A 55,197-nucleotide genomic window follows, 5' to 3' on the forward strand; every position below is an offset into this window, starting at 1 on the left:
GGCGCAGGATGTACTGGCGGCACTCCGGGTTGGTGATCAGGCGGTACACGGCCAGGGCCAGGTTGTTGGCCACCAGGGAGTCGGCGGTGGAGAAGAAGCCGAGGTTGCGCATGACGATGCGGCGCTCGTCTTCGGTCAGGCCGTCCATGCTCTTCCACAGGGCGATGTCGGCGGTCATGTTGACCTCTTGCGGCATCCAGTGGTTGGCGCAGCCGTCGAGGTACTTCTGCCAGGCCCAGTCGTACTTGAACGGGACCAGTTGGTTGAGGTCGGCGCGGCAGTTGATCATGCGCTTTTCGTCAACGGCGACGCGGGCCGAGGAGCCTTCCAGCTCGGCCAGGCCTTCGGCGATGTCGAGGTCGTTCAGCGAGGCTTTGGCACGCTTGACCGCTTCGGAGTCGGTGGCAACGACGGCACGGGCTTCCACGGCGGCGGCACCGCCGGCGCTGTCGAGCTTGTCGAGGGTGGCGGCGGCAGTGGCCTGCGCAGGGGTGTTGCCTTTGGCGGCGACTTCGCCGTCTTCTTTGTCGAATTCGTCCCAGCTCAGCATGGTTTGGCTCCTGCTTGAGGGTCGCCCTGGGGCAACCGGTTGGATTTTAAGAATGTGATGCCTGACGCAAGGCCGTTACGGCGAATGGACAGCTCGAGAGGCTGACTCTCGTTACATCTGGACTCGTGCCTGGCCAGGCCTCGAGGAGGGGCCAGGGACGTGAATGGGTGCCCTTTTCAGAGGGCGCGAAGTATACCGGAATTCGCTTTCGATCGGGGCGCGTGTCTTGCGGGCGAGGGTAAATTTTCGACCGGTTCCGTGCACGTCCGTTCAAGCGATCTCGTGTCGGCTTTTACGGGAAGGGAGTTTAGCGGCAAATAGTGGATGACACTACATGTTGTGTGATTTTATTTTTATCACACAAGATGCTGGGTTTCGAAAGCGTTGGAAAGCGGCCTTGCGCCGCGAAAGGGCCGCTCAGCGGCCCTCGCAACCAGCGGTCAACTGCACGGCTTGCGCAGCGTCTCGACCACGTGGGTCTTGGGGTGTTTGCGGGCCTCCTCCACCGAAGTGAAGCGGCCGTTTTCCGCGTTGCGGCCAATCTTGCGAGTGATCACTTTTTTCCGCGCCATGGGGTACATCCTTATAGAGAGGTCCGTTCTTTGTACCGGGCCGCGCGAGCGGTGGGCAAAGGGCAGGGCTTCTCTGGGGCGCGGATACAAAAATGCCGCAAAGGGGCACCCGTGGGCGCCCCGTTGCGGCATCAGGCCTTACTGGCAGGCTTCGCAGTCAGGCTCGTCGATCGCGCAGGCCTTCGGCACTGGGGCTGGGCCCGCTGCCTGGACCGGGGCGCTGTCGCCACCGCTGGAAACGGCGTTGAGCTTGCCGGTGTTGATGGTCGACTTCTCGGTGCTGGTCGCGGCCAGGGCACGGAGGTAGTAGGTGGTCTTCAGGCCACGGTACCAGGCCATGCGGTAGGTCACGTCGAGCTTCTTGCCCGAGGCGCCGGCGATGTACAGGTTCAGCGACTGGGCCTGGTCGATCCACTTCTGGCGACGCGAGGCGGCGTCGACGATCCACTTGGTCTCGACTTCGAACGCGGTGGCGTACAGGTCCTTCAGCTCTTGCGGGATACGCTCGATCTGCTGCACCGAACCGTCGTAGTACTTCAGGTCGTTGATCATCACCGAGTCCCACAGGCCGCGGGCCTTCAGGTCGCGGACCAGGTACGGGTTGATCACGGTGAACTCGCCCGACAGGTTCGATTTCACGTACAGGTTCTGGTAGGTCGGCTCGATCGACTGCGACACGCCGGTGATGTTGGCGATGGTCGCGGTTGGCGCGATGGCCATGATGTTCGAGTTACGGATACCTTTCTGCACGCGGGCACGCACCGGCGCCCAGTCCAGGCTTTCGTTCAGGTCGACGTCGATGTACTTCTGGCCACGGGCTTCGATCAGGATCTGTTGCGAGTCCAGCGGCAGGATGCCTTTGGACCACAGCGAACCCTGGAAGGTCTCGTAGGCGCCACGCTCGTCGGCCAGGTCGCAGGACGCCTGGATCGCGTAGTAGCTGACCGCTTCCATCGACTTGTCGGCGAACTCGACGGCAGCGTCCGAGCCGTACGGGATGTGCTGCAGGTACAGCGCGTCCTGGAAGCCCATGATGCCCAGGCCGACCGGGCGGTGCTTGAAGTTCGAGTTGCGCGCTTGCGGCACCGAGTAGTAGTTGATGTCGATCACGTTGTCGAGCATGCGCACGGCGGTGTTCACGGTGCGTTGCAGCTTGGCGGTGTCCAGCTTGCCGTCGACGATGTGGTTCGGCAGGTTGATCGAGCCCAGGTTGCAGACCGCGATCTCGTCCTTGTTGGTGTTCAGGGTGATCTCGGTGCACAGGTTCGAGCTGTGGACCACGCCCACGTGCTGCTGCGGCGAACGCAGGTTGCACGGGTCCTTGAAGGTCAGCCACGGGTGGCCGGTCTCGAACAGCATCGACAGCATCTTGCGCCACAGGTCTTTGGCCTGGATGGTCTTGAACACCTTGATCTTGTTGTACTCGGTCAGGGCTTCGTAGTACTCGTAGCGCTCTTCGAAGGCTTTGCCGGTCAGGTCGTGCAGGTCCGGCACTTCCGATGGCGAGAACAGGGTCCACTTGCCGTCGTCGAAGACGCGCTTCATGAACAGGTCAGGGATCCAGTTGGCGGTGTTCATGTCGTGGGTACGACGACGGTCGTCACCGGTGTTCTTGCGCAGCTCGATGAATTCTTCGATGTCCAGGTGCCAGGTTTCCAGGTAGGCACACACGGCGCCCTTGCGCTTGCCACCCTGGTTCACGGCGACGGCGGTGTCGTTGACCACTTTCAGGAACGGCACGACGCCCTGGGACTTGCCGTTGGTGCCCTTGATGTAGGAGCCCAGCGCACGCACAGGGGTCCAGTCGTTGCCCAGGCCACCGGCGAATTTCGACAGCATGGCGTTGTCGTGGATCGCGTGGTAGATGCCCGACAGGTCGTCCGGCACGGTGGTCAGGTAGCAGCTCGACAGCTGCGGGCGCAGGGTGCCGGCGTTGAACAGGGTCGGGGTCGAGGCCATGTAGTCGAAGGACGACAACAGGTTGTAGAACTCGATCGCACGGGCTTCCTTGTCTTTCTCTTCCAGCGCCAGGCCCATGGCCACGCGCATGAAGAACACCTGCGGCAGCTCGAAGCGCACACCATCCTTGTGGATGAAGTAGCGGTCGTACAGGGTCTGCAGGCCCAGGTAGGTGAACTGCTGGTCGCGCTCGTGGTTGATCGCCTTGCCCAGTTTTTCCAGGTCGAAGTCGGCCAGCGCCGGGTTCAGCAGCTCGAACTCGATACCCTTGGCGACGTAGGCCGGCAGGGCCTTGGCGTACAGGTCGGCCATCTCGTGGTGGGTGGCGCTGTCGGCCACTTCGAGGAAGCCCAGGCCTTCGGCACGCAGGGTGTCCATCAGCAGGCGGGCGGTGACGAACGAGTAGTTCGGCTCACGCTCGACCAGGGTACGGGCGGTCATCACCAGGGCGGTGTTGACGTCCTTGATGGCCACGCCGTCGTACAGGTTCTTCAGGGTTTCGCGCTGGATCAGGTCGCCATCGACTTCGGCCAGGCCTTCGCAGGCTTCGCTGATGATGGTGTTCAGGCGCGCCATGTCCAGCGGCGCCAGGCTGCCGTCGGCCAGGGTGATGCGGATGCTCGGGTGCGGCTCGACCACGGCGTCGGTGTGGGCGCGGGTGGCACGCTCCTTGGCGCGCTGGTCGCGGTAGATCACGTAGTCACGGGCGACTTTCTGCTCGCCGGCACGCATCAGGGCCAGTTCGACCTGGTCCTGGATTTCTTCGATGTGGATGGTGCCACCCGATGGCATGCGACGCTTGAACGTGGCGGTGACCTGCTCGGTCAGGCGCGCGACGGTGTCGTGGATGCGCGACGAGGCGGCGGCGGTGCCGCCTTCAACTGCGAGGAACGCCTTGGTGATGGCCACGGTGATCTTGTCGTCGGTGTAGGGGACGACAGTGCCGTTGCGCTTGATCACGCGCAGTTGGCCAGGTGCGGTGGCGGCCAGATCCTGGTTGGCATCGGCGGCCTGCGGCGCCTTGGCCTGCGGGTTCTCGCGAGTTGTGTCGGTTTGCATGGGTGGGTGTCTCCACAGTTTCTATAGTGTTCAGGCGCCTTTTGGGCGCCCACCGTTCCGTCCACTTGCTCGATGGCCCGGGCGAGGATGCGTCATGCACGCGCATCCACCCGCTCGGGCGTACCGACTTCGGGACAGATCAGGAAATGGGGGCAAGAACCTTGCCGCTCCCTGGCCGAAGTCAAATGCTCTGGGCAAGCCAAAGCAGGCTGTTCAGTATCCGCTAGGAGCGGTTCGATCGATGAAACCACAACGAGTTTTGCCAGAAAAATCGCTTGAATTTTTCTGCTGACTCATGCTTGGCGTTTGTGACTGAAACCCAACATCTAGTGGTTTGCTGCGCTGGGGATACAAGATAATGCGGTACAGGGGTCTTTGCAAGGCGATCGCCTGTGGATAACTTGTGTGTACTTTGTGAGTGAATAGCGGGCAATCGCTGTAGGCCTAGTGCCAAGAGGTTTGCACTATTTTTCTCCGGGTCACTGCCCCCAGGCAGAAATTTTCGGGGGCGCACCCTACCACAAAAAACGGTTCAGTCGAGGGGGAGTGGCGGGCGGGTTGGCAGTGCCCGGTGGCGGACGTAGTATCCGCGGCAGACGTTGCTCTTTGGTTAAAGGGATAGGGCTGCCTGTGCCGGCCTCTTCGCGGGCAAGCCCGCTCCCACAGGTATCGCACAGCTTTTGCATTTGGCGCGGTCACTGTGGGAGCGGGCTTGCCCGCGAAGAGGCCAATCCAGGAAACACAAAATAACAAATAGAAGGCAAAGGCCATGGACCACCCGACACACCGCATCCTCATCGTCGAAGACGACCAGCGCCTGGCCGAGCTCACCGCCGAGTACCTGCAAGCCAACGGCTTCGAGGTCGCGGTCGAGGGCGACGGTGCCCGCGCGGCCCGGCGTATCGTCGACAGTCAGCCGGACCTGGTGATCCTCGACCTGATGCTCCCTGGCGAGGACGGCCTGAGCATCTGCCGCCGGGTGCGCAGCCAGTACCCCGGCCCGATCCTCATGCTCACCGCCCGCAGCGACGAGCTGGACCAGGTCCAGGGCCTGGACCTGGGCGCCGACGACTACGTCTGCAAGCCCGTGCGCCCACGCCTGCTGCTGGCACGCATCCAGGCCCTGCTGCGGCGCAGCGAAAGCGCCGAGAGCAAGCGTCACGCCCTGGCCTTCGGCCCGCTGCGCATCGACCAGCGCCTGCGCGAGGCCTGGCTGGCCGATCAGCTGATCGACCTCACCGGCGCCGAGTTCGACCTGCTCTGGCTGCTGGCCAGCAACGCCGGGCGGGTGCTCTCGCGCGAACAGATCTTCACCGCGCTGCGCGGCGTCGGCTACGACGGCCAGGACCGCTCCATCGACGTGCGCATCTCGCGGATCCGCCCCAAGATCGGCGACGACCCGGAGCACCCGCGGCTGATCAAGACCCTGCGCAGCAAGGGCTACCTGTTCGTCAGCGAGGAGCCATGAACCTCAACCGCTCGATCTTCCTGCGCATCTACGGTGGCATGCTGGGCGTGCTGGTGCTGGTGGCGCTGCTCGGCGTGCTCAGCCTGCACCTGGTCAACCAGGTACGCGCCGCCCAGCACCGCGAGCGGCTGGCCCAGGGCACCTTCAGCCTGATGGCCGACAACCTGGCGCAGCAGAACGATACCGAACGCAAGCGCTCGCTGCTGATCTGGGAACGCCTGCTCGGCGTGCCGCTGGACCTGCAGCCGATGTCCGCGCGCACCCTCGATGGCGGCCAGCGCGCCCGCCTGTACCGTGGCCTGGTAGTGGTGGAGAAGACCGGGCCGCACGCGGCCCAGGTGCTGCGCAAGGTCGGCCAGCAAGACCTGCTGCTGGTGGCCCAGGTCAAGCAGGTCAGCGAGCAGTTGGCGCGCGCCACCCTTTACCTGCTGGCCGACGAGCTGGTGCGCTACCCGGTGACCGAACAGCCGCAGCGCCTGGAGGAGATCAAGCGCAGCAAAGGCTTCGGCTTTGGCGTGGCGTTGCAGCGCATCGAGCGTGCCGGCCTGGACGATGACCAGCGGCGCCGGGTGGAGGAGGGCGACACGGTCATGGCGCTGGGCCGCGATGGCGACTCGATCCGCGTGTTCGCCGGCCTGCCGGGCTCGCCGCTGGTGCTGGAGATCGGCCCGCTGTACCAGCTCAACCCCTACCCACCGCAATTGCTGGTCCTGATCACCTGCCTTGGCCTGTGCCTGATCGGCCTGGTGGTGTACCTGCTGGTGCGCCAGCTCGAGCGGCGCGTGTCGGGCATGGAGATCGCCGCCACGCGCATCGCCCAGGGCAGCCTCGACACCCGGGTGCCGGCCGGCGACGCCGACTCGGTGGGGCGCCTGGCGGCGGCGTTCAACGACATGGCCGAGCACCTGCAGCGTTCATTGAGCATGCAGCGCGAACTGGTGCGCGCAGTGTCCCACGAACTGCGCACCCCGGTGGCGCGCCTGCGTTTCGGCCTGGAGATGATCGAGAGCGCCAGCACCGAGCAGGCCCGCGCCAAGCACCTGGCCGGCATGGATGGCGACATCCAGGACCTGGACAGGCTGGTCGACGAAATGCTGACCTACGCCCGCCTGGAGCAAGGCGCCCCGGCGTTGAAGTTCCAGCGCGTCGACCTGGATGACTTGCTTGGCCGGGTGATCGAGGAGCTGGCACCGCTCAACAGTGCGGTGCGCTTGCTGCGTGGCGACTGCCAGGGCAGTGACGGTGCGTGGGTCGAAGCCGAGCCGCGCTACCTGCACCGCGCCCTGCAGAACCTGGTGAGCAATGCCCTGCGCCATGCCGGCAGCGAAGTGCGCCTGAGCTACCAGCTGGGGCAGCAGCGCTGCCGCATCGATGTGGAGGATGACGGCCCGGGTATTCCCGAGGGGGTCTGGGACCGCATCTTCACCCCCTTCACCCGCCTCGACGATAGCCGCACGCGGGCATCCGGCGGGCATGGCCTGGGCCTGTCGATCGTGCGGCGGATCATCTACTGGCACGCCGGGCGTGCCACCGTGGGGCGCAGCCAGGCCTTGGGCGGGGCCTGTTTCAGCCTCAGCTGGCCGCGCGAGCAGGCGCCGCAATAGGGGTCAGACGCTGATCAGGCTGAGCAGGTGACCGTCCTGCAGGCAGAACTGGCCCTCCAGTTCCACGCCATGGCGCCATTCAGGCGACAGGTCGGTGAGCAGGCGCAGGCGTGCCAGGCCATCGGCCGACCATTCCAGCAGCTCGGCATGCTCGAAGTAGAAGCGCTGGCCGGTCAGCGGGTAAAGGGCCTTGAACAGGCTTTCCTTGAGCGAGAAGGTCAGGGTGACGCTCAGGCCCAGCTGGCGGCGGTCCAGGCGCTCGAGCTCGGGCGGGGTGAGGATCTCGCCCATCAGCCGCTCGGCACGCTCGTCAGCCAGCAGGGCTTCCTGGTCCAGCCCGATGCCGCGGCAGGCGCCATCGGCTGCCACCACGGCGGCTGCCCAGCCTTTGCCGTGGGTGATCGAGCCGTGGATGCCTGTCGGCCAGATCGGCGAGCGGTCTTCGTGGGTGCCAGGCACATAGTCGCGACCATCCAACTGCTGGAGCGCGGCACGCGCGCAGACGCGGCCTGCCAGGTACTCGGCCTGGCGTTTGGGCACCGAGCGTTGCAGGCTGGCGCTGGGCACGATGCCGACGCGCTGGAAATCGTCGGCAGCCAGGTGGGCGGGGTCGAAGGCGCAACTGACCAGCACCGCGCCAGGCAATGGGCGCGGCAGGGGCCAGTGGTGCTGGAGCGGGGCGCAGCAGGCGGGGAGTCTGTTCATGGCGGGTATTGTGCCAGCCATGGGGGCGGTGTGGGAGATGGGGCTGCTTTGCAGCCCTTTCGCGACACAAGGCCGCTCCTACAGGGGAACGCTTGATTCGGTAGGAGCGGCCTTGTGTCGCGAAAGGGCCGCACAGCGGCCCCGGCGATCGTTACTTGAGATTCTTCTTGAAGAACGCCTGCATGTCCGCCCACGAGCTCTTGTCCGCCGCCTCGTTGTAACCGATGTCCGGCCCGCCATGTTCGCCATGGCTCAGGCGGTCGGCATCCGGGTTGGTGAACCCGTGCTTGGCCCCTGGAATGCTGACGAACTGGTAGTTGACCTTGGCCGTATCCATTTCCTGCTTGAAGGCCTCCACCTGCTGCGGGGTGACCATGCTGTCGTCCGCGCCATGCTCCACCAGGATGGCGGTGCGGACCACGCCAGGCTGGGTCACGGGTGTCTGCGTGGCCAGCGCGCCATGGAAGCTCACCACGCCGTCCAGCCGCGCTCCCCGGCGTGCGGCATCGAGCACCACCTTGCCGCCGAAGCAGTAACCGACCGCGCCGAGCTTGTGCTTGTCGGTATAAGGTTGCTGCTTCAGCAGGTCCAGCCCGGCGTCGAAGCGCTTGGCCGACGCGGCCGGGTCCTTCATCGCCTCGGCCATGAAAGCCTGGGCATCCTGCGGGTGTTCGGTGTGCTTGCCGCTGCCGTACATGTCGATGGCCAGCGCGCTGTAGCCCAGTGCGGCGAGGTCGCGGGCGCGGCGCTTGGCATAGTCGTTCAGTCCCCACCATTCATGCACCACCAGCACGCCCGGGCGCTCGCCCTTCACGGCGTCGTCGTAGGCGTAGTAGCCGATCAGCGCGGTGCCGTCGGCATCCTGGTAACGAATTTCACGGGTTTGCACTGCCGCATGGGCGAGGGCGGCGCTGCACATCAGAATCAGGGCCAGCAGGGCGCGCATGTTGACTACTCCTTGTTTGCAAACGAATCGTTCAGCCGCGGTTCAGTCGGGGTTCAGCCGCCGTTCAGGGCACCCTGCTTACTCTAGCTTCCAGACCGCAACAGCGCCTTCAACTGGAGCAAGAAGCCATGAAAACCTTCAACAACCTGCTCGCCGCCATGGCGGTGTGCGCCACCGGCATCGCCACTGCCCAGGCCGCCGACGACAACTTCGCCAGCCTGACCTACGGCCAGACCAGCGACAAGGTCGCCAAGTCCGGCCTGCTGCAGCGCAACACCGACAACCTGAATGCCGACGGCATCATCGGCAAGGACGACACCTGGGGTGTACGCCTGGGCAAGATCAACGACCAGGGTCGTTACTACATGACCTACGACAACGTGTCGGGTGACCACAGCGGCCTGAAGCTGCGCCAGGAAAACCTGCTCGGCAGCTATGACCTGTTCCTGCCGGTGGGGGATACCACCAAGCTGTTCGGCGGTGGCAGCCTGGGCATCACCAAGCTGACCCAGGATTCGCCAGGGGCCAGCCGCGACACCGACTACGGCTATGCCTACGGGCTGCAGGCCGGGGTGATCCAGGACATCACCGACAAGGCGTCGGTCGAACTGGGCTACCGTTATCTGCGCACCAATGCCGCGACCGAAGTGGGCGCCAGTGGCGGGCCGAAGGACGGGACCTTGCGCCTGACCAGCAGCGGGCAGACCTACCTGGCCGCGAGCTACAAGTTCTGACCGACGAGCCGAGTTATCCTGTACCGGCCTCTTCGCGGGTAAACCCGCTCCCACAAGGGACTGCACAGTCATCCAAAGCTGTGGGGTCCCTGTGGGAGCGGGTTTACCCGCGAAGAGGCCGGTACAGGCCATTACAGATCAAGGAGCCCTACATGAAACTGCTGGTGGTCGAGGACGAAGCCCTGTTGCGGCACCACCTCCACACACGCCTGGGCGAAAGCGGCCATGTGGCCGAGGCCGTGGCCAACGCCGAAGAGGCCCTGTACCAGGCCGAACACTTCCATTTCGACCTGGCCATCATCGATCTGGGCCTGCCCGGCATCAGCGGACTGGAACTGATCGGCCGCCTGCGCAGCCAGGGCAAGGCCTTCCCCATCCTCATCCTCACCGCCCGCGGCAACTGGCAGGACAAGGTCGAAGGCCTGGCCGCCGGTGCCGACGACTACCTGGTCAAGCCGTTCCAGTACGAAGAGCTCGAAGCGCGCCTGAACGCCTTGCTGCGCCGCTCCAGCGGTTTCACCCAGTCGACCATCGCCGCCGGGCCGCTGCTGCTCGACCTCAACCGCAAGCAGGCGACCCTGGATGAGCAACCGCTGGCGCTGACCGCCTACGAATACCGCATCCTCGAATACCTCATGCGCCATCACCAGCAGGTGGTGGCCAAGGACCGCCTGATGGAGCAGCTCTATCCCGGCGACGAGGAGCGTGACCCCAACGTCATCGAAGTGCTGGTCGGCCGCTTGCGCCGCAAGCTCGAGGGCGACAGCGGCTTCAAGCCGATCGACACGGTACGCGGCCTGGGCTACCTGTTCACCGAGCGCTGCCGATGATCCGTTCGCTGCGGCTGCGCCTGATGCTCGCGGCAGCGGTGCTGGCGCTGCTGTTCATGCTGGCGCTGCTGCCGGCCTTGCAGAAGGCCTTCAGCCTGGCCCTGCAGGAGTCGATCGAGCAGCGCCTGGCCTCGGACGTGACCACCTTGATCTCCGCGGCGCGTATCGAGCACGGCCAGCTGCAGATGCCCGAGCTGCTGCCGGACGAGCGTTACAACCTGCCGTACACCGGCCTGCTCGGCTATATCTTCGACCGCGATGGCAACCTGGTCTGGCGCTCGCGCGCCACCGCCGACAAGCACATCAACTATCGCCCGCGCTACGACGGGCGTGGCAACGAATTCGCCCGCATCCACCAGGATGACGGCGAAGAGTTCTTCGTCTATGACGTCGAGATCAAGCTGCTGGGCGGCCAGAGCGCGGCCTACAGCATCGTCGCGTTACAGCCGTTGAGCGAATACAAGGCGACCCTCAATGGCCTGCGCGAGAAGCTCTACCTGGGCTTCGGCGCGGCCTTGCTGGCGCTGATGACGCTGCTCTGGGCCGGCTTGACCTGGGGCCTGCGCTCGCTGCGCCGGCTCAGCCACGAACTGGACGAAGTGGAGTCGGGCGCGCGCGACGGGCTCAGTGGCGAACATCCCCGCGAACTGCTGCGCCTGACCCGCTCACTCAACCGCCTGCTGCGCAGCGAGCGCGAGCAGCGCACGCGCTACCGCGACTCGCTGGGGGACCTGGCGCACAGCCTGAAGACCCCGTTGGCGGTGTTGCAGGGGGTGGGCGAGAGCATGCTGCAACGGGACAGCGAGCGGGAGCAGGCGCGGGTGCTGCAAAGCCAGATCGAGCGCATGAGCCAGCAGATCGACTACCAGCTGCAGCGCGCCAGCATGCGCAAGAGCGGCCTGGTGCGCCACAGCGTGGCATTGCTGCCGGTGTTGCAGAGCCTGTGCAGCACCCTGGCCAAGGTCTACCGCGACAAGCAGGTCGAGGTCGACTTGCAGGTGCCGGCACAGGCGCGGGTGCCGATGGAGCGGGGGGCGTTGCTGGAGCTGTTGGGCAACCTGCTGGAGAACGCCTATCGCCTGAGCCTGGAGCAGGTGCGGGTTGGCCTGGAGCAAGCGCCCGGGTTGCTGGTGCTGCGCGTCGAGGATGACGGGCCGGGCGTGCCGGCCGACCAGCGCGAGCGGATTCTCGAACGTGGCGAGCGACTGGACCGCCAGCATCCGGGGCAGGGCATCGGGCTGGCGGTGGTCAAGGACATCGTCGACAGCTATGACGCCGAGCTGAGCCTGGAGGATTCGCCGCTGGGTGGGGCGGCATTCCGGATCACCTTCCATCTTGATTGATCGTTAGCCTGTGCCGGCCCTTTCGCGGGTAAACCCGCTCCCACAGGTACGGCATAAATGCTGAATCTTGTGCGGTCCCTGTGGGAGCGGGTTCACCCGCGAAGAGGCCGGTGCAGGAAACAGCTGATCGGGCGGATTCCCGCCATACCCCCTGTACATTTCCCGCCACCGGGCGGAAATCCGCCACCTTTGCTCAGCAAAATCGCCCCGTCGTTGGGCATCGATGCCCCGTAAACATGGCTTCTGCACCCAGGATGGGCATTTTGGCATCGCCCTTGCTATCTCCTTGGCAGAGGCCTGCCCAGGCAGCTCGAACACAACGACAAATCCCTCCAGGTGCAGGAGGGTTAGCGATTCAGGTGCCCAACCACCCTGGGAAGGGTGAAGCCGGCACACTTGAGGAAAATTGAGCCATGACGACACGTCAGCCGCTGTACAAATCCCTGTATGTCCAGGTGTTGGTCGCCATCACCATCGGCATCCTGCTCGGCCACTTCTACCCCGAAACCGGCGTCGCCCTCAAACCGTTGGGTGATGGTTTCGTCAAGCTGATCAAGATGGTCATCGCGCCCATCATCTTCTGTACCGTGGTCAGCGGCATCGCCGGCATGCAGAGCATGAAGTCGGTCGGCAAGACCGGCGGCTACGCGCTGCTGTACTTTGAAATCGTCTCCACCATCGCCCTGATCATCGGCCTGGTGGTGGTCAACGTGGTCCAGCCGGGCGCTGGCATGCACATCGACGTCAGCACCCTGAACGCCAGCAGCGTGGCCGCCTATGCCGCCGCCGGCGCGCAGCAGACCACCGTCGGCTTCCTGCTCAACATCATCCCCAACACCGTGGTGGGTGCCTTCGCCAACGGCGACATCCTGCAAGTGCTGATGTTCTCGGTGATCTTCGGCTTCGCCCTGCACCGCCTGGGCAGCTACGGCAAGCCGGTGCTGGACCTGATCGACCGCTTCGCCCACGTCATGTTCAACATCATCAACATGATCATGAAGCTGGCCCCGATCGGTGCCCTCGGCGCCATGGCCTTCACCATCGGCCAGTACGGCGTGGGTTCGCTGGTGCAACTGGGCTACCTGATGGCCTGCTTCTACATCACCTGCCTGCTGTTCGTGCTGGTGGTGCTGGGCGGCATCTGCCGCGCCCACGGTTTCAGCGTCCTCAAGCTGATCCGCTACATCCGTGAAGAGCTGATGATCGTGCTCGGCACCTCCTCTTCGGAATCGGCCCTGCCACGCATGCTGGCCAAGATGGAGCGCCTGGGTGCGAAGAAATCGGTGGTTGGCCTGGTGATCCCGACCGGCTACTCGTTCAACCTCGACGGCACCTCGATCTACCTGACCATGGCTGCGGTGTTCATCGCCCAGGCCACCGACACCCACATGGACATCACCCACCAGATCACCCTGCTGCTGGTGCTGCTGGTTGCGTCCAAAGGGGCTGCCGGCGTCACCGGTTCGGGCTTCATCGTCCTGGCTGCCACCCTGTCGGCCGTCGGCCACCTGCCGGTTGCCGGCCTGGCGCTGATCCTCGGCATCGACCGCTTCATGTCCGAAGCCCGCGCCCTGACCAACCTGGTGGGCAACGCCGTAGCCACCGTGGTCGTGGCCAAGTGGGTGAAAGAGATGGACGACGACAAGCTGGCGTCGGAGCTGGCTTCCGGTGGTGCTCCACTGGAGATGAGCGCGCCTACCGATGACCTGGGCGTTGCAGAAACCCCGGTGCGTTGATATCGGTGCAGTAAAAAAGAAGGCGACCCTCGGGTCGCCTTTCTTGTGCCTGTCAGATGTGCTCTGCCTGTGCTGGCCTCTTCGCGGGTGAACCCGCTCCCACAGGTACTGCATGGATTTCAGAGGCAATGTTACCTCTGTGGGAGCGGGTTCACCCGCGAAGAGGCCCTGTCATTCGACGCGGGTCTCACCGCTGTACACCAGGATCTCCCGGCAGCGCCGGCACAGGTACCGTCGCCCTTGCCTGACCAGCTTGTGCCGCTGCGCGGTAAACGGGAAATCACTTTCCGGGCACGGGCAGCGATAGATGTAGCGGGTCGCCACGCGCCGCTGCACTTCATAGTTGTGGCAGCGATTGGGCGGCAGCTCGTACACCCCGCGCATGATCAGCTGCCATTCCTCGCCATGGGCCTGGATGCGCTCGCCGAACAGTTGATGGGCTACCAGGTGCGCCACTTCGTGGGCCACGGTCTGGCGCAGGAAGTCGTCCTGGTTGTCGCGGTACAGCTGCAGGTTGAAGCGCAGCAGGTTCTCGTGCAGGTGGGCGACGCCGGCCTTCTGGCCGCGCAGCTTGAAGCTGACTTCCGGGCGCGGGAAGGGGCGTTTGAAGAAGGCTTCGGCTTGCTGGTAACAGGTTTCGACGCGTTGTTTGAGCAGCTCGGGCATGGCGGGGTGGTTCTCCTGACCGGGCATTATGCCGCAAGCGTGGCCGGGCTGCCGAGCCACCGGTCAGCGCAGCAGGCAGACAAAGGCCGCCTTGCGGCGGCCCCTGGCTTTGACGCCCTATGTTGGCACTTTCTAATCGTTCTATACGGCTAATTGGTATACATGGGCCCCACGCCCAGGCCCCAGATGATCACCGTGGCCGCCATGATCGCCACCAGCACCACCAGGCCCACCGCCAGCACCGAACTGGAGAACAGGAAGCCCTCGTCCGACGGTATGTTCATGAACGTCGGCAAGCCGACATACAGCAGGTACACGGTGTAGCAGATGGCCGCTGTCCCTATCAGCATGCCCAGCCACAGGTGCGGGTAGAGCGCCGCCAGGCCGCCGAGGAACAGTGGCGTGGCGGTGTAGGTGGCGAAGGCGATGCATTGCGCCATGGAGGGGTTGGCGTCGTAGGTGCGGGCCATCCAGTGAATGAAGGCGCCCATCACCGCCACCCCGGCGAGCATCGCCACGTAGGACATGATGCTCATCCACAGTGCGCTTTCCATGGTCAGCATCACCGCTGGCCGCCCGCCGATCACCCAGCCTACCTGGGTGGTGCCGATGAAGGCCGAAACGGCGGGGATCGCCGCCAGGATCAAGGTGTGTGTCAGGTACATGTGGCTGATGCTTTCTTCTTCGCCACGAATCTCCCGCCATTCCTGGTCGGGATGGGTAAACAGCCCCACAACGTGATGAATCATGCCGGTCACTCCTCTCAGTGTTGCCAATCGCCCCCCACCTGGAGCGCAAGCGGCCCGAGGCCAGGAAACCGAAGCAAAGCGGTAATGTGGCCTTAATTCGCAGTATAGGAAGCCAAACCCCGCGCCAAGCCGGCTTTTTAGAGCAAATTGCACTGTCAGGGCCTTTGCTGATTCCCTTGAAGTCTTTGTCGGAATCCCTACAGATGCGCGCGGTTTGTGCGTAAAATAGCCGGCTTTTGTCACACCTCGCGGATCCAAGCGCTATGGGCACCCTCTCGGTCAACCAGAACAAACTGCAAAAACGCCTGCGTCGCCTCGCCGGCGAAGCCATCACCGACTACAACATGATCGAGGATGGCGACAAGGTCATGGTCTGCCTGTCCGGCGGCAAGGACAGCTACACCATGCTCGACGTTCTGTTGCACCTGCAGAAGGTGGCACCGATCAAGTTCGACATCGTCGCCGTGAACATGGACCAGAAGCAGCCGGGCTTCCCCGAGCACGTGCTGCCGGCCTACCTCAAGGAGCTGGGCGTCGAGTACCACATCGTCGAGAAGGACACCTACTCGGTGGTCAAGGAGCTGGTACCGGAGGGCAAGACCACCTGCTCGCTGTGCTCGCGCCTGCGCCGTGGCACCCTGTACACCTTCGCCGACGAGATCGGCGCGACCAAGATGGCCCTGGGGCACCACCGCGACGACATCGTCGAGACCTTCTTCCTCAACATGTTCTTCAACGGCGCGCTCAAGGGCATGCCGCCGAAGCTGCGCGCCGACGACGGCCGCAACGTGGTGATCCGCCCGCTGGCCTACTGCAGCGAGAAGGACATCCAGGCCTACTCGGACATGAAGGAATTCCCGATCATCCCATGCAACCTGTGCGGCTCGCAGGAGAACCTGCAGCGCCAGGTGGTCAAGGACATGCTGGTGGAGTGGGAGCGCAAGCACCCGGGCCGTACCGAGAGCATCTTCCGCGCCATGCAGAACGTGGCACCGTCGCAGCTGGCCGACCGCAACCTGTTCGACTTTACCAGCCTGAAGATCGACGAGAACGCCACCCCGCGCTTCCTCGACGTGGTGAACCTCTGAGCCCATGCGCGACTATCAGTGGCTGCACGCCTATTGCCTGAACCGCTTCGGCTCGGCCCAGGCCCTGGAGGCCTTCCTGCCGCAGCCGCGCACGCCGGAGCAGCTGCGCGGCATCAGTGACGACCGCTACCTGTCGACCCTGGCCCTGCGTGTGTTCCGCGCCGGGCTCAAGCACAGCCTGGTGGATGCCAAGTGGCCGGCGTTCGAGCAGGTGTTCTTCGGCTTCGACCCGGAGAAGGTGGTGCTGATGGGCGCCGAGCACCTGGAGCGCTTGATGCACGACGAGCGCATCATCCGCCACCTGGGCAAGCTCAAGAGCGTGCCGCGCAATGCGCAGATGGTGCTGGATGTGGCGAAAGAGAAGGGTAGCTTCGGTGCCTTGATCGCCGACTGGCCGGTGACCGATATCGTCGGGCTGTGGAAGTACCTGACCAAGCACGGCAACCAGCTGGGCGGCTTGTCGGCGCCGCGGTTCCTGCGCATGGTCGGCAAGGATACCTTCATCCCGACCGAGGACATGGCGGCGGCACTGATTGCGCAGAAGGTGATCGACAAGCAGCCCACCAGCCAGCGTGATCTGGCGCTGGTGCAGCAGGCGTTCAATCAATGGCATCAAGAGAGCGGGCGGCCGCTGTGCCAGTTGTCGGTGATGCTGGCGCATACCGTCAACCATTGAGTCCTGTGTAGCCCTCTTCGCGGGTAAACCCGCTCCCACAGGGATCGCGCCGCACTTGAGGCCTGCGCTGTACCTGTGGGAGCGGGTTTACCCGCGAAGACCTCAACGCCCTTCGCCTGCCATGCGCCGCTCGAACTGAAACTTCCAGCGCACATACAAAAGCCCGGCGATGAACAACCCGAGGCTCACCAGCACCTCGAGCCAGCCAAACACCGCCCGCGCCGGGTCGAACGCCGCCAGCACGCCCTTGATGAAATAGATGTTCACCACGAAGCAGGTCCAGGCATGCGCCCGGGCGCTGCCCGTCAGCATCCCCGGCAGCAGCAACAGCAAGGGCACCAGCTCGATCGCCAGGATCACCTCGACGCGTGCCCCGTGCAGGTCGGCGAACCACAGGTTGTTCACCACCAGCAACGCGATCAGGCCGAAAAAGAACGCCAGGCTCAGCGCCCGCGTCAGGCGCAAGCGCGGCACCAGCCAATCCATCGGCGGCAACACCTTGGGCTGTTTAGCCACGCGCGGCCTCCAGGGCCTTGGCGGTGCTCGCCAGGCGTTGACCCAAGGCACGGCACAGGGCGATCTCGTGCTGGTCCAGTTCACGCTTGCCATCGGCACCGGCGTGGTGGCTGGCACCATACGGGGTGCCGCCGCCACGGGTTTCCAGCAGTGCCGACTCGCTGTAGGGCAGGCCCATCACCAGCATGCCGTGGTGCATGAGTGGCAGCATCATCGACAGCAGGGTGGTTTCCTGGCCGCCATGCAGGCTGGCGGTGGAGGTGAACACGCCGGCCGGCTTGCCGACCAGTTCGCCACCCAGCCACAGGCTGCTGGTGCCGTCGAGGAAGTACTTCAATGGTGCGGCCATGTTGCCGAAACGGGTCGGGCTGCCCAGCACCAGGCCGGCGCAGTGGCGCAGGTCGTCGAGGGTGGCGTACAGCGCGCCGCTGGCCGGGATGTCCGGAGCCACGGCTTCGCATTCGGTGGAAATCGCCGGCACCGTGCGCAGGCGTGCCTCCATGCCGGCCAGCTCGATGCCACGGGCGATGTGCCGGGCCATCTCGCTGGTCGAGCCGTGACGGCTGTAGTACAGCACCAGGATGTAGGGCGCGCTCACGGCAGGATCTCCAGCACCTTCTCGGGTGGCCGGCCGATCACGGCCTTGTCACCGGCGACCAGGATCGGCCGCTCGATCAGCTTGGGGTGCCGGGCCATGGCGTCGATCAGTTGCGCGTCGGTCAGTGCCGGGTTGGCCAGGTCCAGGGCCTTGTATTCATCCTCGCCGCTGCGCAGCAACTGGCGCGGGGCGATGCCCAGCTTGCCGAGCAGGGCCTCGAGGGTGGCGGCGTCGGGCGGGGTCTCCAGGTAACGCACGATGGTTGGCGCCAGGCCGCGTTGTTCGAGCAGTTCCAGCGCGCCGCGGGATTTCGAGCAGCGCGGGTTATGATAGAGCGTCAAGTCAGTCATGTCGGGTCGCATCCAGCTGGGTGTGGCGGCTATTCTAACCGCAGCGACTGACCTATTTGCTTGAAACTTCGAGAAGGATTGACCCATGGCAAAGCGTCTGGCAGCAGTACTGGCGATCACCGCAAGCTTGTTGCTCGGTGGTTGCGGTGCCGATTACGGCGTGGACCAAGATGGCAAGACGGTGAAGGCGGAACAGATCGACGGGCACTGGCTGGTACTCAACTACTGGGCCGAATGGTGCGGGCCGTGCCGTACCGAGGTGCCCGAACTGAACCAGGCGGCCAAGCAATGGGCGGCCGATGGGGTCAAGGTGCTGGGGGTGAACTTCGATGGCCTGCAAGGGCCGGAGCTGAAACAGGCGGCCGAGGCGCTGGGGATCGGCTTCACCGTGCTGGCCCAGGACCCTGCCGAGCGTTATGACCTGCCACGCAGCGAGGCGTTGCCGGTGACCTACATCATCGATGACAAGGGCAAGGTGCGCGAGCAGTTGCTGGGCGAGCAGACCCTGGAAGGGCTGCAGGCCAAGATCAAGGCCCTGAAAGGCGCCTGATGCCATGGGGCCGCTTTGCGGCCCTTTTGCGACACGAGGCCGCTCCTACAGGTAACCGCGATCACCTGTGGGAGCGGGCTTGCCCGCGAAGGGCTGCAAAGCAGCCCCGACCCTCTTCAGCCTTCCTCAGGCCAGAAGCGCAGCGGCTTGCCTTCAGCCGGCCAGAAGCGCATCTGCTCGGTCGCCGAAACATCCCAGCGCTGCACCGTCTCCAGCGCCTGCAGGAAGCGGGTTTCCTGCTCCATCAACGCCGGCGCGCACAGCTTGCGGGTCTTGCCGACCTTGCCGAAGCTCAGGTGCTCGCCTTCCAGCGTGTACGGCGCGAACCAGTGGTTGCAGCCGGCATTGCCATAGGCGCGGCCATCGCTGGCCAAGGTCAGGGTCAAGTGGCTGTAGTCGATCAACGGGCGTTCGCCGATCCACTCCAGCACATAGCTGCGCTCCTGCTCCAGTTTCGAGGGTTCGGCGGCGCAGCCGAGCAGGCCGGTGGCAATCAGCGCGCCGGTCAGCAGATTTTTCACTCGGCGCTCTCCTGGCAGCGTGGGCACAGGTGCTTGTCGCCACGGCTGGCCCAGCCCAGTTCGGCGATACGCGCGCTGGCAGCCGGCTGGCGGGCCTGCTTGCCGAGCTTGGCGTCGACCGCGAACTCGAAGTCCAGCACGGCGTCGCAGCTGTCGCACTCGGCCTTCCAGGTGAGGATTTCCAGCTCGTTGAACACCGGGCCGCTGGCCACGGCTACCCACTGGCCACGTGGGTTGATCAGGTGGCGCACGCTTTCCACGGTCAGGCGCATGGCCAGGTCCTTGCTGCCCTTGAGGGTCACCACCAGGACGTCGCCCTTGTGCATCGAGCCACCGTTGCCAGTCACCTGGTAACGGCCCGGCACCAGGGCGCGGCATTCGATCAGGGTGTGTTGCGGGTTGAAAAGGGTGTAGCGGAAATCGTGCTCGACCATGGGTCCTCCAGAAATGCCGCGTATCCTAGCATCAACCGCTGACCAGATTCTGCGGATTCCCCGCCGCCCAGCGGATGATGTTGTCCCGCGTGGTGGCGGCGATCCCGTCCAGTGCCTCGCGGGTCAGGAACGCCTGGTGGGCGGTGACGATCACGTTGGGGAAGGTCAGCAGGCGCGCCAGCACATCGTCCTGCAGCGGCAGGTCGGAACGGTCCTCGAAGAACAGCTGCGCTTCCTCTTCGTACACGTCCAGGCCCAGGTAGCCGAGCTGGCCGCTTTTCAGCGCGTCGATCAGCGCCGGGGTGTCGACCAGGGCGCCGCGGCCGGTGTTGATCAGCATGGCGCCGGGCTGCAGGCGGGCCAGGCTGCGTGCGTTGACCAGGTGCCTGGTGTGCTCGGTCAATGGGCAATGCAGGCTGATGATCCGTGCCTGTTGCAGCAGCTCGGGCAGTTCCAGGTAGCGCGCACCGAGGGCCAGCAGTTCCGGGTTGGGGCAGGGGTCGTAGGCCAGCAGCTGGCAGCCGAAACCGGCCATGATGCGGGCAAACGCCGCGCCAATCTGGCCGGTGCCGACCACCCCGACGGTCTTGCCATGCAGGTCGAAGCCGGTCAGCCCGTGCAGGGTGAAGTCGCCCTCGCGGGTGCGGTTGTAGGCCCGGTGCAGGCGCCGGTTGAGCGCCAGGATCAGCGCCACGGCGTGCTCGGCCACGGCGTGCGGCGAATAGGCCGGCACCCGCACCACCGCCAGGCCCAGGCGCTGCGCGGCGGCCAGGTCGACGTGGTTGTAGCCGGCCGAGCGCAGGGCGATCAGGCGCGTGCCGCCGGCGGCCAGGCGCTCCAGCACCTGGGCGTCGAGTTCGTCGTTGATGAAGGCACAGACCACCTCGCTGCCCTGGGCCAGGGCTGCGGTGTCGAGGGTCAGGCGGGCGGGCTGGAAGTGCAGGTCCAGGGGGCTGCCCAGGGCGGCCCGGTTGAAGCTTTCCTGGTCGTAGTGCTGGCTGCTGAACAACAGAGTGCGCATGCTGGGGGCCTCATGCTTGCTGAATGACAATGCTGGCCTGTAGGAGCGGCCTTGTGTCGCGAAAGGGCCGCAGAGCGGTCCCTGCAGTCTTTGTTGTAACGCTGAAATCCCCGGGGCCGCTCTGCGCCCCTTTCGCGACACAAGGCCGCTCCTACACGTCAGGCGCTCAGGCGTGCCTGGGCCGCCAGCCGGTTGATGGCGGCATCCAGTTCATCCAGCGCCTGCTGCGCCTGCGGGTTTTCCTGCTTGAGCAAGGTCTCGCTGCGCTGGCACGCCGCGCGCAACTGGGGCACGCCGCAATAGCGCGAGGCACCGTTCAACCGATGCACCTGCTCGATCAACGTGCCACGGTCCTCGGCCTCGCGTGCGGCCTGGATCGCCCTGCGGTCGCTCTCCAGCGACGCCAGCAACATGGCCAGCATGTCGGCGGCCAGGTCCGGCTTGCCAGCCGCCAGGCGCAACCCTTCGTCCGCGTCCAGCACAGGCAATTCGAGGCTTTCACCCAGGGTTTCGCTGAGCGGCTCCGACGCCGCCGCGCCCAGGCTCAGGCCGGTCCATTTCATCACCACCTGGGCCAGCTGGCGTTCACTGATCGGCTTGGTCAGGTAGTCGTCCATGCCGCTGTGCAGCAAGGCACGCTTCTCGTTGGCCATGGCATGGGCGGTGAGGGCGACGATCGGCAGCGGGCTGCCGCTCTGGGTGTTTTCCCACAGGCGGATCTGCTCGGTGCAGGCGCGCCCGTCCATGCCCGGCATCTGCACGTCCATCAGTACCAGGTCGAAGGGTTCGGCCTGCACCGCCTGCACGGCGGCGTAGCCGTTGTCGACCGCCAGCACGTCGGCGCCGAGGTCTTCCAGCAGGGTCTGCACCAGCAGCAGGTTGGCGGCATTGTCATCGACGCAGAGGATCTTCGCCCGGCGCTCGCCACTGTTGTGGTGCCCCGGCTCGCCGAGCTGACGACGCGGCTGCACCAGCTCCAGCAACAGGCGGCGCAGCTTGCGCGTGCAGGTCGGTTTGGACAGCAGTTGGCCATGGCCGTTGGGCAGGTAGGGGTGGTACAGCGCCTGTTCGGTGGTCGGGCACAGCACCACGCACTGGCAGTGGTAGCGCTCCAGCTGCTGGTGGTACTGGCCGAGCTGCTCGGGCGACAGGTTGCCCAGGTTGGCGCCGAGCACGGCGAACTCGAACGGCATGCCGGCCTGGAAGCCCGCCTGCACGCCTTGCAGCAACTGCTCGTAGGTGGTGAACAGGCTGACGCTCAGGCCGCAGTCCTGCAGTTGGTGCTCCAGTGCCTGGCGCGCCAGCTCGTGGCTGTCGACGATCGCCGCGCGGCGGCCGAGCAACGGTTGCAGCGGCTGTTCCTCGATGTCGTCGTGAGCCTTGGGCAGGCTTAGGCTGATCCAGAACTGCGAGCCTTCGCCGGGGGTGCTGTCGACGCCGATCTCGCCGCCCATCTGTTCGATCAGGCGCTTGGAAATCACCAGCCCCAGGCCGGTGCCGCCGGGCTGGCGGGCCAGCGAGTTGTCGGCCTGGCTGAAGGCCTGGAACAGTGTGCGCACGTCCTGCGGCGACAGGCCGATGCCGGTGTCCTGCACGCTGATGCGCAGCTGTGCGCTGTCTTCCTGTTCGTCGTCGAGCATGGCCCGCACGACGATGGTGCCCTCACGGGTGAACTTGATCGCGTTGCTCACCAGGTTGGTGAGGATCTGCTTGAGCCGCAGCGGGTCGCCGATCAGCGACGAGGGGGTATCGCGGTAGATCAGGCAGAGCAGTTCGAGCTGCTTGGCATGGGCGGCCGGGGCGAGGATGGTCAGGGTGTCCTGGATCAGGTCGCGCAGGTTGAACGGGATGCTGTCGAGCACCAGCTTGCCGGCTTCGATCTTGGAGAAGTCGAGGATCTCGTTGATGATCCCCAGCAGGTTGTCGGCGGACTTCTCGATGGTGCCCAGGTAGTCCAGCTGCCGCGGGGTCATCTCGCTTTTCTGCAACAGGTGGGTGAAGCCGAGGATGCCGTTGAGCGGGGTGCGGATCTCGTGGCTCATGTTGGCCAGGAATTCCGACTTGATGCGGCTGGCCTCCAGGGCCTCCTTGCGCGCCATGTCCAGCTCGATGTTCTGGATCTCGATGGTTTCCAGGTTCTGGCGCACGTCCTCGGTGGCCTGGTCGATGCTGTGCTGCAGCTCTTCGTGGGCGCTGTGCAGGGTTTCTGCCATGCGGTTGATGCCGCGGGCCAGTTCGTCCAGCTCGTGGCTGCCCATGGCCGGCAGGCGCTCTTCGAGATGGCCGTCCTTGAGCTGGTTGACCGCATGCTTGATGCGCGCGATCGGGTCGTTGATGGTGCGGCTCATGCGCATGGCCAGCAGGCCGCTGAGGACCAGGCAGCCGAGGATCAGCAGCACGCTGGTGAACAGGTTGCGGTAGCCGCGCAGCAGCATGCCGTCGTGGCTCAGTTCGATCTCGACCCAGCCCAGCAGGCGCTCGGCCTCGGCCGGCACGGCATCGGTGGCGAGGTCGCGGTGATGGCCGAACACCGGCATCAGGTAACGGGTGGCGTCGTTGCCGCTGCGTTGCAGCAACTGGGTGCCGGTGCCGCCGCTGGGCGCCTGGTTGATCATGCTCGGGCCGGCGTGGGCCACTCGGCTGCGGTCGGGGGCGAGGAAGGCTACCGCGCGCACGTCGGCCTGTTCCAGGGTCTGCGCGGCGATGCGCTCCAGCTGCGCCGGGGTCTGCCTGGCCAGGGCCGGGGCGGCCAGCGGCGCCAGTTGCTCGGCGAGCATCTTGCCGCGCTGCAGCAGCTGGGTGCGCAACTGGTCTTGCTGCAGCCAGGTGAAATAGCTGCCCAGCACCAGTGCCATCAGGCTGGCCGGCAGCAGTGCCAGCAACAGTACCCGGCTTCTGATTCCCAAACGATCGAGCACACTCGCCTCCTGTGATGTGCCTGGACGCCGTCGCCCGGGCGACGGATCAATGCGGGAAGTTACTCCGCTGGCCGCGCTAATGCACCTTTTGTCTGTGCCGATGTGAACGGGGCGTGGCATTGGTCGTGGGGCAGTTGCCTGGAAACCGGGCATGCACAATAATCGCGCAACTGAGAATGGGTGGCAGTTGCCAATGAATCCTGTAGCTAATTACACCTCCAGCATCCTGGCCATCGAGGACGATCCGGTCCTGGGTGCCTACCTGCACGAAGAGCTGCAGCGCGGTGGCTTCAACGTCACCTGGTGCCGCAATGGCCTGGAAGGCCTGGAGGCGGCGGGCCGGCAGGCCTTCGACCTGGTGCTGATGGACATCCTGCTGCCCGGCCTCAACGGCCTGGACGCCCTGGCCAGGCTGCGCCAGCGCAGTGCCACGCCGGTGATCCTGATGTCCGCGCTGGGCGCCGAGGCCGACCGTATCAGCGGTTTCCAGCGTGGTGCCGATGATTACCTGCCCAAACCCTTCAGCCTGGCCGAGCTCAAGGTCCGCATCGAGGCGATCCTGCGTCGCGTCGCCCTCGAGCGCCGCCACCTGCCCGTGGCACAGGGCCCGTCGACTGAACTGCAGTTCGACGAAGGCCTGTGCGATGTGTGCCTCGGCGGCCAGCAGGCCGGCCTGACGCCCAGCGAATACCGCCTGTTCGACATCCTCCATCGCAACCTCGACGAAGTGCTGAGCAAGCCGTTCCTTTATCAGCAGGTGCTGCAACGGGGCTATTCGCGGCACGACCGCAGCCTGGACATGCACGTCAGCCAGATCCGCCGCAAGCTCAAGGCCATCGGCTACCACGAGCGCCAGGTCCGCACCGTGTGGGGCAAGGGCTACGTGCTCAGCGTCGGCGAGGCGGAATAGGCCATGCTCGACCGCCACTCGCTGTTCTGGAAACTGGCCATCCTGCTGGTGGGCTTCTGCCTGCTGATGATCGGCCTGAGTTACACTTGGGGCCGGCATATGGAAACCCAGAACGCCTTTCTCGACGAGCCGGCGCGCCAGGTGCTGCGCGGTTATGCCAGCGAGGCCGAGCGGGCCTGGCGCAGCGGCGGCCGCGAGGGCCTGGACCGCTGGGTGGCGGCGATGCATGAGCGTGAACACGGCTGGGTCGGCGTGCTCGACACCAGCCTGCAGCCGCTGAACAGCGCCATCCTCGGCCCCGAGATCATGCAGCGGCTGACCCGCCTGCGTGGGGTCGACTGGCCGATGAGCCGGCGCAGTATCGACCAGCCCTGGCTGCGCCTGCCGTTCCCCGGGGCGCCGGAGCAGGGCATGCTGATCATCGAGTTGCCGCAACGGCTCAACCCCGGGCACTACCGGGTGCTCTGGCAGGTCGTCACCAACGGCCTGATCCCCGGGCTGTTCACCCTGCTGCTGTGCGTCGGCCTGTACCGCATGCTGATCGTGCCGCTCAACCAGCTGCGCGAGCAGGCCAATGCCTGGCGCGCCGACCAGCTTTCGGCGCGGCTGGACTCGCGCACCATCGCCCGCCATGACGAGCTGGGCGAACTGGCCCGCGCCTTCGACCAGATGGCCGAGCGCCTGCAGGGCACGGTCAACCTGCAGCAGCAGTTGCTGCGTGACCTGTCCCATGAAATGCGCACACCGCTGAGCCGCCTGCGCGTGGCCTGCGATGGCGAGACGGACCTCGAGCGCCTGCGTGAACGCCTGGGCCGCGAGGTCGACTGCATGCAGCAACTGGTGGAGGGCACCTTGCAACTGGCCTGGCAGGACGCCGAGCGAGCGCCGATGAACCTCGAACCTATCCAGGTGCAGGCGCTGTGGGAACTGCTGGTCGAGGATGCCCGCTACGAAAGCGGCTGGTCGCCCGAGCGTTTGCGCTGCGAGCTGCCGGGGCACTGCTGGGTGCAGGGCAACCTCAACTACTTGGCCCAGGCGCTGGAGAATCTGCTGCGCAATGCCATTCGGCATTCTCCGGAGAGTGGCCTGGTGCGCTTGGGCGGGCAGCGTGAAGGCGGATATTGGCGACTGTGGCTGGAAGACGAGGGCGGTGGCGTGGCCGAGGAAGACCTGGAGCGGATCTTTGCGCCGTTCTCCCGGCTCGATGGCTCACGGCCCGGCGACGGCGGGTTCGGCTTGGGGCTGAGCATTGCCCGCAGTGCTGTCCAGCGTCAGGCCGGCACCTTGTGGGCGGAGAATGGCAAGCGCGGGCTGCGGCTGTGCATGCGCTTGCCGATGCATGTGCCGGCCTCTTCGCGGGTGAACCCGCTCCCACAGGTCCCGCACTTGCCTCAAACGCTGTGATATCCCAGGGCTCCCACAGGTCCCGCACTTGCCTCAAGCGCTGTGATATCCCAGGGCTCCCACAGGTCCCGCACTTGCCTCAAGCGCTGTGATATCCCAGGGCTCCCACAGGTCCCGCACTTGCCTCAAGCGCTGTGATATCCCAGGGCTCCCAAAGGTCCCGCACTTGCCTCAAGCGCTGTGATATCCCAGGGCCCCCACAGGTACCACACTTGCCTCAGGCCCTGTGATATCCCTGTGGGAGCGGGTTTACCCGCGAATGCCTCAGCACTGCAGGACCAGGACTGCACGGCACCTTATAGCTTGTAGCTATAGCGACCGCAGATTGCGTGATATGGCCGCAGGTGGTTTGCCGGTATGATAGGCGCCCCTGCCGTCCGGATTGTGAAATACGCCATGACCTTGCAGTACCCAACCATCGCCGATTGCGTCGGCAATACGCCCCTGGTTCGCCTGCAGCGCATCGCTGGGCAAACCAGCAACACCCTCCTGCTCAAGCTCGAAGGCAACAATCCCGCCGGCTCCGTGAAAGACCGCCCGGCGCTGTCGATGATCACCCGCGCCGAGCTGCGCGGCCAGATCAAGCCCGGCGACACCCTGATCGAGGCCACCTCCGGCAACACCGGCATCGCCCTGGCCATGGCGGCGGCGATCAAGGGCTACAAGATGATCCTGATCATGCCCGACAACTCCACCGCCGAGCGCAAGGCGGCGATGACCGCCTATGGCGCCGAGCTGATCCTGGTGACCAAGGAAGAGGGCATGGAAGGCGCCCGCGACCTGGCCGAGAAGCTCCAGGCCGAAGGCCGCGGCCTGGTCCTCGACCAGTTCGCCAATGGCGACAACCCGATCGCCCACTACACCAGCACCGGGCCGGAGATCTGGCAGCAGACCCAGGGTACCATCACCCATTTCGTCAGCTCCATGGGTACCACCGGCACCATCATGGGCTGCTCGCAGTACCTCAAGGAACAGAACCCCAACGTGCAGATCGTCGGCCTGCAGCCGATGGAAGGCTCGGCCATCCCCGGCATCCGCCGCTGGCCCGAGGAATACCTGCCGAAGATTTTCGACGCCACCCGTGTCGACCGCGTGGTCGACATGTCCCAGCAGGAAGCCGAGGACACCACCCGCCGCCTTGCCCGTGAAGAGGGCATTTTCTGCGGCGTGTCTTCCGGTGGTGCGGTGGCCGCCATGCTGCGCCTGTCCCGCGAAGTGGAAAACGCCACGATGGTCGCGATCATCTGCGACCGCGGCGACCGTTACCTGTCCACCGGCCTGTTCGATCCGAGCTAAATGTCCAAGAAAAAACCCAATTCCGGCCTGCGCTTCCAGCCGGCCGGCGGCAACCGCACGCCCCAGGTCCCCGTGGGCAAGAAACAGCGCCTGGAGATCGAGCGCCTGGCCGGTGACGGCCGCGGCATCGCCTTTGTCGAAGGGCGCACCTGGTTCGTCAGCGGCGCCCTGGCCGGTGAAACAGTCGAGGCGCGCGTGCTCAATGCCCGCGGCAAGGTGGTCGAGGCGCGCCTGGAGCGTGTCCTGCAGGCCAGCCCCGAGCGTCGCCAGGCCCCGTGCCGGCACTACCAGCGCTGCGGCGGCTGCAACCTGCAGCACCTGCCCCACGAGGCCCAGCTGGCGCTCAAGCAGCGCACCCTGGCCGAGCAGCTGCAACGGGTGGCCGGCGTGCAACCCGAGGAGTGGGCCGCGCCCCTGAGCGGGCCGGAATTCGGTTACCGGCGTCGGGCGCGTGTGGCCGTGCGCTGGGATGTGAAGGCAAAGCACCTGGATGTCGGTTTCCGCGCCGAAGCCAGCCAGGAAATTGTCTCCATAGATGACTGCGCCGTGCTGGTACAGCCTTTGCAATCTATTCTTCGCCACTTGCCGACCGTGTTGCGCTCGCTGGGCAAGCCGCAGGCGATCGGCCATGTGGAGCTGTTCAGCGGTACTGCCGAAGCCGTGCTGGTGCGTCATGTGGCGCCGCTCGCGGCGGATGACCTGGCGCGTCTGCAGGCGTTCTGCGCTGAAGCCAAGGCCCAGCTGTGGCTGCAGGGCGAGGGCGAACCGGCGCCGGTGGATGCCGATGCCAGGCTCGGTTTTGCCCTGGCGCCGTGGCAGCTGGAACTGGCGTGGCGCCCGGGCGATTTCGTCCAGGTCAACGCCCAGGTCAATACGTTGATGATCGAGCAGGCCCTGGCCTGGCTCGCACCGCAGGCCGACGAGCGTGTGCTGGACCTGTTCTGCGGCCTGGGCAACTTCGCCCTGCCGCTGGCGCGCCAGGCCCGTGAAGTGGTGGCGGTGGAAGGGGTGCAGGCCATGGTCGATCGGGCCGCGGCCAATGCCCGGGAAAACAATGTGCATAATGCACGCTTTTTTCAGGCCGATTTATCGCAGCCTTTGGCAGGTGCCGGGTGGGCCGCCGAGGGCTTTTCTGCGGTACTCTTGGACCCACCGCGCGACGGTGCGTACGAGGTGGTGCAAGGCATCGCCCGGCTCAACGCCAGGCGGCTGGTGTACGTATCGTGCAACCCGGCCACGCTGGCGCGAGACGCCCAGGTGCTGGTCGGCCAGGGGTACCGGTTAAAAAGGGCCGGGATTCTCGACATGTTTCCTCAGACGGCGCATGTCGAAGCCATGGCGTTATTCGAAGCGGGCTAGCAATCTGGCCCCTTGGTGCGGCTTCCACGGAAGCGAAGCCGTACGGTGATAGCCAGTGCACCCGTGTGGTGCGCTGTATGGAAAGGTAAAACAAAGATGGTACAGGTGAGAGTGCACCAGCCGGTCAACACGGACGGCAGTATCAATCTCGAAGCATGGCTGGATCATGTGGTGAGCGTCGATTCGGCACTGGATCGCGTGGCGCTGAAAGAAGCCTGCGAGTTCACCCAGGAAATCGAAAAGAAGGGCAACCCGGCCAAGCATTCCTGGGCCGACGGTACGTCCAGTTACCAGGCTGGCCTGGAAATCGCCGAAATCCTCGCCGACCTCAAGCTCGACCAGGATTCGTTGGTCGCGGCGGTGATCTACCGCTCGGTGCGCGAAGGCAAGGTGACCCTGGCCGAGGTCGGCCAGCGTTTCGGCCCGGTGGTGTCCAAGCTGATCGACGGCGTGCTGCGCATGGCCGCCATCAGCGCCAGCCTCAGCCCGCGCCAGTCGCTGGTGCTGGGCTCGCAGGCGCAGGTCGAGAACCTGCGCAAGATGCTCGTGGCCATGGTCGACGACGTGCGCGTGGCGCTGATCAAGCTGGCCGAGCGCACCTGCGCGATCCGCGCGGTGAAGGCCGCCGACGACGAAAAACGCCTGCGCGTGGCACGCGAGGTGTTCGACATCTATGCGCCGCTGGCCCATCGCCTGGGTATCGGCCACATCAAGTGGGAGCTGGAGGACCTGTCCTTCCGCTACCTCGAACCCGACCAGTACAAGCAGATCGCCAAGCTCCTGCACGAGCGCCGGCTGGACCGCGAACGCTTCATCAGCGACGTGATGAACCAGTTGCAGAACGAACTGCTGGCCACCGGGGTCAACGCCGACATCAGCGGCCGGGCGAAACACATCTATTCGATCTGGCGCAAGATGCAGCGCAAGGGCCTGGAATTCAGCCAGATCTACGACGTGCGCGCCGTGCGCGTGCTGGTGCCGGAGGTGCGCGACTGCTACACCGCGCTGGGCATCGTGCATACCCTGTGGCGGCACATCCCCAAGGAATTCGACGACTACATCGCCAACCCCAAGGAAAACGGCTACCGCTCGCTGCACACCGCGGTGATCGGCCCCGAGGGCAAGGTGCTGGAAGTGCAGATCCGTACCCACGGCATGCACGAGGAGGCCGAACTCGGCGTCTGCGCCCACTGGCGCTACAAGGGCACCGACGTCAAGCCGAGTTCCAACCACTACGAAGAGAAGATTTCCTGGCTGCGCCAGGTGCTCGAGTGGCACGAGGAGCTGGGCGACATCGGTGGCCTGGCCGAGCAGCTGCGGGTCGATATCGAACCCGACCGGGTCTACGTGTTCACCCCTGACGGCCACGCCATCGACCTGCCCAAAGGCGCCACGCCGCTGGACTTCGCCTACCGCGTGCACACCGAGATCGGCCACAACTGCCGGGGCGCGAAGATCAACGGGCGCATCGTGCCGCTCAACTACAGCCTGCAGACCGGCGAGCAGGTGGAGATCATCACCAGCAAGCACGGCAACCCGAGCCGTGACTGGCTGAACTCCAACCTGGGCTATGTCACCACCTCGCGGGCGCGGGCGAAGATCGTCCACTGGTTCAAGCTGCAGGCACGCGACCAGAACGTCGCCGCCGGCAAGACCCTGCTCGAACGCGAACTCAGCCGCCTGGGCCTGCCGCAGGTGGACTTCGAGCGCCTGGCCGAGAAGACCAACGTCAAGACCGCCGAGGACATGTTCGCCTCGCTCGGTGCCGGTGACCTGCGCCTGGCGCACCTGGTCAACGCCGCCCAGCAACTGCTGGAGCCCGAGCGCATCGAGCAGATCGAACTGGTGCCGCGCAAGCCCAGCGGCTCTCGTACCGGCAAGCGGGGCGACATCCAGATCCAGGGTGTCGGCAACCTGCTCACGCAGATGGCCGGCTGCTGCCAGCCGCTGCCGGGCGATGCCATCGTCGGCTACATCACCCAGGGCCGTGGCGTGAGCATCCATCGCCAGGACTGCGCCTCGGTGCTGCAGCTGGCGGGCAAGGAGCCGGAGCGCATGATCCAGGTGAGCTGGGGGCCGATCCCGGTGCAGACCTACCCGGTCGACATCGTCATCCGTGCCTACGACCGCCCGGGCCTGCTGCGCGATGTGTCGCAGGTGCTGCTCAACGAGAAGATCAACGTGCTGGCGGTGAACACCCGCTCGAACAAGGAAGACAACACCGCGCTGATGTCGCTGACCATCGAAATTCCCGGTCTGGATGCCCTGGGGCGCCTGCTGGGGAGGATTTCGCAGTTGCCGAACATCATCGAGACGCGGCGTAATCGTACCCCTTGAGACCGCGGCGCGGTCTTCGCGGGCAAGCCCGCTCCCACAGCTACAGTGCACATCTTGCAACTTGCACGTAACCTTGTGGGAGCGGGTTTACCCGCGAACGCTTTGCCACCGAAGGACCTGCTTAAATGATCTACACCCTCGACGACCTGCTGCACCTCATGGCCCGGCTGCGTGACCCGCAGTACGGCTGCCCATGGGACCTCAAGCAGAACTACGCGAGCATCGTCCCACACACCCTGGAAGAGGCCTACGAAGTCGCCGACACCATCGAGCGCGGCGACTTCCAGCACCTGCAGGGCGAGCTCGGCGACCTGTTGTTCCAGGTGGTCTACTACAGCCAGCTGGCGCGGGAGGAGGGGCGCTTCGAGTTCGATGGCGTGGTCGACGGCATCACCCGCAAGCTGATCCGCCGCCACCCCCACGTATTCCCCACCGGTGAGCTCTACGCGCCGCTGGACACCCCCAGCCTGAGCGAGGCCCAGGTCAAGTCGCGCTGGGAAGAGATCAAGGCCGAGGAACGCGCCGAAAAAAGCACCCCCGAACAACTGTCGCTGCTCGATGACGTACCGGCGGCATTGCCGGCGTTGTCGCGTGCGGCCAAACTGCAGAAGCGTGCGGCCACCGTCGGTTTCGACTGGCCGGCGGCTCTGCCGGTGCTGGACAAGGTGCGCGAGGAGCTCGACGAAGTGTTGCAGGCCATGGCCGACAACGACGCCGACGCCCTGGAAGATGAAGTCGGCGACCTGCTGTTCGCCGCCGTGAACCTGGCCCGGCACCTCAAGCAAGACCCGGAAAACGCCCTGCGCCGCGCCAACCGCAAGTTCGAGCGGCGTTTCCGCTTCATCGAACAGGCATTGCGCGACAGCGGCCGGCCAATCGAAGATTGTAACCTTGACGAACTGGACGCCCTCTGGGGGGAAGCCAAACGTCAGGAAAAGAACCTGCCCAGCTGCGGCTGAGCTGATGCATAAGTGAGTGAACATTCATGAGCCTTTCCCTTCGCGACCAATTGCTCAAAGCTGGTCTGGTCAACCAGAAACAGGTCTCGCAGACCAACAAAGCCGAAAAGAAACAGAAGCGCATGGAGCACAAAGGCCAGGTCGAAGTCGACGACAGCCAGCAGCGCATGGCCAAGGAGGCGATGGCCGAGAAGGCCAGGCGCGACCAGGAGCTGAACCGCCAGCAGCAGGAAAAGGCCGAGCAGAAGGCGCGCGTTGCGCAGATCAAGCAGTTGATCGAGGCCACCCGCCTGCCCAAGCTGACCACCGAGGATTACTACAACTTCGTCGACGACAAGAAGGTCAAGCGCATTGCCGTCAATGCGCTGATGCGTACGCGCCTGAGCAATGGCGCGCTGGCCATCGTTTCCCACGCCGGGGGCTATGAAGTGATCCCGCGCGAGGCGGCGGTGAAGATCCAGGAGCGCGACCCTAACCGTATCCTGCTGCTCAACACCCATGTCGAGGAGGCGGATGAAGATGACCCGTACGCCGCCTACAAGATCCCTGACGATCTGATGTGGTAAACACGAAAAACCCCGCCGAGGCGGGGTTTTTTTGGAAGGCTGTGTCATTGCAGGATCATTGAGTGGCGCGCTGGTGTTCCAGGTCTTCAAGCTCAATGCGGTATTGGTGAGCTTCCTGTTCATTGTGGAACATACCGACCAATTGGCCTTGCTGGTGCACATCCCAGATCCGCACGCCAGCGGCCAGGCCTTCGTGGGACATTTTCGATTCGTCGCGTTCGGTTACTTGGACAGTCATCGTTAAACTCCACTGCTTTAGGTGTCTGCGACACTGTGTCGCACAACCCCTTTATAGAGTTTGTTAGCTGGCTAAGTAAATAAAACGGCAATGAAACAATCTTCATGAAACCCCGGACGCGGTCCTCGTAGGAGCGGCCTTGTGTCGCGAAAGGGGCGCGCAGCGGCCCCAGGATCTCGGCCTTACAGCACGATTGCCGGGGCCGCTGCGCAGCCCTTTCGCGACACAAGGCCGCTCCTACAAGCGCGCGATTGCAGGCATGAAAAAGCCCCGCACAGGGCGGGGCTCCGGATACTGCGGGCTGTAGCGGATCAGTTGCCCTTCACCGACTTGCCGTCGACCGTGCCATCCTGCAGCACGATGACGTATTCCTTGCCATCGGTTTCGACCTGGCGCAACTGCACCAGCAGGTAGTCCCAGTCCTTGGCGAACCACAGTTCGGTGATGCGCTTGCTCTGGCTCGGGTCGCGCACCCGCTCGACCTTCACCGCCTCGACCTGGCCGGTCTTGGTGGTGACCTTCTCGGTGCCGAGCACGCGGAAGTCATAGTTGTCGACCTCGTCACCGTCGACCACCTGGTAGGTCATGCTCTTCTTGCCGGCAGCCACGTCATGCTGCAGCGCCAGCTGGTAGGACGATTTGTCCAGCACGCCGCGGTTGAGCGGCAGGTTGACGGCGTCCTTGCGGTCGGTGCCGGTGATCTTCTTGGCGTTCCAGTCGAAGGTCAGGTCGACGGTCTTGGCCTTGCCCAGGCCGCCACGCTCGAAGTGGTACTTCTGCGGCAGCAGGGTGCCGTTGTCCATGCGCAGGGTGCTTTGCTCGGTCAGGCTGGCGATCATCATGGAAGCCTTGAAATCAAGGTTCCAGCTGCCGTCCTTGTTCTTTACCAGGCTGCGCTCGGCGGTGCCGCTCATGGGCAGTTGCTTCCAGTCGGCGGTGTAGCTGGCCGAGAACGGCTTGAGGTCAGCTGCCTGGAGGGGCAGGGCGAGCACGGCGAGAGCCATTAGCAGGGCGCGACGCATAAATTCTCCTAGGGTCGGATCAAGTGACCACTGGCCGGCAGCGGTTGGCCATCCAGCAAGGCGCTCTGTTCGCCCAGGCGCAAGCGCCCTTGGGCAAACCAGTGCACCGCCAGCGGGTAGATCTGGTGTTCCTGATGGTGGACCCGTTGCGCCAGGCTTTCCAGCGTGTCATCAGCCACCACCGGTATGACAGCCTGTACGACCAGAGGCCCGCCATCGAGTTCCTCGGTGACGAAGTGCACGCTGCAGCCATGCTCGGCATCGCCGGCTTCCAGCGCCCGGCGGTGGGTATGCAGGCCTTTGTACTTCGGCAGCAGCGACGGGTGGATATTCAGCAGGCGGCCCTGGTAGTGGCGCACGAAGCCGCCACTGAGGATGCGCATGAACCCGGCCAGCACCACCAGGTCCGGGGCGAAGCCGTCGATGCGCGCCATCAGCGCGGCATCGAAGGCTTCACGGCCGTCGAACTGGGTGTGGTCGAGCACGGCGGTGTCGATACCGGCCGCCTCGGCCCGTTGCAGGCCGTAGGCATCGGCGCGGTTGGACACCACCGCGGCGATGCGCACCGGGCTGTCAGCAGCACGGCAACTGTCGATCAGGGCTTGCAGGTTGCTGCCGGAACCCGACAGCAGTACCACGACATTGCAGGGCTTGCTCGGCATCAGTGTGCCTTGAGGTTCAGCAGCTCGACCTGGGCAGCGCCTTCGGCGGCCTCGGCGATGTGGCCGATGACCCATGGCTGCTCACCGGCGGCGCGCAGTTCGTTCAGGGCCGCTTCGACCTGGTCCTGGGCCACGCAGATGACCATGCCGACGCCGCAGTTCAGCACGCGGTGCATTTCGTGCTCGTCGACGTTGCCTTTTTCCTGGAGGAAGTCGAACACTGCCGGGCGCTGCCAGCTGGCCACGTCGACCACGGCCTGGGCGTTTTTCGGCAGCACGCGCGGGATGTTGTCCAGCAGGCCGCCACCGGTGATGTGGGCCATGGCCTTGACCGCGCCAGTGTTCTTGATCAGCTGCAGCAGCGGCTTGACGTAGATGCGGGTCGGGGCCATCAGCAGGTCGGTCAGCGGCTTGCCGTCGAGCTGGGTGTTCTCGATGTCGGTGGCCGACACTTCGAGGATCTTGCGGATCAGCGAGTAGCCGTTGGAGTGCGGGCCGGAGGACGGCAGGGCGATCAGCGCGTCGCCGGTGGCGACCTTGGAGCCGTCGATGATCTCGGCCTTTTCCACCACGCCGACGCAGAAGCCGGCCAGGTCGTAGTCCTCACCTTCGTACATGCCTGGCATCTCGGCGGTTTCGCCGCCGACCAGGGAGCAGCCAGCCAGCTCACAGCCGGCGCCGATGCCGGTGACCACGGTGGCAGCCACGTCGACGTTGAGCTTGCCGGTGGCGTAGTAGTCGAGGAAGAACAGCGGCTCGGCACCGCAGACCACCAGGTCGTTGACGCACATGGCGACCAGGTCCTGGCCGATGCTGTCGTGCTTGTTCAGGTTCAGCGCCAGGCGCAGCTTGGTGCCGACGCCGTCGGTGCCGGAGACCAGCACCGGCTGCTTGTAGCCGGCCGGGATCTCGCAGAGGGCGCCGAAGCCGCCCAGGCCACCCATGACTTCAGGGCGTGCGGTGCGTTTTGCCACGCCCTTGATGCGTTCGACCAGTGCTTCGCCGGCGTCGATGTCTACACCGGCGTCCTTGTAGCTCAGGGAGGGTTGCTTGCTCATTGATCCAGGCCTTTAAGAGGGAGGGATTCGTAAAAACGACCATGACGGCCAAGGCCGGCTTGGAAACGGCGGCTGCCTGAAACGTCAGTGGTCTGTGAAGGCGCGCGATTTTATCAGGGTTGCCGTGCAGCGGCCATCCTCAGGCCGACGGGCAGGGCCCTAAAGCGTTAAAAAACATCCTTTCACAGAGCGCGACTGGTTGCCGTGCGGGACGCTGTATAAGGTATAGGAAAGGCGGCCGGCTGAAATGCGCCGTGCGCGGGAGCATTTTCCCATGGCTGGCGGTCACAGCCAGCATTCAGCGCTTCGTCGCCACTCGTTTTCTGGACAGGAATCCTCCATGCGTCTTCTCGATTATCTGGCAGCCGGTTGCCTCGCCCTGGTCAGCATTGCCGCCCAGGCCGAAACCGTCGGCGGGCTCTACCAGGTGCATCAACCGCTCGAAGGGCAGGGGGCCGAAGCCCGTACCGCCGCCACGGCCAAGGCCTTCGAAACCCTCGTGCTGCGCCTGACCGGCGACCCCAAGGCCGCGCAGAGCCCGGCCCTGGCCGAGCTGCGCAAGGACCCGCAACGGATCATCAACCAGGTCGGCACCGAAGCCGGGCCACCGGAGGCGGTGCTGGTCGAGTTCGACCCCGGCAGCACCGAGCAGGCCCTGCGCAAGGCCGGCCTGGCCCTGTGGGGCAGCAACCGGCCGTCGATCCTCGGCTGGTGGCTGAACGACAGCGTCGAAGGCAGCAGCCTGGTCGGTGATGGCCAGGCCAGTGCCCAGCCGCTGCGCCGCGCCGCCCAGCACCGGGGCCTGCCGCTGCGCCTGCCGCTGGCCGACCTGCAGGAGCAGCTGGTGGCCAACGCCAAGCAGCTCGAAGGCAACGACCCGGCGCCGTTGCGCGAGGCTGCCGAGCGCTACGGTGCCGACGCCATGCTGGCGGTGCACGCCCATGAAGCCGACGGCAAGTGGCAGGGCAAGTGGCAGTTGTGGCTGGGCGACAAGCGCGAGCAGGGCACTGCCGAGGGCGCCGACCAGGCAGCCCTGGCCGACGCGGTGCTGCTGGCGGTGGGCAATCGCCTGGCGCCGCGTTATGTGACCAGGCCCGGTAGCAGCGGCCAGGTCCTGTTGCAGGTGCAAGGCATGAACCTGCAGCGCTATGCCGAGATGAGCCGCGTGCTCGAGCCCTATGGCCCGCGCTTGCGGATGGCCGAGGGCGGCACCCTGACCTATGCGGTCAATGGCAGCCGCGAGCAGTTGCGCGCGCAATTGGGCCTGGCCAAATTGCAGGAACTGCCTGGCGATCAGGTGCCCGCCACCCCGGCACCTGTCGCCGCTGGCACTGCCCCACAACCCGGCGCCAGTGCGCCGGCCCCCGCAGCCAAGCCGTTCGACGGCCTGCGTTTCCGTTGGTAAGGAATGCCATTCGTGACAGACATGCGTCGCTGGATCCTGCTGGGCACGGCCCTGCTGGTTGTCGTACTCCTCTATAGCCTGCACAACATTCTCACGCCGTTCCTGGTGGGTGTCCTGTTGGCCTATATGGCCGACCCGCTGGTCGATCGCCTGGAGCGCCTGGGGTTGTCGCGCACCTGGGGCGTGGTGGTGGTGTTCGGCCTGTTCACCCTGATGCTGCTGGCGCTGCTGCTGATCCTGGTGCCGATGCTGGCCAAGCAGCTGGTGCGCCTGTACGAGTTGGCGCCGCAGATCCTCGACTGGCTGCAGCATGTGGCCTTGCCCTGGGTGCAGCACAAGCTGGGCCTGGCCGACGGCTTCTGGAAGTTCGACAAGATCAAGGCCGCCATCGGCGAGCACATGGGGCAGACCACCGATATCGTCGGCGTGGTGCTGTCCCAGGCGACGGCGTCGAGCCTGGCCCTGATCGGTTGGCTGGCGAACTTCGTGCTGATTCCCGTGGTGGGCTTCTATCTGCTGCGAGACTGGGACCTGATGATGGCCAAGCTGCGCAGCCTGCTGCCACGCCAGCGAGAGGAGCAGGTGGTGGGCCTGGCCAGCGAGTGCCACGAGGTGCTCGGCGCGTTCGTGCGTGGGCAGTTGCTGGTGATGGTCGCCCTGGGCGTCATCTATTCCGCTGGCTTGATGCTGGTCGGGCTCGAGCTGGGCCTGCTGATCGGCATGCTCGCCGGGCTGGCGGCCATCGTGCCGTACATGGGGTTCATCATCGGCATCGGCGCGGCGCTGCTGGCCGGGCTGTTCCAGTTCGGCGGCGATCTGTATCCGATGCTGGGCATCGTCGCGGTGTTCATGGTCGGCCAGGCGCTCGAAGGCATGGTGCTGACCCCCTTGCTGGTGGGTGACCGCATCGGCCTGCACCCGGTGGCGGTGATTTTCGCCATTCTCGCCGGTGGCGAGCTGTTCGGCTTCACCGGCGTGCTGCTGGCCCTGCCGGTGGCGGCGGTGATCATGGTGCTGCTGCGGCATGTGCATGACCTGTACAAGGAATCCGACATGTATGCCGGGGATGTCGATCCGGGTTTGTAGGGCCTTGGCATGGCTGTGGGAGCTGACCCGCTCCCACAGCCATCAAAAAATGCGCAACTCGTTGATTTTGCTTGCGCTATCCGCCTCCGTGATTGTGCGCCCCGCAATGCGGGTATAGACTTTGCAACATTGTTCACCAAAGGCCCCCTGCGGTCTCCCGACTGCCCGCGAGCATGAAACCACCGATCCAGTTGCCCCTGGGTGTGCGCCTGCGCGATGACGCCACCTTCATCAACTACTATCCGGGCGCCAATGCCGCGGCGTTGGGCTATGTCGAGCGGCTGTGCGAGGCCGACGCCGGCTGGACCGAGAGCCTCATCTACCTGTGGGGCAAGCAGGGCGTCGGCCGCAGCCACCTGCTGCAGGCCGCCACCCACCGCTTCCAGCAACGTGGCGAACCCGCCGTCTACCTGCCGCTGGCGCAATTGCTCGAACGTGGCGTCGAACTGCTCGACTACCTGGCCCAATACGAACTGGTGTGCATTGACGATCTCCATGTGATCGCCGGCAAGGCGGACTGGGAGGAGGCGATGTTCCACCTGTTCAACCGCCTGCGTGACAGTGGTCGACGCCTGTTGCTGGCCGCTTCCGCATCACCCCGCGAGCTGCCGATCAAGCTGCCCGACCTCAAGTCGCGGCTGACCCTGGCCCTGGTCTTCCAGATGCGCGGCCTGTCCGACGAAGACAAGCTGCGCGCCCTGCAACTGCGGGCGTCGCGGCGCGGGCTGCACCTGACCGACGAAGTCGGCCATTTCATCCTTACCCGAGGCACGCGCAGCATGAGTGCGCTGTTCGACCTGCTCGAACGCCTCGACCAGGCCTCGCTGCAGGCCCAGCGCAAGCTGACGATCCCTTTCCTGAAGGAAACGCTCGGCTGGTAAACCCCGTAAACACTGGGCTCCAACGGGGAAAACGGAAAAGTCACATCTTTTTCGATAAAATTTGCAAATGGCCGTGATAGAGGGCATAGTTTCCCCCTTCTAAAGGATTACAGACACGGTCGTGCCCATGCTGAAGCGCTTCGCACCCCTCGTGCCACTCGCACTCGTGACCCTGCTTTTTGGCTGCGCGGCCCAAGGCCCGGTTTCCCAGCCCCAGGATCACACCCCGGTTGCCTCGCAATCGGTGACCCAGGCCAAGGCTTCTTCGGTATTCGGCGAAGAAGAGCCTGCCACCGAAGATGACCTGCAGGCCTTCTCCAGCAGCAAGCCTTATCAGCTCCCGGTGCTGGCGGACAGCATCCTCGAGCGCGGCATGTCGCTGATCGGCACCCGCTACCGCTTTGGCGGTACCTCGGAAGCCTCCGGCTTCGACTGCAGCGGTTTCATCGGCTATCTGTTCCGCGAAGAGGCCGGCATGAACCTGCCGCGTTCGACCCGCGAAATGATCAACGTCGATGCGCCCAAGGTGGCCCGCAACAAGCTCAAGCCAGGCGACCTGCTGTTCTTCAGCACCAACGGCCGTGGCCGGGTCAGCCATGCCGGCATCTACCTGGGTGACAACCAGTTCATCCACTCCAGCAGCCGCCGCAGCGGTGGCGTGCGCATCGACAGCCTCGGTGACCGCTACTGGAGCAAGACCTTCATCGAAGCCAAGCGTGCCTTGGCCATGGCGCCGACCACCAACATCGCGCGCAACTGATATCAAAATGATGTAACCTGCCGCGGCGGCGCAGCTGAAAAAGCTCGCCGCCGTGCGCATTTACAGAATGCGTCTAATCTAAATTCTCAACTCTTTTCGGCTGCGGCCCTGCGGTCTCAGACAGGATGTTCTGGCCATGGCGATGATGGCGCGCTTCGCATTGCTTTTCCTGGTGGCCTTGCTGGCTGCCTGCTCCAGCCGTACCCCGGCACCGGCCCCGGTGGTGCAGCCACGGGTCACCTACAGCCAGCCCGAAGGCTCGCCGCTCGCCGACGACGTGCTGATGCGCGCGATCGGCCTGGTCGGCACGCCCTATCGCTGGGGCGGCAACACACCGGATTCCGGGTTCGATTGCAGCGGCCTGATCGGTTATGTGTACCGCGATGCGGCGGGCATCAGCCTGCCGCGCTCTACCCGCGAAATGATCGTCATGCGCGCGCCCACCGTGGACATCAACGCACTGCAGTCCGGTGACCTGGTGTTCTTCGCCACCGGCGGTGGCTCCCAGGTCAGCCATGCCGGCATCTACGTGGGGGAAGGGCGCTTCGTCCATGCGCCCCGCACGGGCGGTACGGTGCGCCTGGACTACCTCTCCAACAGCTACTGGTCCAAAGCCTACCTGCAGGCCAAACGGGTCATCCCGCAAGGTCATCTGGCACAGAACCCCTGAGCCGCTGAGCCTCCACTGCGGCCACGCCCTGGCCTGGCCGTCCTCCGCGCGCCCCTGACGGCGCATGGGCAGCAACCCGCTACCACGCCTCTGTCGACGCAACTGGCAATCATGCCGGTTCGACGACAGTGGTCTGGAGTGGCCCATGAACGACAATCGAGAAAGAATGCTGCGGGTGCTTGACGCACTGGCCGAGGGCAACCCGATGGTTCGCCTGGTCAGTGAGTTGCTGCATGCCTACCCCGACTTGTACACGCTGGCGAACGAACACGCCGAAGCGATCGTGAAGAAGCATACGGGCAAGGCCATGGACCCGCGGTTCGTCTGGTGGCACCAGTTCAACCTGGAAAGCACCAGCCACCTGACCTTTACCGGTTGGCAGCACAGCGGGCCGCCGCAAAAGTCGCTGGTGCTGACCGAGCTGATGATCGAGCGTTTCGACCTGCACTTCCAGGAGGCGAGCGATGAGCTGGACATGTGCGGTGGCTTCTACCGACAAGGCCCGCATGCACGGGCCTATGACGAACGCAACGAAGTGCCGATGCTTGGCAGTGCGGTACAGCGTGACTTGTGGGCGCTGGATTTCGCCACGTTGTATCGCGACAAGGTGGAGCGCTTCTGGTCGGCGCACGACCAAAGCTGCCTGGTGCTGGCCAAGATCACCCTGCTCGGGCACGGCGTAAGGGCAGCGCGTGAAGGCGACATTTCCCAGGCAGACCTGACGCGCCTGCATGCGCTGGTTGCAGATGACTTGTTGCCCGGGCAGCCGCCCTCGCTTGCACAGCTGCGCCAAACCAGCAGCCGCAGCCCGCTGGCTGTCCATCGGTATGTATTCAGTGACGGGGACCGTGGCTGCCTTTTCGCGCTCCAGGCCGAGGATGGCCGGGTCCTGGCCTACATGCCATGGGCTGGCCGGACGCTCAAGGGTTTCGACTCCGAGCTGGCGTTGGCGGGCTGGTTGCGCGAGCACCTGAAATCGCCAGGCATCTTGCAGGCGTTCGTCGCAGGCGCCCATGGCAACCCAGGTGAAACGTCGGCCAGGGCGCTGATCAAGGTGCACCTGCAAGGCATTGCCGACAGCCATTCGGCGCAAGCGGCCAAGGTTGCACTGACATTTTTCAAGCGCCCGCTGGCTTCGGACCTGTTTCGTTTCCTGTGCGACCAGGCGGCCAGCGAGATGCGCAGCACCGCCCTGATGATGCGCGACAACAGCCGTTTGCGCCGGGCCATGTGCAGCGGTTACCTGTCCGCGTTCCTGGCCATTGCCGGAGGCTTTGCGCCGTTGGGCTGGCCGATGTCGCTGGCGCTGCTGGGTGCCAGCGTCGCCAAGGTGGGGCTGGAGGCTGACGCCGCCGCGCACGCCAGCGACGAGCAATCGCGCAAGCACGCCATGCGCACGGCCATGCTCGAGAGCCTCTACGCCACCTTGAACCTTCTCGACGTCGGCTTCCAGTCGACGTTTGCCAGTCTGGCGTACGAAGCCCCGCCTCATGAAATCGCGTTCGATGTCCAGCGCTGGCAGTCCGCGCAATCGCCCCTGCCAAGCATCGAAGACCTTGAAATCAATACCCTGCTTGCGGGCGAGCCTGGTCAGTCCGGGCTCTTGCGTGGTGTGTATGTCGCACAGGACGGTGCCTGCTCGATTGTGCTCGATGGCCTGTCGTACCGGGTGCGCTACAGCCAGCAATTGTCGGTATGGCTGATCGTGCCGGCAGACAACCCGTTCGCCTTCGCGCCATTGCGCCCGGTGCGCCTGAACGCTGCCGGGGAGTGGGAGCTGTTGCAGCCGCTGAGCCTGGCCGGGGGAGCCCCCTCCGCGGAGCGAGGCCTGCAGAGCAGGACTTCGCTGTTCTGGGACACCTATGCAGTGGTTAACGCCAACCTGTCTCGACGGCTGTCGGCCAAGGCAATGCAGCGCCAGAAGGCACTGCTGAGTGATTGGCCGGTCGCCGAGCTGCAGCGCGGGCAAGCCCCCGATCTGGATGCCAACGGTATCGATTGCGTGAAGGTTGACGGCAGGGCGGAGTACTCCTACCGCTATGGGCGGGAATACTTCAATTCACTGATCGAGTACTACACCAGTGACGAGTCACGGGTGAATGATGTGTTTCGTGTGGGCAACTACAAGTACGGTGACGAAGACGATTTTATCGGCAACCTTGCCGACAGCCTCGATGCGCTGCCCAAGAGCAGCACGCAACGCCTGTATCGCGGTGGCCACTTGTCACGCGGTACCGGCGGGCAGCGCTACCGCGATGGACGGTTGCAGGTCGGTGACGTGCTGGTGAACACCGATCTGTCATCGTTCACGGAAAACCCCTACCTGGCGGCCGAATTCGCCAGTCAGCCATCGGTTCATGCCCCGGCCGGGCTGCCCGGGGTGTTCGATGACAGTTCGGTGCTGTTCGAGTTGCGTGCCGACCATTACCAGAGCGGTACGCCGATCGGCGCCTTTTCACTGTACTGGGATGAGGCCGAGACCGTGTTCCTGCCAGGCAACTACTTTCGCGTAGACCAGCTCGAGCAGATCACCGGCAACCATTACCGGTTCATCCATGTCACCCTCAGCCAGACGGTCAAGCCGGCTTCGGGCACGGTCTACGACCTGCGCACCGGGCAGCCGTTCGACATTGAACTGTACCGTGCGCGGTTCAGGACGCCGGCGCTGGTGGAGCGTTTTTTTCCAGGCCTGTGAACGACCCTCGCGCCGTGGATTGCGCCGCTGCCCCTGCGGCCATCTGGCGGCTCGCTTCGATTGACGCTCCCGGCCCAACCCTCTAACCTTCGCGCGTGTTTCAGGTGCCCTGCCAGCCTCCCGCTGGGCAGGGTGAAACTGGGAAGCCGGTGGGCGCCAGCAAGGCGCGATTCCGGCGCTGCCCCCGCAACGGTAGGTGAGTCGCGGCCGCGCAGGGCCACTGGGTGTGAACACCCGGGAAGGCGCGCAGGCCAGGGTCGAAGGCCCGCTCACGAGCCCGGAGACCGGCCTGGAACTGCCAAACGGCATCACGGAGGGTGATGCGCGGTGCACCGTGGCCCTGGCCATGGCCCCTGCGCGTTCTCCGTCTGCCTGCCTATTACCTGTCGCCGCTGTTCGCGTGGCGCCAGCCTGCGGAGAACCCCTCATGAGCGAAACTACCGAACGCGACGAACGCCACCTGGCGCGCATGCAGCGCAAGAAGGCGGTCATCGACGAGCGCATCGCCAACTCCCCCAACGAATGCGGCCTGCTGCTGGTGCTCACCGGCAACGGCAAGGGCAAGAGCAGCTCGGCCTTCGGCATGCTCGCCCGCGCCCTGGGCCATGGCATGCAGTGCGGTGTGGTGCAGTTCATCAAGGGCCGCAACAGCACCGGCGAGGAGCTGTTCTTCCGCCGCTTCCCCGAGCAGGTGCGCTACCACGTGATGGGCGAGGGCTTCACCTGGGAGACCCAGGACCGCCAGCGCGACATCGCCGCCGCCGAAGCCGCCTGGGCCGTGTCGCGCCAGCTGCTGCAGGACCCGAGCGTGCAGTTCGTGGTGCTCGACGAACTGAACATCGCCCTCAAGCATGGCTACCTCGACCTCGACCAGGTGCTCGGCGACATCCAGGCCCGTCCGCCGATGCAGCACGTGATCGTCACCGGCCGCGCCGCCAAGGAGCAAATGATCGAACTGGCCGACACCGTGACCGAGATGGGCATGCTCAAGCACGCCTTCCAGGCCGGTATCCGCGCGCAGAAGGGCGTCGAACTGTGAGTGAGGCGCGCAGCTGCCCGGCGGTGCTGATCGCCGCCCCCGCTTCCGGCCAGGGCAAGACCACCGTCACCGCGGCCTTGGCCCGCCTGCACCGCAACCTTGGGCGCAAGGTGCGGGTGTTCAAGTGCGGGCCGGACTTTCTCGACCCGATGATCCTCGAACGGGCCAGCGGCGCGCCGGTGTACCAGCTCGACCTGTGGATGATCGGCGCCGAGGAAAGCCGTCGTCTGCTCTGGGAAGCGGCGGCCGATGCCGACCTGATCCTCATCGAAGGGGTGATGGGGCTGTTCGACGGCACCCCGTCCAGCGCCGACCTGGCGCGCCATTTCGGCGTGCCGGTGCTGGCAGTGATCGACGGTACCGCCATGGCCCAGACCTTCGGCGCCCTGGCTCTTGGCCTGGCGCGCTACCAGGCCGACCTGCCGTTCGCCGGCGTGCTGGCCAACCGGGTCGGCAGCCTGCGCCATGCGCAACTGCTCGAAGGCAGCCTGACCGAGGGCCTGCGCTGGTATGGCGGGCTGTCGCGCGAGCGCGGCATCGAGCTGCCCAGCCGCCACCTGGGCCTGGTCCAGGCCAGCGAGCTGAACGATCTGGACGCACGCCTGGACGCCGCCGCCGAGGCGCTGGGCGCCAGCTGCGACGCCAGCTTGCCGCCGCCGGTGAGCTTTGCCGCGCCCGAGCCCCAGTCCACCCAAGCCTCGCTGGCCGGTGTGCGCATCGGCGTGGCAAAGGACGAAGCCTTCGCCTTCACCTACGGCGCCAACCTCGATCTGCTGCGCGAGCAGGGCGCACACCTGGAATTCTTCTCGCCGCTGCACGACTGCGAACTGCCCGCCGTGGACAGCCTGTACCTGCCGGGCGGCTACCCCGAACTGCATCACCACGCTCTGGCTGGCAATGCCGCGATGGTTGAAGCGATCCGCGCCCACCACGCCCAGGGCAAGCCGCTGCTGGCCGAGTGCGGAGGCATGCTTTACCTGCTCGAATCGCTGACCGATGTGGCCGGCGAGCGCGCCGAACTGCTCGGCCTGCTGCCGGGCACGGCGACCATGCAGAAGCGCCTGGCGGCCCTGGCCCTGCAGGCCGTGGAGCTGCCCGAAGGCACTCTGCGCGGGCACACCTACCACCATTCGTTGACCAGTACCGCGCTGGAACCCATTGCCCGCGGCCTCAGCCCCAACGGTGGGCGCGGCAACGAAGCGGTGTACCGCCTGGGCCGGCTGACCGCCTCCTACGTGCACTTCTACTTCCCCTCCAACCCTGACGCGGCGGCGGCGCTGCTGCGGCCATGAGCGAACACGCCTACAGCGACGCCGAACGCGCCGCGATCTACCGGGTCATCGGCGAACGCCGCGACATGCGCCATTTCGCCGGTGGCACGGTGGCGCCCGAGCTGCTCGGCCGCTTGCTGTCCGCCGCGCACCAGGCACCAAGTGTCGGCCTGATGCAGCCTTGGCGGTTCATCCGCATCAGCCAGCGTGAGCTGCGCGGGCGCATCCAGGCGCTGGTCGAAGACGAGCGGGTGCGCACGGCCGAGGCCCTGGGCGAACGCTCCGATGAATTCATGAAACTCAAGGTCGAGGGCATCAGCGACTGCGCCGAGGTGCTGGTGGCGGCACTGATGGATAACCGTGAACCGTACCTGTTCGGCCGCCGCACCTTGCCCGAGATGGACCTGGCCTCGCTGGCCTGCGCCATCCAGAACCTGTGGCTGGCGGCACGCGGCGAGGGGCTGGGGCTGGGCTGGGTGTCGCTGTTCGACCCGCAGGCCCTGGCCGCGCTGCTGGGCATGCCCGCCGGGGCCAAGCCGGTGGCGGTGCTGTGCCTGGGGCCGGTGACCGAGTTCTATGGGCAACCGATGCTGGTGCAGGAAAACTGGGCGCAGGAGCGCCCGTTGAGCGACATGTTGTATGAAAACCAATGGGGAGAACGCCCATGAGCGTGGCCTTGCTGACCGTGGCCGGCGTGGCCCTGGACGCGTTGCTGGGGGAGCCGCGCCGGCGCCACCCGCTGGTGGGCTTCGGCAACCTGGCTGCCGCCCTGGAGCGCCGCCTGAATGCCGGTGGCCGGGGCTGGCGCAGCCATGGTGTGAGCGCCTGGTTCCTGGCCGTGGTGCCGTTGACGCTGGTGGCGCTGATCCTGTCCTGGCTGCCCTATGTCGGCTGGCTGGTGGACGTGCTGGCGCTGTATTGCGCCTTGGGTCTGCGCAGCCTTGGCGAGCACGTGCTGCCGGTGGCCAACGCCTTGCGCCAGGGTGACCTGGAAGCGGCGCGGCGCCGGGTGGGCTACCTGGTCAGCCGGGAAACCCGCGAGCTGGATCAGCCAGCCGTGGCCCGTGCGGCGACCGAGTCGGTGCTGGAAAACGGCAGCGATGCGGTTTTTGCTGCGCTGTTCTGGTTTGTCGTGGCCGGTGCGCCGGGTGTGGTGCTGTACCGCCTGAGCAACACGCTGGATGCCATGTGGGGCTACCGCAACGAACGCTTCGAGCGCTTTGGCTGGTGCGCCGCGCGCATCGACGATGTGCTGAACTATATTCCCGCCAGGTTCGTCGCCCTGACCTACGCGCTGCTCGGCAAGACCCGCCTGGCCCTGGCCTGTTGGCGCAAGCAGGCGCCGCTGTGGGACAGCCCCAACGCCGGCCCGGTGATGGCCGCCGGTGCTGGCGCATTGGGCGTCGAGCTGGGTGGCCCGGCGGTGTACCACGGTGAACTGCATGATCGGCCACGCCTGGGCGAAGGCCCGATGGCCGATGCCGAGGCCATCGAACGTGGCTGGAGCCTGGTGCAGCGTGGCGTATGGCTGTGGCTGCTGCTGATCTGCGTGGGAGCGTATCTGAATGCTTGAGCACGGTGGCCGCCTGCTGCGGGCGGTAAAGCAATACGGAATCGCCCGGGAAGACTGGCTCGACCTGTCCAGCGGCATCGCCCCCTGGCCCTTTGCGATTGCGCCGATCCCGCTGGATGCCTGGGCTCGGCTGCCCGAAACCGAAGATGGCCTGGAAGACGCCGCGCGGCGCTACTACGGCGCCACGCAGCTGCTGCCGGTGGCCGGCTCGCAGGCGGCGATCCAGGCACTGCCAACGCTACGCCCGGCAGGGCGGGTCGGGGTGCTGTCGCCGTGTTATGCCGAGCACCCGCAGACCTGGCAGCGCGCCGGGCATGTGCTGGTCGAACTGGACGAAAGCCAGGTCGAGGCCGAACTCGAGCGCCTCGACGTGCTGGTCCTGGTCAACCCGAACAACCCCACCGGTCACCGGGTAGCGCGCGAGCGCCTGTTGCACTGGCATGCGCGGCTGGCCGAGCGGGGCGGCTGGCTGGTGGTCGACGAAGCCTTCATGGACAACACGCCCGAACACAGCGTCAGCGACTGCGCCGAGCGCCCGGGCCTGATCGTGCTGCGCTCGTTCGGCAAGTTCTTCGGCCTGGCCGGCGTGCGCCTGGGCTGCGTGGTGGCTGAGCTGGCACTGCTGCAGCGCCTGGCCGAGCTGCTCGGGCCCTGGACCGTCAGCGGCCCGACCCGGGTGCTGGCCCAGGCCTGCTTTGCCGACCAGGCTGCGCAGCAGGCGCAGATCGAGCGCTGTGCCCAGGCCAGCCGGCGCCTGGCCGACCTGCTGGCCAGCAGTGGGCTCGCGCCCAGCGGCGGTTGTGACCTGTTCCAGTACGTGCGCAGCGAAAGCGCCAGCGGCCTGCATGATTTTCTCGCCCGTCGCGGCATCCTCGTGCGCCTGTTCACCCAGCCTGCCGCCGTGCGCCTGGGCCTGCCCGCCCGTGCCGAGGACGAACAGCGCCTGGCCCAGGCGCTGACCGACTACCAGAAGGAAACGGCATGACCACCCTCATGGTGCAAGGCACCACTTCCGATGCCGGCAAGAGCACGCTGGTCACCGCCCTGTGCCGCTGGCTGCTGCGCCAGGGTGTCGCGGTGGTGCCGTTCAAACCACAGAACATGGCGCTCAACAGCGCGGTGACCGCCGACGGCGGCGAGATCGGCCGCGCCCAGGCGGTGCAGGCCCAGGCCTGCCGGCTGGCACCGCACACCGACATGAACCCGGTGCTGCTCAAGCCCAACAGCGACACCGGCGCCCAGGTGATCATCCATGGCCGCGCGGTCACCAGCATGAATGCGGTGGCCTATCACGACTACAAGGCCATCGCCATGCAGGCGGTGCTGGCTTCGCACCAACGCCTGAGCGCAGATTACCCGGTGGTGATGGTCGAAGGCGCGGGCTCGCCGGCCGAGATCAACCTGCGCGCCGGCGACATTGCCAACATGGGTTTTGCCGAGGCGGTCGACTGCCCGGTGATCCTGGTCGCCGACATCAACCGGGGCGGGGTGTTCGCCCATCTGGTCGGTACCCTCGAACTGCTGTCGCCGAGCGAACAGGCGCGGGTCAAGGGCTTCGTCATCAATCGCTTCCGCGGCGACATCGCCTTGCTGCAACCGGGCCTGGACTGGCTGGAGCAGCGCACCGGCAAACCGGTGCTCGGCGTGCTGCCGTATGTCACCGACCTGCACCTGGAGGCCGAGGACGGTATCGACGTGCGTCAGGGCGCAAAACAGGCGCACGTGCTCAAGGTGATCGTCCCGGTGCTGCCACGCATCAGCAACCACACCGACTTCGATCCGCTGCGCCTGCACCCGCAGGTCGACCTGCAGTTCATCGGCCCAGGCCAGCCGATCCCGGCGGCCGACCTGATCATCCTGCCCGGCTCGAAAAGCGTGCGCGGCGACCTCGCCCAGTTGCGCGAGCGGGGATGGGACAAGGCCATCGAACGGCACCTGCGCTATGGCGGCAAGCTGATCGGCATTTGCGGCGGGCTGCAGATGCTCGGTCGTGAAGTGCACGACCCGCTTGGGCTGGAGGGCGCCGCAGGTTCCAGCCCGGGGCTGGGCCTGTTCGATTACGCCACGGTGCTCGAAGCCGACAAGCAACTGCGTAACGTGGCCGGCACGCTGCACCTTGAAGCCTCGCCGGTCGCGGGCTACGAGATCCATGCCGGGGTCACCACGGGGCCTGCGCTGGCGCAGCCTGCCGTGCAACTGGCCGATGGCCGCCAGGACGGCGCCATCAGTGCCGACGGGCAAGTGCTCGCCACCTACCTGCACGGCCTGTTCGAAGGCAGCCAGTCGTGCGCCGCACTGTTGCGCTGGGCCGGCCTGGAAACCGTGCAGACCATCGATTACCAGGCCTTGCGCGAACGCGACATCGAGCGCCTGGCCGACCTGGTGGAACAGCACCTGGACACCGCGCACCTGCGCGCCCTGTGTGGAGTCGCCTGACATGCGCAACCTGATCCTCGGCGGTGCCCGTTCCGGCAAGAGCCGCCTGGCCGAACAGTTGGCCAGCGACAGCGGCCTGGCGGTCACCTACATCGCCACCAGCGAGCCACTGGACGCTGAAATGAACCAGCGCGTGCGCCTGCACCGCGAACGTCGGCCCGCCGACTGGGCGCTGATCGAAGAGCCCCTGGCCCTGGCCCGCGTGCTGCAGGCCGAAGCCGCCGAAGGCCGTTGCCTGCTGGTGGATTGCCTGACCCTGTGGCTGACCAACCTGCTGATGCTCGACGACGAACAACGCCTGGCCGCGGAGCGCGATGCGCTGCTCGACTGCCTGGAGCGGTTGCCGGGCACGATCATCCTGGTCAGCAACGAAACCGGCCTGGGCGTGGTGCCCATGGGCGAGCTGACCCGGCGTTACGTCGACCTGGCCGGCTGGCTGCACCAGGCCGTCGCCGAACGTTGCCAGCGCGTGGTGCTGACCGTCGCCGGCCTTCCTCTCATGCTCAAAGGACCCGCTCTATGAACGCTGCCTGGTGGCTCGACGCCTGCCAACCCCTCGACAACGCCGCCATGGACCAGGCCCGCGCCCGTCAGCAGCAGCTGACCAAACCTGCCGGTTCGCTCGGCCAGCTGGAGGGCCTGGCGGTGCAGCTGGCCGGCCTGCAGGGCTGCGAGCGGCCGAGCCTGGATCAGGTCGCCATCACGATCTTCGCCGGTGACCACGGTGTGGTCGAAGAGGGCATCTCGGCCTATCCGCAGGCGGTGACCGGGCAGATGCTGCGCAACTTCGTCGGCGGCGGCGCGGCGATCAGCGTGCTGGCGCGCCAGCTGCAGGCCAGCCTGGAAGTGGTCGACCTGGGCACCATCGACCCGGAGCTGGAGCTGCCAGGGGTACGCCACCTGCGCCTGGGGGCCGGGACCGCCAACTTCGCCCGTCAGCCGGCGATGACCGAGCCCCAGTTGCAGGCGGCCTTGCAGGCGGGGCGTGACACCGCCTTGCGGGCCAAGGCCAACGCTGCCCAACTGTTCATCGGCGGCGAAATGGGCATCGGCAACACCTCGGCCGCCGCCGCCCTGGCCAGCACCCTGCTGGGCTGCCCGGCCCGCGAGCTGAGCGGCCCGGGCACCGGCCTGGACACGGCCGGCGTACGCCACAAGGCCGAGGTGATCGAGCGTGCTTTGGTGTTGCACGGGCTGCAGGCCGACGACCCGTTGCGCGCGCTGGCCTGTGTCGGCGGCTTCGAGATCGCCGCGCTGGCGGGTGCCTACCTGGCGTGTGCCCAGCAAGGGATCGCGGTTTTGGTGGATGGCTTCATCTGCAGCGTCGCTGCGCTGCTGGCGGTGCGCCTGAACCCGCAAGCGCGTGGCTGGCTGCTGTTCGCCCACCAGGGCGCCGAACCCGGGCACAAGGCCCTGTTGGCGGCGCTGCAGGCCGAGCCGTTGCTGGCCCTGGGCCTGCGCCTGGGCGAGGGCAGTGGTGCCGCCCTCGCCGTGCCGCTGCTGCGCCTGGCGTGTGCGCTGCACGGGCAGATGGCGACCTTCGCCGAAGCCGCGGTGGCGGATCGTCCGGCATGATCCTCGACCTGCTGCGCCACGGCGAAACCGAGCAGGGCGGCGGCTTGCGCGGCAGCCTCGATGACGCCCTGACCGACAAGGGCTGGGCGCAGATGCGTGACGCCGTGGCGGGGGCTGGCCCGTGGGATGTGCTGGTCAGTTCGCCCTTGCAGCGCTGTGCGCGCTTTGCCGAAACGCTGGGCCTGCCCGTGCAACTGGAGGCCGATCTGCAAGAGCTGCATTTCGGCGAATGGGAAGGGCGCAGCGCGTTGCAGATCATGCAGACCCAGGCCGACGAACTGGGGCGGTTCTGGGCGGACCCTTACGGCTTCACGCCGCCGGGTGGCGAGCCTGTCAGCGCCTTCGCCGAGCGGGTATTTGGCGCTGTCGAGCGCTTGCAGCGAGCGCATGCCGGCAAGCGCGTGCTGCTGGTCAGCCACGGCGGCGTCATGCGCCTGCTGCTGGCGCACGCCCGTGGCTTGCCAAGAGAGCAGCTGCTGCAGGTCGAAGTCGGCCACGGTGCCTTGCTGCGTCTGCTGGTGGGTCCGCACGGCAGCCTGGCCGAGGAGGCTTGAGATGTTGCCGTTGTGGATCGCCCTGCAATTTCTCAGCAGCCTGCCGGTGAGCTTGCCGGGCATGCCCGAGCCACGGGACCTGGGGCGTTCGCTGTTGTGCTACCCGCTGGTGGGCCTGTTGTTCGGGCTGTTGCTGTGGCTGGCCAGCCAACTGCTGCAAGGTACGCCGGCACCCTTGCACGCGGCGTTGCTGCTGGCGCTGTGGGTGATGCTCAGCGGGGCGCTGCACCTGGACGGCCTGGCCGACAGTGCCGATGCCTGGCTGGGTGGGTTCGGCGACCGTGAGCGCACCTTGCAGATCATGAAGGACCCGCGCAGCGGGCCGATCGCCGTGGTCACCCTGGTCCTGGTGTTGCTGCTCAAGTTCTGTGCGTTGTGGGTGCTGGTCGAGCGGGGCGCGGGTGCCGAGTTGATGCTGGCGCCGGTCGTGGGGCGGGTGGCGATGCTGGGGCTGTTCCTGGGCACGCCCTATGTGCGCAAGGGCGGGCTGGGGCAGGCGTTGGCCGAGCATCTGCCGCGCCGGGCGGCAGGCTGGGTGCTGCTGGTCAGTGTGGTGCTTTGCCTGGCGCTGGCTGGCGGGCATGGGCTGTGGCCGCTGGTGGTGGCGTTTGCTGTGTTCTGCTGGTTGCGACGCAAGATGTGCCAGCGACTGGGCGGGACCACCGGAGACACGGCTGGGGCACTGCTGGAGTTGCTGGAGCTTGCCGTGGTGCTTTGCCTGGCGCTGGCTGCCTGAGCCGTTGGCCTCTTCGCGGCGCTTCGGCGCCTCGATGAACCCGCTACCACAGGGATACCACCGGCAATCTTCTGCAATGGATGAAACCTGCGCGCTCCAGGCACCGGGCGTATCCTCGGCCTCCTTCCCCCAAGGCCTTGGAGGCCGCAATGCTCCACTGGATCCTCGCCGGGTTGCTGGCATTCCTGACCCTGCCAGCCACCGCCGCCGACCTCATCGACTTCTGGAACACCCCTCGCCACGGCGGCAACAGTTTCAACCGCCTGCCGCCCGATCAGGCTTACTTCGAGGCCCTGCGCGGTTACGGCGCCACCTGGGTGCGGCTGTCCTACGACAAGTGGCAGCCTGCCCAGCGTGACTTCCTGCTGGGCGATGCCGATCACTACCGGGGCCTGCCGAAAACCGACCTGCAAACGCTGCGCAGCACGCTCGACCGCGCCCACCAGGCCGGCCTCAAGGTCGTCATCACGCCGTTGTCCCTGCCGGGCATGCGCTGGTCACAAAACAACCAGGGCCAGTTCGACGATCGCCTGTGGCAAGACAAGCACTATTGGGCCCAGGCCGCCGATTTCTGGCGCGACCTGGCCCTGGAGCTGAAGGACCACCCCGCCATCGCCGCCTACAACCTGATCAACGAGCCGGCCCCGGAAAAGCGCGGCGGCCTCGCCGAACATGCGCCGCTACAGCAGATGCAGCAGTGGTATGACGATCAGCAGGGCACTGCCCGAGACCTGCCGGCGCTGTACCGGCAATTGGTCAGTGCGATCCGCGAGGTGGATGCGCATACCCCGGTCATGCTCGATGCCGGCTGGTACGCCGCTGCCGATGCCTTGAGTTACTGGCCAAGGCCAGTGGCCGATGAGCGCGTGCTGTACAGCGTGCACATGTACGAACCCTACGCGGCTACCAGCGGCCCGAACATGAACCGCAAGCAGCCCTTGGCCTACCCGGGGCCGGTGCCGTTCGCGGGGCAATCCGAGCACTGGGATGGCCAGCGCGTCGAGCAGTACCTGAGCCAGCCGCTGGCCTGGATGGCGGCAATGAAGTTGCCGCGTTCGCGGCTGGTTGTCGGCGAGCTCGGTTGCATGCGTCGGCTGCCTGGCTGTGGTCAGTATCTGGAGGATGTCCTCGGCGTACTGGACCGCAATCAGCTGCATTGGGCCTTCTACAGCTTCCGTGAGGACAGCTGGGACGGCATGGACTACGAGCTGGGGTCGGCGAAGGTGCCCTGGCGTTACTGGCAGGCGATCGAGCAGGGCGCTGCGGACCCGATTGCGCGCAAGCCGACCCCCGAATTCGAGCCGATCAGTCGTCGCCTGGCACAGTGAAACTTCTTGCAACAATCTGGGTGCGGGTATATACACGTATTCATGTTGACCAGTGAATGCATCTGCACCCACCTGCGTCGCGCCGCCCGCGGGGTGAGCCGGCATTACGACGAGGCCCTGGCTGGCTTCGGCATCAATGTCGCGCAGTTTTCCCTGTTGCGCCATCTGCAGCGGCTCGACCGCCCCAGCATCACCGCCCTTGCCGAGGCCATGGGCCTCGAGCGCAGCACGCTTGGCCGCAACCTGCGGGTACTGGAGGCCGAAGGCCTGGTGGCGCTGGCCGACGGTGACGATCAGCGCAACCGTGTGGTGCTGCTTACCGAGGCGGGAGCGGCGCGCGTGCAAGCGGCCCATCCGGCCTGGGAGCAGGCTCAGTTGTCGTTGGTGGAGCAGTTGGGCGAAGGGCAGCGCGATGAATTGGTGCGTTTGCTGGAGCGTCTGGCCTGACCCGGAACAATTAGAAGCGGGTATATACCCGCTTGACCTTGCGATGTGCTGGAGATAACGACAATGACTTCGGTGTGGCGAACCAGTGGGTGGGTGTTGGTGGGGGCGGCGTTGATCCTGGCGCTGTCTTTGGGCGTTCGGCACGGCTTCGGCCTGTTCCTGGCGCCGATGAGCGCCGATTTTGGCTGGGGCCGCGAAGTGTTTGCCTTTGCCATCGCTCTGCAGAACCTGATCTGGGGCCTGGCCCAGCCCTTCGCCGGTGCGCTGGCTGACCGCCTTGGCGCGGCCCGGGTGGTGATCCTCGGTGGCATCCTGTACGCCGCCGGCCTGTTGCTCATGAGCCACGCCGATTCGGCCTGGTCGTTGTCGCTGAGCGCCGGCCTGCTGATCGGTATCGGCCTGTCCGGTACCTCGTTCTCGGTCATTCTTGGAGTGGTCGGCCGTGCCGTTCCCGCCGAGAAGCGCAGCATGGCCATGGGGATCGCCAGCGCGGCGGGTTCCTTCGGCCAGTTCGCCATGTTGCCCGGCACCCTCGGCCTCATCGAGTGGCTCGGCTGGTCGGCTGCCTTGTTGGTGCTGGGTTTGCTGGTGGCGCTGATCGTTCCTTTCGTCGGCCTGTTGCGTGACCGTCCGCTGCCGAGCCATGGCGCAGAGCAGACGCTGGGCCAGGCACTGCATGAGGCTTGTTCGCACTCCGGCTTCTGGTTGCTGGCGCTGGGTTTTTTCGTCTGTGGTTTCCAGGTGGTTTTCATCGGCGTGCACCTGCCTGCCTACCTGGTTGACCAGCACCTGCCCGCGACCACCGGTACCACTGTGCTGGCGCTGGTCGGGCTGTTCAATATCGTCGGTACCTACACTGCGGGCTGGCTGGGTGGGCGCATGTCCAAGCCGCGCCTGCTGACCGCACTGTACCTGCTGCGGGCGGTGGTGATCGTGCTGTTCCTGTGGGCGCCGGTGAGTCAGTACAGCGCCTACCTGTTCGGCATTGCCATGGGGCTGCTGTGGTTGTCCACCGTCCCCTTGACCAACGGTACGGTGGCCACGCTGTTCGGTGTGCGCAACCTGTCCATGCTCGGCGGCATCGTGTTCCTGTTCCACCAGTTGGGCGCTTTCCTGGGCGGTTGGTTGGGCGGGGTGGTGTACGACCGCACTGGCAATTACGACCTGGTCTGGCAGATCTCGATCCTGCTCAGCCTGTTGGCGGCGGCGCTCAACTGGCCGGTGCGCGAAAGCCCGGTCGCCCGTTTGCAGGCCAAGGCGGCATGAACCGTTACCTGGCTCGCGGCCTGTTGACCGTGGCGGCCGCGCTGCTGTTGGCGCTGGCGTGGTGGGGTTGG

53 protein-coding genes, 1 pseudogene and 1 riboswitch (1 of these 55 only partly in view) are annotated in these 55,197 nt (G+C 65.8%); of the genes and pseudogenes, 36 read left to right on the plus strand and 18 right to left on the minus strand.

Features of this window, described 5'->3' with window-relative positions:
* The 3 genes and pseudogenes from ACIP21_RS00130 to ACIP21_RS00140 all read right to left on the minus strand — a co-directional run.
* Positions 1-550: pseudogene (locus ACIP21_RS00130) on the minus strand (ribonucleotide-diphosphate reductase subunit beta); the annotation flags it as partial.
* 440 nt (positions 551-990) lie between these two features.
* Complete coding sequence (locus ACIP21_RS00135) at positions 991-1,122, minus strand: hypothetical protein (RefSeq protein ID WP_400682579.1); 132 nt, start codon at positions 1,120-1,122, stop codon at positions 991-993.
* A 138-nt stretch (positions 1,123-1,260) separates the two neighbouring features.
* Positions 1,261-4,140, minus strand: a complete 2,880-nt coding sequence (locus tag ACIP21_RS00140; RefSeq protein ID WP_400682582.1) for a ribonucleoside-diphosphate reductase subunit alpha — start codon at positions 4,138-4,140, stop codon at positions 1,261-1,263.
* Positions 4,141-4,909: 769 nt separating this feature from the next.
* Here ACIP21_RS00140 and ACIP21_RS00145 point away from each other — a divergent pair.
* On the plus strand, positions 4,910-5,608 hold the full coding sequence (locus ACIP21_RS00145; protein WP_400682584.1) for a response regulator: 699 nt from the start codon (positions 4,910-4,912) through the stop codon (positions 5,606-5,608).
* Complete coding sequence (locus ACIP21_RS00150) at positions 5,605-7,212, plus strand: ATP-binding protein (RefSeq protein WP_400682586.1); 1,608 nt, start codon at positions 5,605-5,607, stop codon at positions 7,210-7,212. The genes ACIP21_RS00145 and ACIP21_RS00150 overlap by 4 nt, the downstream gene beginning before the upstream one ends.
* A 3-nt stretch (positions 7,213-7,215) precedes the next feature.
* Here ACIP21_RS00150 and ACIP21_RS00155 read toward each other — a convergent pair whose 3' ends face one another.
* Entirely contained in the window at positions 7,216-7,917 is a 702-nt protein-coding gene (locus tag ACIP21_RS00155) for a 4'-phosphopantetheinyl transferase (RefSeq protein WP_400682589.1), read from the minus strand.
* Positions 7,918-8,068: 151 nt separating this feature from the next.
* On the minus strand, positions 8,069-8,863 hold the full coding sequence (locus tag ACIP21_RS00160; protein ID WP_400682592.1) for a dienelactone hydrolase family protein: 795 nt from the start codon (positions 8,861-8,863) through the stop codon (positions 8,069-8,071).
* 128 nt (positions 8,864-8,991) lie between these two features.
* Between ACIP21_RS00160 and ACIP21_RS00165 the strand changes: the two genes are divergently transcribed.
* The 4 genes from ACIP21_RS00165 (at position 8,992) to ACIP21_RS00180 (ending at position 13,506) form a co-directional block, all read left to right on the plus strand.
* Positions 8,992-9,597: an outer membrane protein gene (locus ACIP21_RS00165; RefSeq protein WP_400682594.1), complete on the plus strand. Its 606-nt coding sequence runs from the start codon at positions 8,992-8,994 to the stop codon at positions 9,595-9,597.
* A 152-nt stretch (positions 9,598-9,749) separates the two neighbouring features.
* Positions 9,750-10,427 carry a response regulator gene (locus tag ACIP21_RS00170; protein ID WP_400682596.1) on the plus strand — a complete coding sequence of 226 codons (678 nt, stop codon included), beginning with the start codon at positions 9,750-9,752 and terminating at the stop codon, positions 10,425-10,427.
* The gene (locus tag ACIP21_RS00175; RefSeq protein WP_400682598.1) at positions 10,424-11,770 is read left to right on the plus strand and encodes an ATP-binding protein; all 1,347 of its coding nucleotides are present in this window, start codon (positions 10,424-10,426) and stop codon (positions 11,768-11,770) included. Before ACIP21_RS00170 ends, ACIP21_RS00175 begins: the two co-directional genes overlap by 4 nt.
* A gap of 413 nt (positions 11,771-12,183) precedes the next feature.
* Entirely contained in the window at positions 12,184-13,506 is a 1,323-nt protein-coding gene (locus ACIP21_RS00180) for a dicarboxylate/amino acid:cation symporter (protein WP_400682600.1), read from the plus strand.
* A 171-nt stretch (positions 13,507-13,677) separates the two neighbouring features.
* Here ACIP21_RS00180 and ACIP21_RS00185 read toward each other — a convergent pair whose 3' ends face one another.
* Both ACIP21_RS00185 and ACIP21_RS00190 read right to left on the minus strand, forming a co-directional pair.
* Complete coding sequence (locus ACIP21_RS00185; protein WP_400682603.1) at positions 13,678-14,172, minus strand: SprT family zinc-dependent metalloprotease; 495 nt, start codon at positions 14,170-14,172, stop codon at positions 13,678-13,680.
* 149 nt (positions 14,173-14,321) lie between these two features.
* Entirely contained in the window at positions 14,322-14,921 is a 600-nt protein-coding gene (locus tag ACIP21_RS00190; RefSeq protein ID WP_400682605.1) for a Yip1 family protein, read from the minus strand.
* A 263-nt stretch (positions 14,922-15,184) separates the two neighbouring features.
* Here ACIP21_RS00190 and ttcA point away from each other — a divergent pair, with 263 nt between their 5' ends.
* The gene (gene ttcA / locus ACIP21_RS00195; RefSeq protein ID WP_400682607.1) at positions 15,185-16,009 is read left to right on the plus strand and encodes a tRNA 2-thiocytidine(32) synthetase TtcA; all 825 of its coding nucleotides are present in this window, start codon (positions 15,185-15,187) and stop codon (positions 16,007-16,009) included.
* 4 nt (positions 16,010-16,013) lie between these two features.
* Positions 16,014-16,685, plus strand: coding sequence for a DNA-3-methyladenine glycosylase I (locus ACIP21_RS00200; RefSeq protein ID WP_400682610.1), 672 nt, complete (start codon positions 16,014-16,016; stop codon positions 16,683-16,685).
* A 102-nt stretch (positions 16,686-16,787) separates the two neighbouring features.
* Here the strand turns inward: ACIP21_RS00200 and ACIP21_RS00205 are convergent, their stop codons facing one another.
* Genes ACIP21_RS00205 through arsC form a run of 3 tightly spaced genes read right to left on the minus strand, consistent with a single transcriptional unit; the run spans position 16,788 to position 18,149 of the window.
* Complete coding sequence (locus ACIP21_RS00205; protein WP_400682612.1) at positions 16,788-17,201, minus strand: DUF2069 domain-containing protein; 414 nt, start codon at positions 17,199-17,201, stop codon at positions 16,788-16,790.
* Positions 17,194-17,799: an NAD(P)H:quinone oxidoreductase gene (gene wrbA, locus ACIP21_RS00210; protein WP_400682614.1), complete on the minus strand. Its 606-nt coding sequence runs from the start codon at positions 17,797-17,799 to the stop codon at positions 17,194-17,196. The genes ACIP21_RS00205 and wrbA overlap by 8 nt, the downstream gene beginning before the upstream one ends.
* Entirely contained in the window at positions 17,796-18,149 is a 354-nt protein-coding gene (arsC, locus tag ACIP21_RS00215) for an arsenate reductase (glutaredoxin) (protein ID WP_400682616.1), read from the minus strand. Before arsC ends, wrbA begins: the two co-directional genes overlap by 4 nt.
* Positions 18,150-18,234: 85 nt before the next feature.
* Between arsC and ACIP21_RS00220 the strand changes: the two genes are divergently transcribed.
* Positions 18,235-18,699, plus strand: a complete 465-nt coding sequence (locus ACIP21_RS00220; protein WP_400682619.1) for a TlpA disulfide reductase family protein — start codon at positions 18,235-18,237, stop codon at positions 18,697-18,699.
* A gap of 116 nt (positions 18,700-18,815) precedes the next feature.
* Here the strand turns inward: ACIP21_RS00220 and ACIP21_RS00225 are convergent, their stop codons facing one another.
* The 4 genes from ACIP21_RS00225 to ACIP21_RS00240 all read right to left on the minus strand — a co-directional run bounded on the left by ACIP21_RS00225 (position 18,816) and on the right by ACIP21_RS00240 (position 23,593).
* Positions 18,816-19,220, minus strand: coding sequence for an META domain-containing protein (locus ACIP21_RS00225; protein ID WP_400682621.1), 405 nt, complete (start codon positions 19,218-19,220; stop codon positions 18,816-18,818).
* Complete coding sequence (locus ACIP21_RS00230; protein WP_400682623.1) at positions 19,217-19,654, minus strand: hypothetical protein; 438 nt, start codon at positions 19,652-19,654, stop codon at positions 19,217-19,219. The genes ACIP21_RS00225 and ACIP21_RS00230 overlap by 4 nt, the downstream gene beginning before the upstream one ends.
* A gap of 31 nt (positions 19,655-19,685) precedes the next feature.
* On the minus strand, positions 19,686-20,675 hold the full coding sequence (locus tag ACIP21_RS00235; protein WP_400682624.1) for a 2-hydroxyacid dehydrogenase: 990 nt from the start codon (positions 20,673-20,675) through the stop codon (positions 19,686-19,688).
* A 158-nt stretch (positions 20,676-20,833) separates the two neighbouring features.
* On the minus strand, positions 20,834-23,593 hold the full coding sequence (locus ACIP21_RS00240) for a response regulator (RefSeq protein ID WP_400682626.1): 2,760 nt from the start codon (positions 23,591-23,593) through the stop codon (positions 20,834-20,836).
* Between the two features lie 193 nt (positions 23,594-23,786).
* On the opposite strand from ACIP21_RS00240, the gene ACIP21_RS00245 reads away from it, so the two are divergent.
* From ACIP21_RS00245 to ACIP21_RS00275, 7 genes are all read left to right on the plus strand, one after another.
* Positions 23,787-24,503, plus strand: coding sequence for a response regulator transcription factor (locus ACIP21_RS00245; RefSeq protein WP_400682628.1), 717 nt, complete (start codon positions 23,787-23,789; stop codon positions 24,501-24,503).
* Between the two features lie 3 nt (positions 24,504-24,506).
* The gene (locus ACIP21_RS00250) at positions 24,507-25,907 is read left to right on the plus strand and encodes a sensor histidine kinase (RefSeq protein ID WP_400682630.1); all 1,401 of its coding nucleotides are present in this window, start codon (positions 24,507-24,509) and stop codon (positions 25,905-25,907) included.
* Positions 25,908-26,303: 396 nt separating this feature from the next.
* Positions 26,304-27,203, plus strand: a complete 900-nt coding sequence (gene cysM / locus ACIP21_RS00255) for a cysteine synthase CysM (RefSeq protein ID WP_400682632.1) — start codon at positions 26,304-26,306, stop codon at positions 27,201-27,203.
* Positions 27,204-28,562: a 23S rRNA (uracil(1939)-C(5))-methyltransferase RlmD gene (gene rlmD / locus ACIP21_RS00260; RefSeq protein ID WP_400682635.1), complete on the plus strand. Its 1,359-nt coding sequence runs from the start codon at positions 27,204-27,206 to the stop codon at positions 28,560-28,562.
* Positions 28,563-28,658: 96 nt separating this feature from the next.
* On the plus strand, positions 28,659-30,899 hold the full coding sequence (gene relA, locus ACIP21_RS00265; protein ID WP_400682637.1) for a GTP diphosphokinase: 2,241 nt from the start codon (positions 28,659-28,661) through the stop codon (positions 30,897-30,899).
* Positions 30,900-31,027: 128 nt separating this feature from the next.
* Entirely contained in the window at positions 31,028-31,858 is an 831-nt protein-coding gene (gene mazG, locus ACIP21_RS00270; protein WP_400684265.1) for a nucleoside triphosphate pyrophosphohydrolase, read from the plus strand.
* A 26-nt stretch (positions 31,859-31,884) separates the two neighbouring features.
* A complete protein-coding gene (locus tag ACIP21_RS00275) occupies positions 31,885-32,424 on the plus strand; it encodes a DUF2058 domain-containing protein (RefSeq protein ID WP_400682640.1) in 540 nt (179 codons plus the stop codon).
* 55 nt (positions 32,425-32,479) lie between these two features.
* On the opposite strand, the gene ACIP21_RS00280 is transcribed toward ACIP21_RS00275, so the two are convergent.
* From ACIP21_RS00280 to purM, 4 genes are all read right to left on the minus strand, one after another.
* The gene (locus tag ACIP21_RS00280) at positions 32,480-32,662 is read right to left on the minus strand and encodes a hypothetical protein (protein ID WP_400682642.1); all 183 of its coding nucleotides are present in this window, start codon (positions 32,660-32,662) and stop codon (positions 32,480-32,482) included.
* A 311-nt stretch (positions 32,663-32,973) separates the two neighbouring features.
* The gene (locus ACIP21_RS00285; protein ID WP_400682645.1) at positions 32,974-33,684 is read right to left on the minus strand and encodes a DUF3108 domain-containing protein; all 711 of its coding nucleotides are present in this window, start codon (positions 33,682-33,684) and stop codon (positions 32,974-32,976) included.
* A gap of 8 nt (positions 33,685-33,692) precedes the next feature.
* Positions 33,693-34,346: a phosphoribosylglycinamide formyltransferase gene (purN, locus tag ACIP21_RS00290; protein ID WP_400682647.1), complete on the minus strand. Its 654-nt coding sequence runs from the start codon at positions 34,344-34,346 to the stop codon at positions 33,693-33,695.
* On the minus strand, positions 34,346-35,404 hold the full coding sequence (gene purM / locus ACIP21_RS00295; RefSeq protein ID WP_400682649.1) for a phosphoribosylformylglycinamidine cyclo-ligase: 1,059 nt from the start codon (positions 35,402-35,404) through the stop codon (positions 34,346-34,348). The genes purN and purM overlap by 1 nt, the downstream gene beginning before the upstream one ends.
* Before the next feature lie 340 nt (positions 35,405-35,744).
* On the opposite strand from purM, the gene ACIP21_RS00300 reads away from it, so the two are divergent.
* From ACIP21_RS00300 to ACIP21_RS00395, 20 genes are all read left to right on the plus strand, one after another.
* Positions 35,745-36,809: a DUF2066 domain-containing protein gene (locus ACIP21_RS00300; protein WP_400682651.1), complete on the plus strand. Its 1,065-nt coding sequence runs from the start codon at positions 35,745-35,747 to the stop codon at positions 36,807-36,809.
* A 12-nt stretch (positions 36,810-36,821) separates the two neighbouring features.
* On the plus strand, positions 36,822-37,895 hold the full coding sequence (locus ACIP21_RS00305) for an AI-2E family transporter (protein ID WP_400682652.1): 1,074 nt from the start codon (positions 36,822-36,824) through the stop codon (positions 37,893-37,895).
* A 173-nt stretch (positions 37,896-38,068) separates the two neighbouring features.
* Positions 38,069-38,776 (plus strand): DnaA regulatory inactivator Hda, encoded by a 708-nt coding sequence (gene hda / locus ACIP21_RS00310; protein ID WP_145193312.1) that lies wholly within the window; start codon positions 38,069-38,071, stop codon positions 38,774-38,776.
* A gap of 127 nt (positions 38,777-38,903) precedes the next feature.
* On the plus strand, positions 38,904-39,536 hold the full coding sequence (locus ACIP21_RS00315) for a C40 family peptidase (RefSeq protein WP_400682655.1): 633 nt from the start codon (positions 38,904-38,906) through the stop codon (positions 39,534-39,536).
* A 136-nt stretch (positions 39,537-39,672) separates the two neighbouring features.
* Positions 39,673-40,206, plus strand: a complete 534-nt coding sequence (locus ACIP21_RS00320; RefSeq protein ID WP_400682657.1) for a C40 family peptidase — start codon at positions 39,673-39,675, stop codon at positions 40,204-40,206.
* 145 nt (positions 40,207-40,351) lie between these two features.
* Entirely contained in the window at positions 40,352-42,901 is a 2,550-nt protein-coding gene (locus ACIP21_RS00325) for a dermonecrotic toxin domain-containing protein (protein ID WP_400682660.1), read from the plus strand.
* An 85-nt stretch (positions 42,902-42,986) separates the two neighbouring features.
* Positions 42,987-43,209: riboswitch (cobalamin riboswitch) on the plus strand.
* A 119-nt stretch (positions 43,210-43,328) separates the two neighbouring features.
* Entirely contained in the window at positions 43,329-43,940 is a 612-nt protein-coding gene (cobO, locus tag ACIP21_RS00330; RefSeq protein ID WP_400682663.1) for a cob(I)yrinic acid a,c-diamide adenosyltransferase, read from the plus strand.
* Positions 43,937-45,232, plus strand: coding sequence for a cobyrinate a,c-diamide synthase (locus ACIP21_RS00335; RefSeq protein WP_400682665.1), 1,296 nt, complete (start codon positions 43,937-43,939; stop codon positions 45,230-45,232). The genes cobO and ACIP21_RS00335 overlap by 4 nt, the downstream gene beginning before the upstream one ends.
* Positions 45,229-45,879: a 5,6-dimethylbenzimidazole synthase gene (gene bluB, locus ACIP21_RS00340; RefSeq protein WP_400682667.1), complete on the plus strand. Its 651-nt coding sequence runs from the start codon at positions 45,229-45,231 to the stop codon at positions 45,877-45,879. The genes ACIP21_RS00335 and bluB overlap by 4 nt, the downstream gene beginning before the upstream one ends.
* Positions 45,876-46,784: an adenosylcobinamide-phosphate synthase CbiB gene (gene cbiB / locus ACIP21_RS00345; RefSeq protein ID WP_400682670.1), complete on the plus strand. Its 909-nt coding sequence runs from the start codon at positions 45,876-45,878 to the stop codon at positions 46,782-46,784. The genes bluB and cbiB overlap by 4 nt, the downstream gene beginning before the upstream one ends.
* Positions 46,777-47,769: a threonine-phosphate decarboxylase CobD gene (gene cobD, locus ACIP21_RS00350; protein WP_400682673.1), complete on the plus strand. Its 993-nt coding sequence runs from the start codon at positions 46,777-46,779 to the stop codon at positions 47,767-47,769. Before cbiB ends, cobD begins: the two co-directional genes overlap by 8 nt.
* Entirely contained in the window at positions 47,766-49,220 is a 1,455-nt protein-coding gene (locus ACIP21_RS00355; RefSeq protein ID WP_400682676.1) for a cobyric acid synthase, read from the plus strand. The genes cobD and ACIP21_RS00355 overlap by 4 nt, the downstream gene beginning before the upstream one ends.
* Position 49,221: 1 nt before the next feature.
* Positions 49,222-49,743, plus strand: coding sequence for a bifunctional adenosylcobinamide kinase/adenosylcobinamide-phosphate guanylyltransferase (cobU, locus tag ACIP21_RS00360; RefSeq protein ID WP_400682679.1), 522 nt, complete (start codon positions 49,222-49,224; stop codon positions 49,741-49,743).
* Complete coding sequence (cobT, locus tag ACIP21_RS00365) at positions 49,740-50,795, plus strand: nicotinate-nucleotide--dimethylbenzimidazole phosphoribosyltransferase (RefSeq protein WP_400682682.1); 1,056 nt, start codon at positions 49,740-49,742, stop codon at positions 50,793-50,795. Before cobU ends, cobT begins: the two co-directional genes overlap by 4 nt.
* A complete protein-coding gene (cobC, locus tag ACIP21_RS00370) occupies positions 50,792-51,349 on the plus strand; it encodes an alpha-ribazole phosphatase family protein (RefSeq protein ID WP_400682685.1) in 558 nt (185 codons plus the stop codon). Before cobT ends, cobC begins: the two co-directional genes overlap by 4 nt.
* A gap of 1 nt (position 51,350) precedes the next feature.
* Positions 51,351-52,085, plus strand: coding sequence for an adenosylcobinamide-GDP ribazoletransferase (locus tag ACIP21_RS00375; protein ID WP_400682688.1), 735 nt, complete (start codon positions 51,351-51,353; stop codon positions 52,083-52,085).
* Positions 52,086-52,234: 149 nt separating this feature from the next.
* Positions 52,235-53,413 carry a glycoside hydrolase family 5 protein gene (locus ACIP21_RS00380; protein WP_400682691.1) on the plus strand — a complete coding sequence of 393 codons (1,179 nt, stop codon included), beginning with the start codon at positions 52,235-52,237 and terminating at the stop codon, positions 53,411-53,413.
* A gap of 42 nt (positions 53,414-53,455) precedes the next feature.
* The gene (locus ACIP21_RS00385; RefSeq protein ID WP_400682694.1) at positions 53,456-53,860 is read left to right on the plus strand and encodes a MarR family winged helix-turn-helix transcriptional regulator; all 405 of its coding nucleotides are present in this window, start codon (positions 53,456-53,458) and stop codon (positions 53,858-53,860) included.
* A gap of 63 nt (positions 53,861-53,923) precedes the next feature.
* Positions 53,924-55,126, plus strand: coding sequence for an MFS transporter (locus ACIP21_RS00390; RefSeq protein WP_400682697.1), 1,203 nt, complete (start codon positions 53,924-53,926; stop codon positions 55,124-55,126).
* Positions 55,123-55,197, plus strand: the 5' portion of a protein-coding gene (locus tag ACIP21_RS00395; RefSeq protein ID WP_400682699.1) for a hypothetical protein. 48 nt of this gene lie beyond the right edge of the window; the window shows 75 of its 123 coding nt (coding positions 1-75); it begins with the start codon at positions 55,123-55,125; its stop codon lies off the right edge, out of view. Before ACIP21_RS00390 ends, ACIP21_RS00395 begins: the two co-directional genes overlap by 4 nt.

The organism is Pseudomonas sp. NPDC089401 (genome assembly GCF_044749485.1).
GTDB lineage: Bacteria > Pseudomonadota > Gammaproteobacteria > Pseudomonadales > Pseudomonadaceae > Aquipseudomonas.

Excerpts from the sequence above, each read along its gene's own strand:
- ACIP21_RS00135 (WP_400682579.1), bottom strand. The coding sequence starts at position 1,122 with ATGGCGCGGAAAAAAGTGATCACTCGCAAGATTGGCCGCAACGCGGAA.
- ACIP21_RS00140 (WP_400682582.1), bottom strand. The coding sequence starts at position 4,140 with ATGCAAACCGACACAACTCGCGAGAACCCGCAGGCCAAGGCGCCGCAG.
- ACIP21_RS00145 (WP_400682584.1), top strand. The coding sequence starts at position 4,910 with ATGGACCACCCGACACACCGCATCCTCATCGTCGAAGACGACCAGCGC.
- ACIP21_RS00150 (WP_400682586.1), top strand. The coding sequence starts at position 5,605 with ATGAACCTCAACCGCTCGATCTTCCTGCGCATCTACGGTGGCATGCTG.
- ACIP21_RS00155 (WP_400682589.1), bottom strand. The coding sequence starts at position 7,917 with ATGAACAGACTCCCCGCCTGCTGCGCCCCGCTCCAGCACCACTGGCCC.
- ACIP21_RS00160 (WP_400682592.1), bottom strand. The coding sequence starts at position 8,863 with ATGCGCGCCCTGCTGGCCCTGATTCTGATGTGCAGCGCCGCCCTCGCC.
- ACIP21_RS00165 (WP_400682594.1), top strand. The coding sequence starts at position 8,992 with ATGAAAACCTTCAACAACCTGCTCGCCGCCATGGCGGTGTGCGCCACC.
- ACIP21_RS00170 (WP_400682596.1), top strand. The coding sequence starts at position 9,750 with ATGAAACTGCTGGTGGTCGAGGACGAAGCCCTGTTGCGGCACCACCTC.
- ACIP21_RS00175 (WP_400682598.1), top strand. The coding sequence starts at position 10,424 with ATGATCCGTTCGCTGCGGCTGCGCCTGATGCTCGCGGCAGCGGTGCTG.
- ACIP21_RS00180 (WP_400682600.1), top strand. The coding sequence starts at position 12,184 with ATGACGACACGTCAGCCGCTGTACAAATCCCTGTATGTCCAGGTGTTG.
- ACIP21_RS00185 (WP_400682603.1), bottom strand. The coding sequence starts at position 14,172 with ATGCCCGAGCTGCTCAAACAACGCGTCGAAACCTGTTACCAGCAAGCC.
- ACIP21_RS00190 (WP_400682605.1), bottom strand. The coding sequence starts at position 14,921 with ATGATTCATCACGTTGTGGGGCTGTTTACCCATCCCGACCAGGAATGG.
- ttcA (WP_400682607.1), top strand. The coding sequence starts at position 15,185 with ATGGGCACCCTCTCGGTCAACCAGAACAAACTGCAAAAACGCCTGCGT.
- ACIP21_RS00200 (WP_400682610.1), top strand. The coding sequence starts at position 16,014 with ATGCGCGACTATCAGTGGCTGCACGCCTATTGCCTGAACCGCTTCGGC.
- arsC (WP_400682616.1), bottom strand. The coding sequence starts at position 18,149 with ATGACTGACTTGACGCTCTATCATAACCCGCGCTGCTCGAAATCCCGC.
- ACIP21_RS00220 (WP_400682619.1), top strand. The coding sequence starts at position 18,235 with ATGGCAAAGCGTCTGGCAGCAGTACTGGCGATCACCGCAAGCTTGTTG.
- ACIP21_RS00230 (WP_400682623.1), bottom strand. The coding sequence starts at position 19,654 with ATGGTCGAGCACGATTTCCGCTACACCCTTTTCAACCCGCAACACACC.
- ACIP21_RS00235 (WP_400682624.1), bottom strand. The coding sequence starts at position 20,675 with ATGCGCACTCTGTTGTTCAGCAGCCAGCACTACGACCAGGAAAGCTTC.
- ACIP21_RS00245 (WP_400682628.1), top strand. The coding sequence starts at position 23,787 with ATGAATCCTGTAGCTAATTACACCTCCAGCATCCTGGCCATCGAGGAC.
- ACIP21_RS00250 (WP_400682630.1), top strand. The coding sequence starts at position 24,507 with ATGCTCGACCGCCACTCGCTGTTCTGGAAACTGGCCATCCTGCTGGTG.
- cysM (WP_400682632.1), top strand. The coding sequence starts at position 26,304 with ATGACCTTGCAGTACCCAACCATCGCCGATTGCGTCGGCAATACGCCC.
- rlmD (WP_400682635.1), top strand. The coding sequence starts at position 27,204 with ATGTCCAAGAAAAAACCCAATTCCGGCCTGCGCTTCCAGCCGGCCGGC.
- relA (WP_400682637.1), top strand. The coding sequence starts at position 28,659 with ATGGTACAGGTGAGAGTGCACCAGCCGGTCAACACGGACGGCAGTATC.
- ACIP21_RS00275 (WP_400682640.1), top strand. The coding sequence starts at position 31,885 with ATGAGCCTTTCCCTTCGCGACCAATTGCTCAAAGCTGGTCTGGTCAAC.
- ACIP21_RS00280 (WP_400682642.1), bottom strand. The coding sequence starts at position 32,662 with ATGACTGTCCAAGTAACCGAACGCGACGAATCGAAAATGTCCCACGAA.
- ACIP21_RS00285 (WP_400682645.1), bottom strand. The coding sequence starts at position 33,684 with ATGCGTCGCGCCCTGCTAATGGCTCTCGCCGTGCTCGCCCTGCCCCTC.
- purN (WP_400682647.1), bottom strand. The coding sequence starts at position 34,346 with ATGCCGAGCAAGCCCTGCAATGTCGTGGTACTGCTGTCGGGTTCCGGC.
- purM (WP_400682649.1), bottom strand. The coding sequence starts at position 35,404 with ATGAGCAAGCAACCCTCCCTGAGCTACAAGGACGCCGGTGTAGACATC.
- ACIP21_RS00300 (WP_400682651.1), top strand. The coding sequence starts at position 35,745 with ATGCGTCTTCTCGATTATCTGGCAGCCGGTTGCCTCGCCCTGGTCAGC.
- hda (WP_145193312.1), top strand. The coding sequence starts at position 38,069 with ATGAAACCACCGATCCAGTTGCCCCTGGGTGTGCGCCTGCGCGATGAC.
- ACIP21_RS00315 (WP_400682655.1), top strand. The coding sequence starts at position 38,904 with ATGCTGAAGCGCTTCGCACCCCTCGTGCCACTCGCACTCGTGACCCTG.
- ACIP21_RS00320 (WP_400682657.1), top strand. The coding sequence starts at position 39,673 with ATGGCGATGATGGCGCGCTTCGCATTGCTTTTCCTGGTGGCCTTGCTG.
- ACIP21_RS00325 (WP_400682660.1), top strand. The coding sequence starts at position 40,352 with ATGAACGACAATCGAGAAAGAATGCTGCGGGTGCTTGACGCACTGGCC.
- cobO (WP_400682663.1), top strand. The coding sequence starts at position 43,329 with ATGAGCGAAACTACCGAACGCGACGAACGCCACCTGGCGCGCATGCAG.
- bluB (WP_400682667.1), top strand. The coding sequence starts at position 45,229 with ATGAGCGAACACGCCTACAGCGACGCCGAACGCGCCGCGATCTACCGG.
- cbiB (WP_400682670.1), top strand. The coding sequence starts at position 45,876 with ATGAGCGTGGCCTTGCTGACCGTGGCCGGCGTGGCCCTGGACGCGTTG.
- cobD (WP_400682673.1), top strand. The coding sequence starts at position 46,777 with ATGCTTGAGCACGGTGGCCGCCTGCTGCGGGCGGTAAAGCAATACGGA.
- ACIP21_RS00355 (WP_400682676.1), top strand. The coding sequence starts at position 47,766 with ATGACCACCCTCATGGTGCAAGGCACCACTTCCGATGCCGGCAAGAGC.
- cobU (WP_400682679.1), top strand. The coding sequence starts at position 49,222 with ATGCGCAACCTGATCCTCGGCGGTGCCCGTTCCGGCAAGAGCCGCCTG.
- cobT (WP_400682682.1), top strand. The coding sequence starts at position 49,740 with ATGAACGCTGCCTGGTGGCTCGACGCCTGCCAACCCCTCGACAACGCC.
- cobC (WP_400682685.1), top strand. The coding sequence starts at position 50,792 with ATGATCCTCGACCTGCTGCGCCACGGCGAAACCGAGCAGGGCGGCGGC.
- ACIP21_RS00375 (WP_400682688.1), top strand. The coding sequence starts at position 51,351 with ATGTTGCCGTTGTGGATCGCCCTGCAATTTCTCAGCAGCCTGCCGGTG.
- ACIP21_RS00380 (WP_400682691.1), top strand. The coding sequence starts at position 52,235 with ATGCTCCACTGGATCCTCGCCGGGTTGCTGGCATTCCTGACCCTGCCA.
- ACIP21_RS00385 (WP_400682694.1), top strand. The coding sequence starts at position 53,456 with ATGTTGACCAGTGAATGCATCTGCACCCACCTGCGTCGCGCCGCCCGC.
- ACIP21_RS00390 (WP_400682697.1), top strand. The coding sequence starts at position 53,924 with ATGACTTCGGTGTGGCGAACCAGTGGGTGGGTGTTGGTGGGGGCGGCG.